A 57,671-nucleotide genomic window follows, 5' to 3' on the forward strand; every position below is an offset into this window, starting at 1 on the left:
CCGACCTCGGCAGCCGTCAAGGGCAGCGTGAAGAGCGCATCTATCTGGCCGCCGAGTTCGACCCGGCGCTGTTCGACGATGTCCTGGCCGAGCAGGTCGACAATCTCGACGTGCTCGACTGGGACGAGCGTGAGCAGGTGCTGCGCGCCGAACGTCAGCGCAAGGTCGGCGAACTGGTGCTCAGCCGTGAACCCCTGCCTGGGCTGGATGATGACGCACGGGCCAAGGCGCTGCTGGGGCTGGTGCGACGCAAAGGGCTGAACGTGCTGAGCTGGACGCCTGAACTGCGCCAGTGGCAGGCGCGGGTCGCGTTGCTGCGCCAGCTCGACCTGGAAAAGGATGGCCAGAGCGAATGGCCCAACCTGAGCGACGACGCCTTGCTCGCCAGCCTGGAAGACTGGCTGCAACCCTATCTGGGCAAGGTGTCGCGCCTGAGCCACTTCGCCGCCCTGGACCTGCCCTCGATCCTGCGCAACCTGCTGCCCTGGCCGCTGCCCCAGCGCCTGGACGAACTTGCCCCGGCGCACCTGGCCGTGCCTTCGGGCTCGAGCATCCGCCTGGACTACAGCGAGCATCCGCCGATCCTCGCCGTACGCCTGCAGGAGCTGTTCGGCCTGGCCGATACCCCGCGCATCGCCAATGGTCGCCAGCAGGTCAAGCTGCACCTGCTGTCGCCGGCGCGTCGCCCGGTGCAGGTGACCCAGGACCTGGCGAACTTCTGGCGCACTACCTATGCCGAGGTGAAGAAGGACCTCAAAGGGCGTTATCCCAAGCACTACTGGCCGGACGATCCACTGGTGGCCGAGGCCACGGCGCGGGCCAAGCCGCGCGGGACTTGATGCTCGGCGGCCGTGGTGGTGGCGCTCGCATAATCGCAGGTGACAGTCCGGAACGAGGACGGAACGCGCACGAACTTCAGCAGCCAGTGTTTCTCCGGCTCGATCAGTTCGCTGTCGGTGATCTTGGGCGCGATCAGCAGTCTGGCAGGGGCATGGTCGATGTACAGGGCGTCGAATTCATCGGGGTGGATGTTGCTGCAGGGCGTATAGCTGATGAAGTCAGCCATGTGCGCATAGCGGTAGAGAATCTGGTGGCGCCGCTCGCTGTCGACCAGCAAGGAGCTGATCGCCATGGCGATCAGCAGAAGGCCCAGGCTGTTGACGAAATGGCACAGGGGGTAGGAGAGCTTGGCCTTTTTCTTGAGCCGTGCCTCGTTGGAGAACACCAGCAACCACAGGGACAGGACGAAAGCGCCGTAGATCGGCCAATGGACCTTGATCAGCAGGTGAAAGAGGGTCGCGGCGCCCATCGTCATCGGCAGGCGCGAGGGGTCTACATGGAAGATCGCGTTGACGTCGGCCTGGGCGTCAATCTGCGAGAACTTCAGCAGCACGGCAAGGATCACCACACCGAGCGCAATGCTCGATTTGAGTTCCAGCAGGCCCTTCGTCAGGGTCATCTCCAGAAGGCTTGAAAAGACATACAGGTTCATCAGCAATGACAGGCACAGCAGGCTGATCAACAGCGTTGGGTTGGTACCGCCCAGGTAATGGCCAGCCGTCGATCCGACGGTCAGCATGAATGCCAGCAGGGAAACGACGCTCAGCACCGCCGCAGTACGGTGGCTTTCAGGTCGTTGTGCTCCTGCTGGGCAAGCGGTGGTGGACGGTTGCATCGGTCTTCGGGTCCTGTATCGGTGTGGTTCAGCGGCGCTCTGGCAGCAGCAGCCGCGCCGTCACCGGCAAGTGATCGGAGATCTGCAACGTGTCCTCTTGCAGCACCCGTGCCTCCACACGCAGCAGGCGCGGGCTGTGCAGCAGGTAATCGAGGGTGCGGTCCGCGCCGCCGGCTTCGGCATTGCTGGGGATCATCGGGTACTTGTCCCAGAGCAGGTGCAGGTCGCTGTCGGCGGGGTAGCTGCCGCGCTGCGCCGCAGGCAGGCGGCGGTACTGGCCCAGCGGCAGCAGGTTGAAGTCGCCGCCGATCAACCAGGGCGTGCCCTGGGTTTCCAGACGGTCGAGCACCTTGGCCACGTGCTTCACCTGGCGTTGCTGCAGGTCGCTGCCGAGGCGGTAGGGCGAGAGCCGAGTGTTGAGCACCGCCAGCCGGCTGCCGTCGCTCAACGGCAGGTAGCTGACCAGCAACGCCGGTTGTGTTTCACGCAGCCGCGCAAGGGCGCCGTCGGCCGCGTTGGGCAGTTGCAGGCGTTCGGCCTTGTCGATCGGGAAGCGGCTGAGAGTGGCCAGGGTGCGGCCGACACTGCCGAAGACATGCCGATCGGGGACGAAGCCGGCCTTCCAGTCGTAGGTCTGCACGCTGCAGGGATAGAGGTCGACCAGGCGCTCGCGCAGCAGGGCGAACTGGTCCTGGTAGTCGGTGGCCTTGGCCTCCTTGTCCAGCTCCTGGAGCAGGACGATGTCCGGCTGCTCGGCGCGGATCACCCGGGCCACTTCATCGAGGTTGAAGGCGAGGTCTTCGGCGCTGGGGCGGGTATCGTCGCCTCGGCCCTGGTCGTACCAGAACACATAGCGCTTGCCGGCCAGGTACTGCACGTTCCAGGTCATCACCTTGAGCGCCTGGCCTGGCGCCAGGGGCTGCGCGGGGCCGTTGCAGGCGACCGCCAGCGCTTCGCGGGGGGCAGGTTGCCAGGCCAGGTGACCGGCCAGGAGCCAGAGCGCGGCCAGTAGCAGCAGGGCGAACAGCAGGACGTTGCGCAGTGGACGGATCATCGGTTCGGCTTGTCGGTGCAGGTGGCGCCAGCATAACCGAGCCGTTCGTCGGCCGACCAGTCAGGCGCTGGCTTCGCTGTCCAGCAGCATGAAGAGGCGATACAGCACCACGGTGCTGAACAGCTGGAGGAAGCCGCTGAGGCTGTCCAGGGCCAGCTGCACGCCGGGCTGCGGCTCGGGGAACAGGGTCAGCAGCAGCCCGTCGATCAGCCACAGCGGCGCCAGCACCGAGAGCATGCAGACCATGATGCGCAGGAAGTGCCCGGTGGTCATGCGCGCGCTGGTGCGCATCGACTCGATCACCGGCAGGCCGCGCAGCACCAGCAGGTACTCGGCGAACACCAGGTTCACCATGATCCATACGCCGGGGAATATGAACAACGCCAGGCCGGCCATGATCAGCAGCGAGCTGATCACCACCAGCAGCGCCAGCATCGGCCACAGTTGCAGGGCGCGGGCGAACAGGTCGCGCTTGGCGATGTCCTGGCCGTTGCTGCGGGTATCGAGGTAGAGGATCAGCGCGGCGCTGTACAGCGGATAGAACAGCAGGCTGACGAGCATGCCGTAGACCGGCGAGGCCTGCTCGCCCAGCTGACTGTAGAGCAGTTGGGTGCCCAGGGCCTCGAGCACCACCAGTGGCAGGCACAGTTGGAGGATGCTCGTCAGGTGGCGGCGGAAGAAGTACAGGGAGTCGCGCAGAACGCTCAGCGGATTCATCGGTCAACATCGCATGGCAGAAAAAGCAGGGCGTAACTTTAGCCCAGTCGGCCCGCTTGCTGAAAAAAGTTTCATGGCCAGGACAATTGAATCAGCCATTGTGCCCCCCCATCTTTGACGCTGTCCGATGTCCTGTTCAGCGCACGAGGTTGCCCCGATGAACACTGAAGAACAAACCCTGATCGATGGCCTGTTCGGCCGCATCAAGCAAGCCGAGGATCCGGCCCAGCCGCGCGACGCCCAGGCCCAGGCGCGTATCGAAGAGCATCTGCGCCAGCAGCCGGCGGCGCCGTACTACATGGCCCAGGCGATCCTGGTCCAGGAAGCCGCGATCAAACGCATGGACGAGCAGAACAAGCAGCTCGAGGCCGAGCTGAAGCAGGCTCGCGCGCAGCTGGAGGCAAGCCGTTCCAGCGGCAACGGTGGCGGTGGTTTCCTCTCCAGCATCTTCGGCGCGGGCGCCCGCGGCCCGGCGCCGGCGCCACAGCCACAGCCACAGCGCTCCGTTGCCCCGCCGCCCTCGTCGGCTGGCGGCTGGCGCGAGCCTTCGCAGCAGGCTTATGCCCCACCGCCGACGCAGCAGGGCTTCGGCGCGGCGCCGGCGCGGGGCGGCGCCAGCAGTTTCCTCGGTGGCGCCATGCAGACCGCGGCCGGTGTCGCCGGCGGTGTGCTGCTGGCCCAGGGCATCAGCAGCCTGTTCAACCACAACTCGCAGCCCGAAGAGGTCGTCGAGGTGATCAAGGAGGAACCGGCGCCGGCCAGCGATCAAGGGGGCTGGCAGGACCAGGGTTCGCAACAGGTGGCGGACAACGGTGGCTGGAGCGATGACCAGGGTGGATTCGCCGATACCGATTACGGTGGCGACGATGGTGGCTTCTTCTCGGACGACGACACCTTCGTCTGAGGGCTCTGGCATACTGCGGCTTCTTATCGCGGGGCAAGCCCGCTCCTGGCGAAGCGTGGGAGCGGGCTTGCCCCGCGATCGTTCGCCACTGCCAGAGAGGGGTTTCAGGTGAAGAAAATCGCGCTATTCGCCGATGTGCAGAACCTCTACTACACGGTTCGCCAAGGCCATGGCTGCCATTTCAACTACGCCGCGCTGTGGGCTGAGGTCAGCCGCGAAGGCCAGATCGTCGAAGCGGTGGCCTACGCCATCGACCGTGGCGACAGCAAGCAGCAGCAGTTCCAGCAGATCCTGCGCAACCTCGGTTTCGAGGTGCGTCTCAAGCCCTATATCCAGCGTGCCGATGGCTCGGCCAAGGGTGACTGGGACGTGGGTATCACCCTCGATGTCATCGAAGCGGCGGCGCGGGTCGACCAGGTAGTGCTGGCTTCGGGGGACGGTGATTTCGATCTGTTGCTGGAGCGGGCCAGGCAACGCCACGGCGTCGAAACGGTGGTCTACGGCGTGCCCGGCCTGACGGCGCTGGCGCTGATCCGTGCGGCCAGCCGCTATGTGCCCATCGAAGGCAAGTTGCTGTTGCGCCACTGAGCGTTGCGAACCTGTCGGATGGGGGCGTGGGAGCGGGCGGCTTTCACTCATGTAGTTAGGGCTGCTTTGCCGCCCCAGTAAACATCACGCGCCCACGCGATCGCTTCAGCTTCTTTTGCCGTTGAGCTCCAGTTGCCCCAACGGCACCCGCCGCTCCACCGCGCTCGACAGGATGATCGAGGTCTTGGTGAAGCCCAGCTGCGACACGCGGTTGATCAGCGCCTCCAGCTCGCCCATCGAAGTGACGGCCGCTTGCATGATCACGCACGGGTCGCCGGTCACCCGATGGCATTCGGTGAGTTCGGGGATGTTCTCCAGGGCCTCGTAGGCCTGCTGGTTGCCATGGCTGGCCAGGCGCAGCTCGATCACGCACTGGATCGGCAGGCCGATCTTCTCCAGGTCCACCTTCGCCGTGTAGCCGCTGATCACGCCGCTGGCCTCCAGCTTGGCGACGCGTTCGGCCACCGCCGGCGCCGAGAGATTGACCTGGCGCGCCAGCTGCGCGTAGGTGGCCCGGCCGTTTTCCAGCAGGGCGGCGAGGAGCATGCGATCGTATTTGTCCATGGCGATTCCAGGTGGCCTTGCAATCGACGGCGAAGCGTTCGCATAACCGTGCATTGCAAAGTGTTTCGGTGTTTTAAACGTGTTTTGTAACTTAAGTTTGCGTGGCGGCCTTTCTAAACTAAGCCACCCGTAAACGGATTTCGAGCCCCCCACCATGTCTGCCTCCCGTCGCTTCCCGTTGTTGCTCATCGGCGCCTTCCTTGCCCTGTACCTGGTCTGGGGCTCGACCTATCTGTTCATTCGCATCGGCGTGGAGTCCTGGCCGCCGTTGCTGATGGCCGGCGTGCGCTTCGTGATTGCCGGCAGCCTGCTGTATGGCTTCCTGCGCTGGCGCGGGGTACCGGCGCCGACCTGGGCGCAATGGCGTGCGGCCGGGGCCATCGGGTTTCTCCTGCTCAGTTGCGGCAACGGTGGCGTGACCCTGGCCGAGCATGCCGGGGTCGCGTCGGGCGTGGCCGCCCTGGCCGTGGCGACGGTGCCGCTGTTCACCCTGGTGTTCGGCCTGCTGTTCGGCCATCGCAACTCGCGGTTGGAATGGGCGGGGATCGCCCTCGGACTGCTCGGCATCGGCATGCTCAACATGGGTTCTAACCTGCAGGCCAGCCCCATGGGCGCGGCGTTGATCCTGTTCGCCGCGGCGGCCTGGGCGTTCGGTTCGGTGTGGAGCAAGAGCCTGCCGTTGCCCCAGGGGGCGATGGCCAGTGCCGCGCAAATGCTGGTGGGCGGTGCCGCGCTGCTGATCGGCAGCGCCGTGAGCGGCGAGCGCCTGACCCAGATGCCCACCGCCGCGGGCTGGGGGGCGCTGGCCTACCTGGTGTTCTTCGGTTCGATCCTGGCGTTCAGCTCGTACATGTACCTGCTCAAGCATGTGCGTCCGGCGGCGGCCACCAGCTATGCCTACGTCAATCCGGCGGTGGCGGTACTGCTGGGGATCGTCTTTGCCGGCGAGCAGATCGGCGCCGAAGAATGCGTGGCCATGGCGGTGATCATCGGCGCGGTGGTGCTGATCGGCCTGCCGCAATGGCGCAAGGCGCCGGAGCGGCCGGTGGTGTTGAAAGAAGAGGTGTGCAAGTAAGGAGCGCTCCCACGATGAGTTCTTTGGGCCGCCGTGGCGCTGCGGTAGACTTGCCGCCTTCGCTGAACCCCTGACGGTATTGCCATGAACTTCGCCCAACTCGGCCTGATCGAACCGCTGCTGCGTACCCTGCAGACGCTGGACTACACCACCCCCACGCCGATCCAGGCCAAGGCCATCCCTGCCGTGCTCGCCGGCCGCGACCTGATGGCCGCGGCCCAGACCGGCACCGGCAAGACCGCCGGGTTCGCCCTGCCGGTGCTGCAGCGCCTGGCCCTGGAAGGCGAGAAGGTCGCCAGCAACTCGATACGCGCTCTGGTGCTGGTGCCGACCCGCGAGCTGGCCGAGCAGGTCCACGCCAACGTGCGCGAGTATGCCGAGAATCTGCCGCTGTCCACCTACGCGGTGTACGGTGGCGTCAGCATCAATCCGCAGATGATGCGCCTGCGTCGGGGGGTCGACCTGCTGGTGGCCACGCCAGGGCGACTGCTCGACCTGTTCCGCCAGAATGCCGTCAAGTTCGGCCAGGTGCAGACCCTGGTGCTCGACGAAGCCGACCGCATGCTCGACCTGGGCTTCGCCGAAGAGCTGCAGGCGGTGTATGCCGCGCTGCCACGCAAGCGCCAGACGCTGCTGTTCTCGGCCACCTTCTCCGAGCAGATCCGCATGCTCGCGGGCCTTGCCTTGAACGACCCACTGAGCATCGAGGTCAGCCCGCGCAACACCACCGCCAGCACCGTCAAGCAATGGCTGGTGCCGGTGGACAAGAAGCGCAAGGCCGACCTGTTCTGCCACCTGCTGCGCAAGCAGCGCTGGAAGCAGGTGCTGGTGTTCGCCAAGACCCGCAACGGTGTGGACCAGCTGGTCGAGCGCCTGCTGGCCGAAGGGGTGAACGCCGATGGCATCCATGGCGATCGCCCGCAGGCGACCCGCCAGCGCGCGCTGGACAGCTTCAAGGCCCGTGAAGTGCAGGTGCTGGTGGCCACCGATGTCGCCGCTCGTGGTCTGGACATCGACGACCTGCCGCTGGTGGTCAACCTCGATCTGCCGATCGTCGCCGAAGATTATGTGCACCGCATCGGCCGTACCGGTCGCGCGGGCAACAAGGGCGAGGCGATCTCACTGGTGTGCGCCGACGAGGTGCAACTGCTGGCCACGATCGAGACGCTGATCCGTCAGACCTTGCCGCGCCATGAAGAGCCGGACTTCATCCCCGATCATCGGGTGCCGGTGACCGATGCCAACGGTCAGGTGGTGAAGAAGCCGAAGAAGCCGAAAAAGCCGAAGGAGAACAGCGCCAAGCGTGGCCTGGGGCGGTGGATGGACAGCGAGGAGGCGGGGGCTTCGGCGCCGGCGGTCAAGGCGGTGCGCAAGGTGCCGAGCTTCGGCGGCAAGCCGGCCAAGCGCAAGCGTTGAGATCCGGGGCCGCTGTCGGCCGTTTCGCCGACAAGCCGACGCGATCATTGTGGGAGCCGGCTTGCCGGCGAAAGGGCTGCGCAGCAGCCCCGGCATTCCTCAGGCCAGGCGCGCCAGCCAATCCGCTGCCGCGCTCCCGGCCCGCAAGCCACTGGCAAAGCACGCCGTCAGCAGGTACCCGCCGGTCGGCGCTTCCCAATCCAGCATCTCCCCCGCGCAGAACACCCCGGGCAGGTTGCGGACCATCAGCCCCGCGTCCAACCCTTCGAAGCGCACGCCACCGGCACTGCTGATCGCCTCGTCCAGCGGCCGAGTGCGTACCAGGGTGATCGGCAACGCCTTGATCGCCGCCGCCAGGCGTGCGGGGTCGGCGAAGGTCGCCTGGTCGGTCAGCTCTCGCAACAACGCCGCCTTCACCCCGTCGATCCCGAGCTGGCCATGCAGGTGCTTGGCCATCGAGCGCGAGCCACGGGGCTTGGCCAGGGCCTGGGCGATCTTGTCCACAGGCCGGTCAGGCAGCAGGTCCAGCAACAGGGTGCCACGTCCGTCGCGGTTGATCGCTTCACGCACTGCCGCCGACCAGGCATACACCAGGCTGCCTTCCACGCCTTGGGCGGTAAGGATGAATTCGCCCTTGCGCGGCGCGGCGCCGGGCACGCTCAAGGCGATGTTCTTAAGCGGCGCGCCGGCGAACTTGTCCTTGAGCAACGCGCTCCAGCCTTCGACTTCGAAGCCGCAGTTGCTCGCCTGCAGCGCGGAGATATCCACACCCTGTTCGGCCAGCAGCGGCACCCAGGCGCCATCCGATCCCAGGCGTGCCCAGCTGCCGCCGCCCAAGGCCAGGACCACGGCATCGGCTCGCACCTCCAGCTCACCCTGTGGATAACTGATTCGCAAGGCGCCGTCGGCATGCCAGCCCAGCCAGCGGTGGCGGGTGTGGATAACCACACCCGCCTCGCGCAGGCGCTTGAGCCAGGCACGCAGCAGTGGCGCGGCCTTCATGTCGCGGGGAAACACCCGGCCCGAGGTGCCGACGAAGGTCTCGATGCCCAGGCCGTGAATCCACTGGCGCAGGGCGTCGGCATCGAACTCGCGCAACAGGGCGTCGATCTCGCCATGGCGTTGCAGGTAACGGCCGACGAAGGCAGGGTAGGGCTCGGAATGGGTGATGTTCATACCGCCGACGCCGGCCAGCAGGAACTTGCGACCCACCGAGGGCATGGCGTCGAACACCTCGACCGCCACGCCGCGTCGGGCCAGGGCCTCGGCGGCCATCAGGCCGGCAGGGCCGCCGCCGATCACGGCGACGAGGGGGCGGGAAGTGGGGCGAGGATCGTTCATGGTGGGCGACGGGCTGTGGAAAAGACCGCGCATTCTACCTTAGCGGGGCACCTGGAAACACTGCTCAATAAATGATCAGTTCCTTGCAGCTCAAGCATTTAAAGGGCTGGAGCCGTTTTCCCGCAGGTTATCCACAGGCGGTTCCACAGTCATTGTGAACAACCGATGACGCGCGCCGCACTGTGATGGAGGATGCCATGCCGTCGGGCCAGCGCTTCGCGGTCCTTGCTGTAACCGCCGCCGATCACCCCCATCACCGCAATGTCACGCCCCAGGCACTGGCGCAGTACGTGTTCGTCCCGGGCGGCCAGGCCGGCATCGGTCAGTTGCAGGTAGCCCAGGGCGTCGTCCTTGTGCACGTCGACCCCGGCGTCGTACAGCACCAGGTCGGGCTGGTACAGCGGCAGCAGGTAGTTCAGGGCATCCTCGACCACCTTGAGGTAGGCGCTGTCGTTCATCCCGCGGGGCAGGGGGATGTCCCAGTCGCTCCGGGCCTTGCGCGCCGGGAAGTTCTGCTCGCAGTGCAGCGACACGGTGATCGCCTCTGGCGTGTCGTGGAGGATGCGCGCGGTACCGTCGCCCTGGTGCACGTCGCAGTCGAAGATCAGCACCCGGTGCACGCGACCGGCCTCGAGCAGGTAGCGACTGATCACCGCCAGGTCGTTGAAGATGCAGAAGCCGGCGGGATGGTCGTAGTGGGCGTGATGGGTGCCACCGGCCAGGTGGCAGGCGATGCCATGCTGCAAGGCCTGTTCGGCGGTCAGCAGCGAGCCGCCCACGGCGCGCACCGTGCGTCGGGCCAGGGCTTCGCTCCAGGGCAGGCCGAGGCGGCGCTGGTCCTCGCGGGACAGTTCGCCATTCATGTAGCGCCTGATGTAGTCGCGGTCGTGGGCCAGGGCGAGGATCTCGTTGGGGCAGATTTCCGGCCGCAGCAGCGCGGCGTCGGTGGTCAGGCCGCTGTCGACCAGGTGATCGCGCAACAGGCGGAACTTGTCCATCGGGAAGCGATGGTCCGGCGGGAACTCGGGGCTGTAGTCGTCGTGGTAGATCAGCGGCAGGGGCATGGTATCGGCGCGGTGGGGGCGAAAGCCGATCTTGCCAGGATTGGTGGCTTGGGTGGAATGTTCAGACGCCTCAATCCGGTGCGCACCCACAGGGGCTGCGCAACGGCCGATAGCCGATCACTTGTTGGCCGAGGTGCGGCCTGTCGCAGGGCGGTGAAGGCGATGTGAAAAGAGCATCGGGCGGCGGATGCGCCGATGAAAGTTTCTACATCGTCCTACGCTGTAGACTGCCAGACCGTGATTTCGGAGCCGCGCCGATGACCCCCATTCTTGAACTGGAAAGCCCACGCCTGGTGCTGCGCCAATGGCAGGACGACGACCTGCGCGAGTTCGCCGCCCTGTGCGCCGACCCACAGGTGATGCGTTATTTCCCCGCGCCGATGACCCGCGTGGAAACGGCCGCGCTGATCGGCCGGATCCGGGGCCATTTCAACGAATACGGCTTCGGCCTGTGGGCCCTGGAGCGCAAGGACAGCGGCGCCTTCATTGGCATGACCGGGCTGCTCCACGTCAACTTCGACGCGCCCTTCGGCCCGGCGGTCGAGATCGGCTGGCGCCTGGCCCGGCGTCACTGGGGGTTGGGCTTCGCCAGCGAGGCGGCCTGGGCCTGCCTGCGCTGTGCGTTCGCCCAATTGCAGCTGGACGAGGTGGTGTCGTTCACGGCCCGGAGCAACCTGCCGTCGCAGAAGGTCATGCAGGCCATCGGCATGGCCCAGGACCTCGATGGCGACTTCGAGCACCCGCGCCTTGCCGTCGGCGATCCGCTGCGGCCCCATGTGCTGTACCGCATCGATCGCGCGCGCTGGCAGCAGAACCTGCGCGGCTGAATAGGTCGCCATTCGTACGACGAGGCGAATGACAAACCCTGTATCATTTGCCGACATAACAGCGCCGTAATGCCTTGCCAGGAGAACCTCATGAGCCATGTACTCGACGATCTGGTCGATCTGCTGAGCCTCGAATCCATCGAAGAGAACCTGTTCCGCGGACGCAGCCAGGACCTTGGCTTCCGCCAGCTGTACGGTGGCCAGGTGCTCGGCCAGTCGTTGTCGGCGGCCAGCCAGACGGTCGAGGACGCCCGCCATGTGCATTCGCTGCATGGCTACTTCCTGCGTCCGGGCGATGCGAGCATGCCGGTGGTCTATTCGGTGGACCGCGTGCGTGATGGCGGCAGCTTCAGTACTCGGCGGGTGACGGCGATCCAGAAGGGCCAGCCGATCTTCACCTGCAGCGCATCGTTCCAGTACGACGAGGAAGGCTTCGAGCACCAGGCGCCGATGCCCGACGTGGTCGGCCCGGAAAACCTGCCAAGCGAAGTCGAGCTGGCCAGCGCGATGGCTGACAAGCTGCCCGAGCGCATCCGCGACAAGGTGCTGTGCGCCAAGCCCATCGAGATCCGCCCGGTCACCGAGCGCGACCCGTTCGACCCCAGGCCCGGCGACCCGGTCAAGTACGCCTGGTTTCGCGCCGATGGCAGCCTCCCGGACATCCCGGCGCTGCACAAGTACCTGCTGGCCTACGCGTCGGACTTCGGCCTGCTGACCACCTCGCTGCTGCCCCATGGCAAGTCGGTGTGGCAGAAGGACATGCAGATCGCCAGCCTCGACCACGCCCTGTGGTTCCACCGCGACCTGCGCGCCGACGACTGGCTGCTGTATGCCACCGACAGCCCCTGGGCGGGCAATGCCCGTGGCTTCACCCGTGGCAGCATCTTCAACCGCGCCGGGCAGCTGGTGGCCTCGTCCACCCAGGAAGGCCTGATCCGCCACCGCAAGGACTGGACATGAAGCTGCGGGACATTCGCCACTGGGTGTTCGACATGGACGGCACGCTGACGGTCGCCGTGCATGATTTCGCGGCCATTCGCGAAGCGCTCGACATCCCGGCGACACATGACATCCTTACCCACCTGGCTGCGTTGCCGGCGCAGGAGGCCGCGGCCAAGCATGCCTGGCTGCTGGAGCACGAGCGCGACCTGGCGATCGCCTCGAAGGCCGCGGACGGCGCGGTGGCGCTGGTGCGGGAACTGGCCGCCCGGGATTGCCGGCTGGCCATCCTCACCCGCAATGCCCGTGAGCTGGCCCATGTCACCCTGGAGGCCATCGGCCTGGCCGACTGCTTCCCGGTCGAGCATATCCTCGGTCGCGATGAGGCGGCGCCCAAGCCCAGCCCCGACGGGCTGTTGCAGATTGCCCGGGCCTGGGGCGTGAGCCCCGGTGAAATGGTGATGGTCGGTGACTACCGCTTCGACCTCGACTGCGGCCGGGCGGCAGGCACCCGCACCGTGCTGGTCAATCTGCCGGACAACCCATGGCCGCAGCTGGTCGACTGGCATGCGACCGATTGCCGGGCGCTGAGGGCGCTGCTCGGCTGATGGCCTTGTCGCAGGGCCATCGTGGGAGCCGGCTTGCCCCGTGATCGTCCAGACCTGTCTAAGCTGCACTGCACCTTTTCCCACGATGGAGACACCATCCATGAGTACCAAGGCCATCTACGTGCTGCCCGGCGGCGGTTACGACAAGGTCCAGGTCGGCACCTGCGAGGCCGCCGCGCCCAGCGCCGGCGAGATCACCGTGCGCCTGCACGCCAGTTCCCTCAACTACCACGACTTCGCCGTGGTCAGCGGCATGTGGGGCCCGAGCGAGCGACGTATCCCGATGGCCGATGGCGCCGGCGAAGTGATCGCGGTGGGCGCCGGGGTCAGCGAGTTCAAGGTCGGCGATGCGGTGGTCAGCACCTTCTTCCCCGACTGGCTCGATGGCCAGGCCGAGGTCGAAGGTTTCGCCAGCGTGCCGGGCGATGGCATCGACGGCTACGCGCGTGAGCAGGTGACCGCGCGCGCCACTTCGTTCACCCACGCGCCCAAAGGCTACAGCCACGCCGAGGCGGCGACCCTGACCACGGCCGGCCTCACCGCCTGGCGCGCGCTGATGAGCGACGACCACCTCAAACCCGGCGACAGCGTGCTGGTGCAGGGTACCGGTGGCGTGTCGATCTTCGCCCTGCAGTTCGCCAAGCTGGCCGGCGCCACGGTGATCGCCACGTCTTCCAGCGACGCCAAGCTCGAACGGCTCAAGGCCCTTGGCGCCGATCACCTGATCAACTACAAGACCACCCCGGCCTGGGGCGAGCAAGTGCGCCGGCTGACCGACAACCGTGGCGTCGACCATGTGATCGAGGTCGGTGGCCCGGCGACGCTGGAGCAATCGATGATCGCCGCGCGCATTGGTGGGCAGGTGTCGCTGATCGGCATCCTCACCGGCGTGGCCGGGCAGTTGCCGCTGGTCCAGGCGCTGGTGCGGCAGATCCGCCTGCAGGGCGTGCTGGTGGGCAGTCGCGCGCAGCAGCAGGCGATGGTCCGCGCCATCGATGCGAATGGCCTGCGGCCGGTGGTGGACAAGCATTTCGAACTGGAGCAGATCGTCGAGGCGTTCAAGTACCAGGAGAGCAACCGGCATTTCGGCAAGATCTGCCTGACCTGGTGAGCTGAGCCTTGCTGGCTGACCCGTTGATTCAGCTTGACCCTGTGGGAGCGGCTTTAGCCGCGAAGCAAGCGACGCGGTGGCTGAAGCCGCTCCCACAGGTCCCTGCTAGATCGACAAGTGATGTGGGTCGGCTTGCTGGCCAAAGGCTCGGATCAGGTATGTGACAGTAACGGGAACATCAGCGGCTGAGCCTCGAGGCCGGTCGGCGTCGTACCCCAGACGAACAGCGCATCATCGTTATCCACAACCCGCGTAGCGAACCCTTCGCCGCACAGGGGTGCGAATCCCAACACCACCTCCCGCGTCCGATCCGTGACCAGCTCGGCCAGCACGTTGTGCAGCACCAGTGCGCGTGGGCAGAACACCTCGACCAGCACCATCCGTTCACCGTCATGTTCCACGACCACATAGGCTTCGTGCCGCGCCGAGTGGAACAAGGCCTCCCGGTAAGGTCCGTCACAATAGAACATGGTCAGCGGCACATTCGGTGTCAGGCTCAATCGCGCCTGTGGACAACTCTTCTCCACCGCGTCGATGAAGCGTTGACGTTGTTCGCTGTCGTCCATGTTCACCGGGTGGAAGGTGTTGGCCTTTGGCTGTGTCGACCAGGGTTGGTAGTACTCGTGCTCGATCACTCGACGCAAGCCGAACCTGGGATAGAGATCCAGCACGCTGCTGTTGGCGAACAGGTACAGCAGATCGCAGTTGCCTGCCCAGCGCTGCACCAGCACTTCCATCAGGTAGCGGCTGTATCCGCGGCCGCGTGCCTCGGGCGCGGTCATCACCGTGCCGACCTGAACGCAGCGCAGGCGCCTGTCATCAAGGGTGAAGTCCAGCAGGTTGGCCGAGGCGTTGGCCAGCATCTGCCCTTCGCGTACCAGCGAGCAAGGCTGGTTGTCGTCCTGCCAGAACCCCGCCTGATACCAGGCTTCGAAATCGAAACCGTACGTCTGGCGGGTAAGGGCGTTGAGCTCGCCGCGCAGGTGTGGATCGTCGCGGTAGCGCTCGACCTGCGCGAGCGTGGGATCGTCGAGGATGATGGCCATGGCGCCCCTGTCTTTCGATGAGGTGAGGGCGAAGATTAGTCGCTGCGTCGCTGAAGAGTTGTAAGGGTTTGTGCCGTTTCGCAGACGTCCGCCTTCAGTCCGGCACCAGCCGATCCCGGCTGTTGGACAGATGCAGGCACATGGCCGCCCGCGCCGCATCCGGATCCTGGCGGCGAATGGCGTTGAGGATCGCTTCATGCTCCAGGTTCGCCAGGTACGCGTGTCGGGCCAGGTTGGCGCCGGCACGCTCGGCCTGGGCGATGCGGCTGCGTGGGATCAGCGCCGTTCCCAGGTGCGCCATCATCTCGCCGAAGTACAGGTTGCCGGTGGCCTCGGCGATCAGCAGGTGGAAGCGCCGGTCGGGCTCGATGCAACTGTCACCGGCCGCCGCCAGGTCCTGATAGTCGTCCAGCGCCTGGCGCATCCGCGCCAGGTGCTGTTCGCCACGGCGCAAGGCGGCGAGGGCGGCGGCCTGGCCTTCGAGGCCGATGCGCAACTCCAGCAGGTCACGCACACTCGCCGCGCTTTCGGCCCCCACCCGCAGCCCGGATTGAGGCTGACGTTCGATGACGAACGTGCCGATGCCATGACGCGTCTCCACCAGGCCCGAGGCCTGCAGTTTCGACAGGGCTTCGCGAACCACCGTGCGGCTGATGCCGTGCTCGCGCACCAGGGTGTTTTCCGATGGCAGCCGGTCTCCCGGCTTGAAGGCCCCCAACAGGATCTGCTGGCTCAGGCTGGAGACCAGGTCGTGGGCGCGGCTGTGGCCGCGCTTGCGTGGGGTGTCGTGGGTATCCATGCAGGGCTCGCCGCGAAAGGTGGACAAGTGGGTGACGCGATTCGCGAGGCTAGCAGGAATACTTGTATGACAAGTTGAAATATTCAGGTTTTTTTCGCGGTTGACTTCCTGTTCGTTGCCTGCTTTTAGTTTTCTATTAATTGGATTTTCGCGACACATGCCCGTTTTTTATACTTGTATTCGCTGATTTTTCCGGATTTTTTATGCTTGTCGTACAACCTTGCGAGGAATATGCTCTTTTCCACCTGGATGTCAGACAACATTGCGAGTCGTTTTTGCCGAGCCTCCAGTGACCCGCACAAAAACAATTAGTGGGAGAAGCATTCGTGAACCACACCCTCGATCCGTGCGCGCCGCGCGACGACGTGCTCGCCAGCGCCGTGGCCAAGGTCAAGCGCCATGTCCTGCCGCTGTTCGTCATCATGTTCATCGTCAACTACCTGGACCGCGTCAACATCGGTTTCGTCCGCCCGCACCTGGAGAGCGACCTGGGCATCGGCGCGGCGGCCTACGGCTTCGGCGCCGGGCTGTTCTTCATCGGCTATGCCTTGTTCGAAGTGCCGTCGAACATGCTCTTGCAGCGGGTCGGCGCGCGCCTGTGGCTGACCCGCATCATGTTCACCTGGGGGCTGGTGGCCACGGCCATGGCCTTCGTGCAGACCGAAACCCAGTTCTACGTGCTGCGCTTTCTGCTCGGGGTGGCCGAGGCCGGGTTCTTCCCCGGCGTGATCTACTACTTCACCCGCTGGCTGCCGGCCGCCGAGCGCGGCAAGGCCATCGCCATCTTCCTCAGTGGCTCGGCTGTGGCCTCGCTGATCTCCGGCCCCCTGGCCGGCGCACTGATGCAGATTCAGGGCATGGGCCTGCACGGTTGGCAGTGGATGCTGTTCATCGAAGGCATGGCCTCGGTGGTGCTGTGTTTCTTCGTGTACTTCTGGCTCGATTCCAAGCCCCATGACGCCAAGTGGTTGAGCCGCGCCGAACAGGACGCGCTGGTGGCCGCCATCGACCAGGAGCAACGCGAGCGCGAGGTCGGCGGGCTGGCCAAGGTGTCGGCCTGGCGCCTGCTCAAGGACCGCCAGATCGTGCTGTTTTGCCTGATCTATTTCTGCATCCAGCTGACCATCTACGCCGCCACCTTCTGGCTGCCGAGCATCATCAAGCGCATGGGCGAGCTGAGCGACCTGCAGGTCGGCTTCTTCAACTCGATCCCGTGGCTGATCTCGATCATCGCCATGTACGCCTTCGCCGCCGGCGCCAGGCGCTGGAAATTCCAGCAGGCCTGGGTCGCCGCGGCGCTGTTGGTGGCCGCGTGCGGCATGTTCATGTCCACCACCGGCGGGCCGGTGTTCGCCTTCGTCGCGGTGTGCTTCGCCGCCATCGGTTTCAAGGCTGCTTCGTCGTTGTTCTGGCCGATTCCCCAGGGCTACCTGGATGCGCGCATCGCGGCGGCGGTGATCGCCCTGATCAATTCGGTGGGCAACCTCGGCGGCTTCGTCGCGCCCACCACCTTCGGCCTGCTGGAGCAGCAGACCGGCTCGATCCAGGGCGGCCTGTACGGCCTGGCGGTGACCTCGGTGCTGGCCGCCATCGCCGTGTTCTTCGTGCGCCTGCGCCCCAAGGGCGTCGCTTCCACTGACCTCAAGGCCGCCTCGGCCAACTGACCCCGAGAGATACCCATGAACATGCAGACAACCCCACAGGTTCACCTCGGCACGCCGGTGGTCACCGAGCTGCGCGTGATCCCGGTGGCCGGGCACGACAGCATGCTGCTCAACCTCAGCGGTGCCCATGGCCCGTTCTTCACCCGCAATGTCGTGGTGCTGCGCGACAGCGCCGGCAACACGGGCCTGGGCGAGGTACCGGGAGGCGAGACGATCCGCCAGACCCTGGAGGATGCCCGCGCGCTGGTGGTCGGTCAGCCGATCGGCCACTACCAGCGCGTGCTCAACGCCATGCGCCAGGCCTTCGCCAATCGCGACGCGGGCGGTCGTGGCCTGCAGACTTTCGACCTGCGCATCAGCGTGCATGCGGTGACGGCGATGGAGTCGGCGCTGCTCGACCTGCTCGGCCAGCACCTGGGCGTGCCCATGGCCGCGCTGCTCGGTGAAGGGCAGCAGCGCGAGGCGGTGAAGATGCTTGGCTATCTGTTCTATATCGGCGACCGCACCCGCACCGACCTGGCCTACCGCAACGAGGCGGATGCCGACGACGCCTGGTTGCGCCTGCGCCATGAGCAGGCCATGACCCCGCAAGCGGTGGTGCGCCTGGCCGAAGCCGCCCAGGCACGCTATGGCTTCAACGACTTCAAGCTCAAGGGCGGGGTGCTGCGGGGCGAGGAGGAGATGGAAGCGGTCACGGCCCTGGCCGAGCGTTTCCCCGCTGCCCGTATCACCCTGGACCCCAATGGGGCCTGGTCGCTCGCGCAGGCCATCGCCCTGTGCCGCGACAAGCATGCCGTGCTGGCCTACGCCGAAGATCCGTGTGGCGCCGAGAACGGCTATTCCGGGCGCGAGGTGATGGCCGAGTTCCGCCGCGCCACCGGCCTGTCCACCGCCACCAACATGATCGCCACCGACTGGCGGCAGATGGGCCACGCGATCCAGTCCCAGGCCGTGGACATCCCGCTGGCCGACCCGCATTTCTGGACCCTGCAGGGCTCGGTGCGGGTGGCGCAGATGTGCCATGACTGGGGCCTGACCTGGGGCTCGCACTCGAACAATCACTTCGACATCTCGCTGGCGATGTTCACCCAGGTGGCCGCTGCCGCGCCGGGCGAGATCACCGCCATCGACACCCACTGGATCTGGCAGGATGGCCAGCGCCTGACCCGCGAGCCGCCGCGCATCGTCGATGGCCATGTGCGCGTGCCCGAAAGACCGGGGCTCGGGGTTGAACTGGATGAAGAGCAGTTGGCCAAGGCCCATGAGTGCTATCGCAACATGGGGCTTGGGGCGCGCGATGACAGCGTGGCCATGCAGTACCTGATGCCGGGATGGACCTTCGACAACAAGCGGCCTTGCCTGGTGCGCTGAGGCAGACCTGCGCCGGCCTCTTCGCGGGTAAACCCGCTCCCACAGAGAACAGGGGCCCTGTAGGAACGGGCTTGCCCGCGAAAGGGCCGGTACAGCCAGCGCATTTTTCCCCGCTGCCACTGGCCTGTGGCCTGGCGTAGGCAGACGCCCGTGCAGCACCGCCCCGGCCCGCCGGGGCTTTTTCGTTTACGCCGCCGTTGCGTCCCCCACGTACACCACCACCGCCGCCCGCAGCTTGCGTCCACCGAACAGGCTCATGCGTTGGAACTCCTCGTGGCTGACCGGCAAATGCTGGCAGTCCAGGGCCTGCCGATGGCGGCCATGGTCGATGTCGGGGTCGTGCAGGTAGACGAAATCGTCATCGCAGGCGGTGACCAGTACCCAGTGCGGCGCCTTGCTGCCGGTCAACCGGTAGTTGCTGATCAGCACCAACGCCATACCGCCTTCGGCCAGCACCCGGGGCAGGTCGGGCGCCGACCGGGCGATGCTCACGTCGCTGTCCTGCAGTTCGGCGCAGAAGTCTTCATGAACCAGGCGCATGACTTCCTTTTTCGCCGGCTGGCGCACGCCATCGAGAAACAGAGGCCCTTCGGTGTTGACCAGCAGGCGTACGCGAAAACCCCGGCGCCAGGCGGCCAGTGCCAGCCCGTGCGGGCTGCAGCCGCCATGACCCGAGGTCATGAACACGGTGGTCGCCTCACGCCACAGACGCAGTTCTTCGCGGCGCGTGGGCTGGCGTTGCGGCTGCAGCGCGGCCATGGCCATCAGCAGGCAGGCCGGGCCGCAGGTGAAGTCGGTGGTCTGGGCGTAATAGGGGACCGGGTGCGATTCGACGGCCGGATGCTGGAGGATGCGCTTCTCGTAGCGCAGCGCGCTGGCATGGTCTTCGTAGTAGTCGTCCACCAGCGCGAAGCGCCGATAGCCGTGGCGCTCGTACAGGGCGATGGCTGAGGGGTTGTCGATGCGCACTTCAAGCCGCAGGTAGGCGCGCTCGTGTTCCAGCGCGCAGCGCTCGGCCTGCTCGAGCAGGCGGGCGCCAAGCCCCTGGCCGCGCGCCGCTGCGGCAATGGCGATGGAGTACAGCCGTGCCAGCGAGGTGCCGCGATGGAACAGCAACAGTGCGTAGCCCATCAACTGGCCGTCGCGCTGGGCCACCAGCAGGCTGGCATTGGCATGGGAGAGCATCCAGCGGAAGCTGCGTGGGGTGAGCCGGTCCAGGGCGAAGCACTGGTTCTCCAGTGCCAGCAGGGCCGGCAGGTCGTCAACGGTTGCCAGGCGAAATTCAATGTGCATAGAGCCGCCGTAAAAGTTGCGTAATGAAACGGGACATTCGAAAAACTTCGTGCTTAATAGAAGCGGTGTGACCCAACACAGGGCTTCAAAAAATGTCTTCGTTTCAGGAACCGTTGCCTGGATGGCCCAGGGAAAGTTCAAACTCACCTGCACCTGGCGTTATTTATCCACTGCCACTGGATAACAAGTCAAGTCAGCTTGTAATTATTGTGGAGCGCCGTGATGACTGGGCTTCGTATCTTCCTAGCGAAGATATCGTGACGGCTCAGGAATATCTGGAGCAGCCCCGAGAAGCGGAAAGTGGCAAGCGTGTGCAAGTCATAAACTTATGCCGTAACTATAAGTATCTAGGCCACGGTTATTATTGTTCGCTGTTGGCCGAGGCGCGTGGGCATAAAGTAATTCCCTCGGTCAGAAGTATCAGTGAGCTGACCCGAAAGTCTCTGTATGGCCTGGCCCTCGATGACATGGCGCGCAGCCTGGAAAGTGCCTTGGCCAATCACCCTTACGGCGAGACCGAAGGGTTCACCCTGACCCTGTATTTCGGCCGCACCGACCTGGAGCCTTTGCAGGACATCGCCCGCCAGTTGTTCGAAAGTTTTCCGTGTCCGATCCTGCTGGTGGAGTTCCGCAAGTCCAGTACCTGGCACATCGCCGGGGTCAAGGCCGGTGCATTGCACAAGCTGCGTGAAGACCAGCAGGACCAGTTCGCCAACGCCCTCGATGGCTTCAGTCGCAGGATCTGGCGTCAGCCCCGCTCACGTCGCGTGGCGCGTTATGACCTGGCGATCCTTCATGACCCGGACGAGGCGCTGCCGCCGTCCAACCCCGAGGCCCTGGAGCACTTCGTGCGTGCCGGGCACCAACTGGGCATCGACGTCGAGCTGATCGGCAAGAAGGACTACGCGCGCCTGGCCGAGTACGACGCGCTGCTGATCCGCGAGACCACCAGCGTCGACAATCACACCTACCGCTTCGCCAAGAAGGCCGAGAGCGAAGGCCTGGTGGTGATGGACGACCCGGCGTCGATCCTGCGCTGCACCAACAAGGTCTACCTGACCGACCTGCTGCGCAGCCACTGCCTGGCCATGCCGGCCAGCGAGATCCTCTATCGCGACAACCCGCAGGCGCTGGAAGGGATCGGCGAGCGACTGGGCTTTCCGCTGGTGCTGAAGATTCCCGATGGCTGCTTCTCTCGCGGCGTGATCAAGGTCAAGGACCACGCCGAACTGCAGGCCGCCACCGCCGAGCTGTTCGAGCACTCGGTGCTGCTGCTGGCCCAGGAATACCTCTACACCGAATACGACTGGCGCATCGGCGTGCTCAATCGCAAGCCGATCTTCGCCTGCCAGTACTTCATGTCCAAGGGCCACTGGCAGATCTTCAACCACCAGGCCCAGCGTGACGAGGTCAACGGCGAGTGCCGCACCCTGGCCGTGCACGAAGCACCGCGCGCGGTGGTGGAACTGGCGGTGAAGGCCGCCAACCTGATCGGCGATGGCCTGTACGGCGTGGACCTCAAGCAGGTGGGCGACCGGGTGGTGGTGATCGAGGTCAACGACAATCCGAACCTCGACGCCGGCATCGAGGATGCCTATCTGCACGACGACCTCTACACCCTGGTGCTGGAGGAATTCATCCGCCGCCTGGAGCAAAAGCGCCGGGGGCAAGCCTGGTAACGAGGTGCTGGCATGATCGAAAGCTACAGCCTGGCGCATGGCCAGTTGCGCAAGCACGAAGGGCTCGATGGCGAAGTGCTGCTGTTCGTCGAACCGGACAGCGCCGAGCGCGAATTGCTGCAGGCCTGGTTCCATCTGGATGCCCACGCCCTGGCGTCGGCACTGGATCCGGACGAAGTGTCGCGCATCGAGTTGCACCGCGACGGCCTGTTCCTGATCTGGAAGCGCCCGGAGAGCTACAGCGGCGGTGACAGTTTCGCCTTCCAGGTCTCCTCGTTCGGCATGCTGCTGGTCGAGGGGCGCCTGGTGCTGATCGCTCCGGATGCCTCCGTACTCGACGGCCTGGGGCAGCGTCACGCCCTGCACGCGCCGCTGGATGTGCTGCTGGCCATCCTGCTCGACAACCTGCACCACTACCTGGGGCACCTCAAGGTGATCAAGCTGGTGGCGCGCGAGCTGCAGCAACGCTTCGAGCAGTCGCTGGAAAACCGTCACCTGATGCAGATGTTCAATCTCAGCGAGAGCCTGATCCATTACATCAACGCCATCCACAGCAATGGCGCGGTGCTCTCGCGGCTGCGTGTCCACGGCGAGAAGCGCCACTTCAGCGCCGAAGTGCTGGCGCTGATCGACGACCTGATCATCGAGAACACCCAGTGCCACAAGCAGGCGGAGATCTACTCGACGGTGTTCGCCGGCCTCATGGATGCCCGGGGCAACCTGGCCAACAATGCGATGAACGAGACGCTGCGCAAGCTCACCCTGATCAATGTGGTGTTTCTGCCGCTGAACCTGATCGCCAGCATCGGCGGCATGTCGGAGTTCAGCATGATGACCGCCGGGGTGCCCTGGTGGCTGGCCTATGCGCTGCTGGTGCTGGCGATGATGCTGCTGGGCGTGTTCATGGTGTTGCTGCTCAAGCGTCTGGCGCGAGGGCGTGCCGCGCTCAGCTCTGCGACCGAACCGGCGCGCCCGGTCGCCCGGCCCACCCCTTCCTACCCGGGCATCGCCAGTTGGAGAACCCCATGAGCAACCTGCAGATCGGCCTGATGATCGTCACCGTGATCGTGGTTTTCGCCGTGGTGAACTTCTATTGGGACTACCTGCGTGACCGCGACTGACGCGATCAGGCATGTTCGCAGGCTTGCCTGGCGTGGATAGGCAAGCGGTGTCGCGATCGAACACTTACCTGGCGTTCCCGAGCATTTTGCTGACGCCGCGCCCGGCTTAAAGTGAAGCCCGCATCCCCATGGTGCGTTGCCCAAGGCGCGTGAGAAGGCCGATAACAGAGCGTGCGCAACGTACTCCGCCCTTTTGCCGAGGAGACCGTTTTCGCCTACGCCTGCCCGTCCCTTCCTTGTGTCAGCAAAAAGAGAACAAGATCAATGAACACCGTGGGAACTGATGGCAACCTTGCTCAAGGTTTCAAGCCTCGTCACGTGACGATGCTGTCCATCGCCGGCATCATCGGCGCGGGACTTTTCGTCGGCTCCGGGCACGCCATCGCGGCGGCCGGGCCGGCCACCATCCTCTCCTATTTCGTGGCCGGTACCCTGGTGGTGCTGGTCATGCGCATGCTCGGTGAAATGGCCGTGGCCCACCCCGACACCGGTTCGTTCTCCACCTACGCCGACCAGGCCATCGGCCGCTGGGCCGGCTACACCATCGGCTGGCTGTACTGGTGGTTCTGGGTGCTGGTGATTCCCATCGAGGCGCTGGCCGCGGGACATGTGCTCAACGCCTGGTTCCCGCAGGTGGACAGCTGGATCTTCGCCCTGGCGTCGGTGCTGTTGCTGGCCTGCACCAACCTGTTCAGCGTGGCCAAGTATGGCGAGTTCGAGTTCTGGTTCGCGATCCTCAAGGTCACCGCCATCCTCGGCTTCATCGGCCTGGGCTTCGCCGCCCTGATGGGCTGGTTGCCCGAGCGCGAGGTCAGCGGGCTGAGCACCTTGATGGACGAGCACGGCGGTTTCGCGCCCAAGGGCTGGTCGGCGGTGGTCGGCGCTTTCATCACCGTGATGTTCAGCTTCATCGGCACCGAGGCGGTGACCATCGCCGCCTCCGAATCCAGCGACCCGGCGCGCAACATCGCCAAGGCCACTCGCTCGGTGATCTGGCGCATCAGCACGTTCTACATCCTGTCGATCTTCGTGATCATCTCGGTGGTGCCCTGGAACGACCCGCAACTGGCGGTGGTGGGTTCCTACCAGCGTGCCCTGGAGATCATGAACATTCCCAACGCCGCGCTGATGGTCGACTTCGTGGTGCTGATCGCCGTGACCAGTTGCATGAACTCGTCGATCTACATCGCCTCGCGAATGATGTATTCGCTGGCCAAGCGCGGCGACGCGCCGGCCATGCTGAAGCACACGTCCAAGGTCGGCGTGCCGCGCGCGGCGGTGTTCGGCAGCACCCTGATCGGCGCGGCCATCGCCATCCTCAACTACTTCGCGCCCAAGGGCGTGTTCGAGTTCCTGCTGGCCAGCTCCGGCGCCATCGCGCTGCTGGTGTACCTGGTGATCGCCATTTCGCAGCTGCGCATGCGCGCCCGCCTGGAGCGCGAGAACGCCAACCTGAAGTTCCGCATGTGGCTGTTCCCGTGGCTGACCTGGGCGGTGATCCTGTTCATCGGCAGCGCCCTGACCGTGATGATGTTCACCGAGGAGCACCGCGCCGAAGTGACGGCGACGCTGAGCCTGGCGATCGTGATCTCGTTCCTGGGCATCGTCACCACGCGCGGGCACGGGCGGACGGTGGGCGCGCGGTCGATGGGGTGATTGCCGCTGTCTCGCTACCAGGGGCGCCAGGCGGCGCCCCTTTGCGTTTTGCAACAGTTGCATGCGCCGGGTCGGCAGGGATGACAGATAGACTTTTTGGCCTTTCATCAGCGCCAAGGAGTCGATGCATGATCACCCCGCCTCAGGATGCGACTGCGCCGGCAGCCAGCGATACACGTTTCGTCGAAGTACTCGCGCTCATCCAAGCGTCCCGCCGGCGTGCGGTCCAGGCCGTGAATACCCAGTTGATCGAGTTGTACTGGCAGGTCGGGGCTTATATCAGCCGCAAGCTGGAGCGGGCCGAATGGGGGGATGGCGTGGTCAGCCAGTTGGCGGATCACCTAGCGCTGACCCAGCCAGGGCTGCGAGGTTTCACGCGAACCAACTTGTTCCGTATGCGCCAGTTCCATGAGCTTTACCGGGACAACGAAATTGTCGCGCCACTGGTGCGACAATTGCCATGGAGCCACAACATGATCGTCCTGGGTCAGTGCAAGAGCCCTGAGGAACGGGTCTTTTACCTACGCATGGCCACGCAGGAAAAATGGTCGAAACGTGAACTGGAGCGTCAGCTCAAGGCCGCTCTGTTCGAACGCAGCGTGACGCAACCCGCCAAGGCATCGGCAGCCCTCACGCAGGCCCATCCAGGTGCTCTGGATGTGTTTCGCGATGCCTACATGATCGAGTTTCTCGGCCTGCCGGGTGAGCATGCCGAAATCGATTTGCACCAGGGGCTGCTCGGCCGACTCAGGGATTTCTCGGTCGAACTGGGCCGTGACTTCTGCTTCGTCGGCTCTCACTATCCGTTGCAGGTGGGCAGGCGCGACTTCGCCCTCGATGCGCAGCGCTAGGGCCTGGTCGGGAACAGCGCCTTGGCCACCGTCGGGCTGGCGAACAGGTCGCCGGCATCGTGACCCGCTCCAGGCACGACGAACTGGCGATGCGCAATGGCGACACCCCAGGCGCGGGACAGGAAGCCTTCGTAGCGCAGGTAGCCGAGCTGGCGCTCCAGCCGATTTCGCCCCTGGGCCTCGGCGCCGCAACTGTGGTCCATGATCTTGCTGTCGGCGTGAGTGTCGTGCTCGCCGACCAGGTAGGTCACCTCGCGGGACGCATAGCGGCGAAACACCTCCTGTGCATCCAGGCCCTGGCGGGTGAGGTAGAGGGGCGCCTGTTCAAGGCCGTAGCGATAGCGGTTGTAGTCCGGGCATTGTGCGAGAGGCAGTGGCGCGAAACCCTCCTGGCGCGGCCGGTTATGGTCCAGATACAGGTACGAGGACGGGCTGGAGACCACGTAGCGGACATCGATGCCCACCGCCTGCCGGGGACTGTCGGTCAGCAGCGCAAAGCGCTGCATGAGTTGCGCCCCGGCGGAATGGCCGATCAGCACGATCTCGCGCAGATCGGGGTAGCGCTGCCGATCCGCCAGGTAGACCAGCAGGTCGTCGAGCACGCTGAAGGCCGCGATGCCACGCTGGCCGTCCGTCGAGGAGCTGCCATGCATCCAGCGATCCTTGGGCCACAGGGGCATGCCGCTGGCGGCATGCTTGTCGCGCGCGGTGAGGAAGTTCGGTGCCACCAGCAAGGTGTCCGATGCACCGAGACCGGCGTTGGCCAGCAATTGCAGGCCGTTGCGGTAATAGTCCTCGGCGTTGCGACGCACGCCATGCAGGATGACCACGGCACGCGTCACGGCTTGGCGCTGCCGCAGGTCGGCATTGGCGTAGGCGAGGAAGTCGTAAGGGTCTGCCTGGCCCAGGTGCAGCACCTGGGGCGCGGCGCTTGCGCCAGCGCTGAACGGGGCGATGCAGGCGACGAGCCAGAGCACCCGTGCGCGATCAGCGGGCATCCTGGCGAACGCCTTCGATGTAGCGGGCTACCGCCGGGGCTTTCTCGAAGCGGCGGTGCAGCAGGCTGAGCCAGGAGCGGGCCTGGCAATCGTCGATGGCGCGGTAGTTGACCTGTGGCAGGTTGATCCGGCGCAGCACCGACTCGGGCACCACCGCCACCCCCTGGCCCAGCGATACCAAGGTGATCACCGCCACCAGGCTGCCGGGCTGCGGACCCAGGTGCGCCGCGAAGCCACCTTGCGCGGCGACTTCCAGGGTGCCGGAAATCTGTTCGGGGAGGATGAAGGTTTCGTCGGCCAGGCGGCTGGCCGGAAGGTGCTTGAGCTCGTTCAGCCGTGAGCGGGCCGGCAGCGCCAGGATGAAGCCTTCCTCGTGCAGGGTGATGGCTTCCAGGCCGTCCGGCAGCTCCATGGGTGAGCGCACGTAGGCGAGATCCAGCTGGCCATCGCGCACTTGGTCCGGCAGCTCGCTCATCGGTGCCTCGCGAATGTTCAGGCAGACGCCGGGATGGGCTTCGCCGAAACGGCTCACCTGCTGCTGCAGGATGCCCGAGTACGCGGCCGACGCCACATAGCCCAGCTCCACGTGCCCGCTTTCGCCCCGGCCGGCGCGTCGGGCTCCGCGTTGCGCGGCGTCGAACTGCCGCACGGCCTGTTCCGCCTCGACCAGCAGCGCATGCCCTGCCGCGGTGAGGCTGACCTCGCGCTGGCTGCGTTCGAACAGCCGCACCCCCAGCTCGCGCTCCATGTCCTGGATCTGCCGGGTCAGGGTCGGTGGGGCGATGCCCAACTGCTCGGCGGCGCGGGTGAAGTGACCGAGCCGGGCGACGGCGAGGAAGTAGCGGAAGTGGCGGATCTCCATGGGACCTCGTTAGCCAGGGGCTAATGACGCGGGACGCGGCGGCTAACGAGCCTGGCGCCCGGCGGCGTTATCGTCAGGGCAACACTACAAGGCCGGCGTCGTGGCGCAAAGCCTGGGATCACTGCGCGGTCCCTGTGGGAGCCGGCTTGCCGGCGATGGACCGCGTAGCGGCCCGGCATTCGCGACTACCCGATGACCTGCCATTGCCCGGAGCCTTGCCATGTCCACTGCCGCATCACCTCGTCTCACTCTGTTCACCACCTCGGCCGTGTGCGCCCTGATCATCCTCGACACCAACATCGTCGCGGTCAGCCTGCCCAGCATCGCCCGCGACCTGTCCGGCTCGTTCGCCGATATCGAATGGGTGGTCAGTGCCTACCTGCTGGCCTTCGCCGCGTGCCTGTTGCCGGCCGGCAGCCTGGCCGACCGCTTCGGCCGTCGGCGCATGCTGCTGCTTGGCCTGGTGCTGTTCGGTGCCGCCTCGCTGGCGTGCGGCGCCGCGCCCAGCCTGGTGTTCCTCGACCTGGCCCGGGCGGCCAAGGGCATGGGCGCGGCCTTGCTGCTCACCGCGGCGCTGGCGGCCATCGGCCATCGCTTCCATGCACCGCAGGAGCGCCTGCGCGCCTGGGCGTTCTGGGGCGCGTGCATGGGCGCGACCATCACCTTCGCGCCGCTGCTCGGCGGCCTGATCGCCAGTACCCTGGGTTGGCGCTGGATCTTCTACATCAACCTGCCGCTGGTGGCCGTGCTGGGGTTGATGGTGATGCGCCATGTGGAGGAGTCCCGCGACAGCGCCGCCGCCCGTCTCGATCCATGGGGCAGCCTGACCTTCGCGGGTAGCCTGGGCTATCTGATCTGGGCGCTGATCGATGCCAACCGGGTGGGTTGGGACAGCGCGCCCACGCTTGGCCGGCTGGTGATCGCGGTGTTCCTGTTCGGGGTGTTCGTGATGGTCGAACGCAGCCAGGCGCGGCCGATGATCGATCTGCGACTGATGCGCAGCGGGCGTTTTGTCGGGGCCTTGCTTGGCATGTTCGCCTACGCGGCCTGTGCCCAGGTGATGATGACCCTGCTGCCGCTGTACCTGCAGAACGGTTTGCAGATGCCGGCGCTGGCGGCGGGTGCGGGTATGCTGCCGTTCGCGCTGGCGATGCTGCTGACGCCACGGCTGGGGATGCGCCTGGCGGTACGCCTGAGTGCGGCCCAGGTGTTCGCGGTGGGGCTTTTGCTCGTTGGCGTGGGCAACCTGGCCTGCGCGTGGGCGGCAGGGCAGGGTGGTTACGCCGCGTTCGCCGTGGCCAGCCTGGTGCTGGGGGCGGGCGCCGGGCTGCTCAATGGCGACACGCAGAAGAACATCATGGCCTGCGTGCCCCGTGAACGCACCGGCATGGCGTCGGGGTTGAGCACGACCACGCGTTTCGGTGGCATTGTCCTGGCATTCGGCATACTGGGCGGCGTGCTTGCGGCGCGCAATGGGCAATTGTTGCGCGATGCCCTGGCCGGTCTGGCGCCGCAATCATCGGACAGGATAGGGGAGATGGCCGCTCGCGTGGCGGCAGGGGACTTGCCGGCGGCCCTGGCGCTGCTCGACCCTGGCCTGCGCGAAGCGGCGGCACCGCTTGCGCGCCAGGCATTCATCGGTGGTTTCGAAGCGCTGCTGCACACGGCAGGAATAGCGGCCCTGCTGTTCGCGCTGGTGGTCGGAGTATTGCTGGGGCGACCGCTGCCCGAGTCGGGTGAGCTGGTCGCCAGGGGATGAGGGTCAGGCGCGTGGCTTGAGCAACAGCCCGGCGAGCAGCAGGTCCAGCGCGGCCACGCTTTCCGTGAGCCGCGCCTTGGCGTCGTCGGTCTCGGCGATCCAGAAGGCCGCCTCGGCCAGGCTGCCGTAGATCAGCGAGGCCAGTGCCTGTGGATTGACGGGGGCAACGATCCCCAGACGAATCAAGTTGGCGACCAGCAGCTGCATCGAGTCCACGCAATAGCGCTGCGCATCCGGCGATGCACCGCCCAGGACTGCGCGGGCGTCGCGCAGGACGATTCGCTGGATGGGCGGTTCCGTAGCCATCTCGAGGTAGGCGCGGCAGCGCTTGCAGAAGCCCTCCCAGGCATCGTCCGCGGTGTCGGTGATCGCCCGCAGGCGCGCGTCCATTTCCGCATCCAGCTGCTCGACCACCGCCGCCAACAGCCCCTGCTTGTCGCCGAAGTGGTGGTACAGCGCCCCCCGGGTGAGTTGCACCTGGGCTGTCAGGTCGTCCATCGATGTCTGCGCGTACCCGCGCTCACTGAACATCTTGCGCGCAATCGCCAGGAGCGTGGCGCGGGTTTCTTCCATTTCGGCACGGGTACGGCGGGCCATCAGGCATTTCCTTTTTCAGAAGGGACATGACGGTGAACAACTGCCGCCACTGACGCGATCCGCGCATTTTCCGGCGCCGGGCTTGCAGAGACAAGCCCGGCGCCGTGGAGGGTCGCATCAGCGCGCGAGCAGCTCGCCGATGGCCCTCTCGATGGCCTGGGTATCCCTGTCGTTCAAGCCTTCACCGGCCACGTGTCCCCAGTCGGACTCGAGCACGCGCAATTCGGCCCGGGCGATGCCCCTGGCTTCCAGCTCGGCGTCCTGCACCGGGAAATACAGATCGCTGGACGAGGGCATGATGAGGGTCTGGGCCTTGATCGACGCCAGCGCTTTGTCTATGTCGCCCTGGTAACGGGCATTGGCGCTGATGTCGGCGTGCTGGCCGGTCCATAGCTGGGCCAGCAGGTTGTTGGCGTCGCGCTTGAGGAACCAGCCTTCCCAGAAGTCGATCAGGAAGTCTTCGATCGACGCATAACCCAGCACCCGCTGATCCAGGCGTTCGCGATAGAACGCCTGGGAGAAGCCCCAGCCTGCGTAGATCCGTGCCGCCACGCGCAGGCCGCGGTGCGGGGGCTGTGCGTAGAACCCTTCCTTGAAGTCAGGGTCGAGCTCGATCGCCGCGCGCACGCTGTCGAAGAACACATGGAAGTGGCGCGAGGTCCGCGCCGCGCTTTGGAAGGTGAACAACCGTTCGACCTGCTCAGGGTAGGCCGCCGCCCATTCGAACGCCTGGGAGCCGCCCAGCGACCAGCCGATTGCCAGGCGGACCCGGCTGATGCCGAACTTTTCGGTCAGCAGGCGGTGTTGCTGGATCACGTTGTCGTGCACCGTGATGCGCGGGAAGCGATTGCCGTTCTGTGGTGCCGGGGTGTTGCTGGGCGAGCTCGACAGGCCATTGCCGAAGGCGTCGGGCACGATGATGAAGTACTTGCTCGGGTCCAGCGCCCGACCTTCGCCAATCAGCCAGGCGGTATCGTCGTGGGTGGCGGCGAACGAGGTCGGGTAGACGATGACGTTGTCCTTCGCGGCGTTGAGCTTGCCGTAGGTCTGGTAGGCGAGCCTGGCCTGGCGCAGGCAGCGGCCGGACTGCAACTGGATGTCACCAAGTTCGAAGATTTCGTGGGGCATGGAATGTTCTCTCGGTCGGAGCGAATGACGGTGGGTGAACAGGGGCCGGATGGCCGGCCCCCGCGGTCGATCAAGGCAGTCGGTAGGCGATCACGTAGTCGCCACGCGTTTTGCCGGGGCCTTGCGCGCCACCTGCGGTGACGACAATGTACTGGCGTCCGGTCCTGCTTCCCTGGTAGCTGATGGGGGTCGCCTGGCTGCCCACCGGCAAGCGGCTTTTCCACAGCACCTGGCCGGTGCGGCTGTCCATCGCCCGCAGGTAGTAGTCCATGGAGCCCGAAAAGAACACCAGGCCACCTTGGGTCACCAGCGGCCCGCCCATCGTCGGCATGCCAATCGGCATCGGCAGGCCGGGAACGCCGCCGGGCAGCGGGGTGTCTTCGGTGCTGCCCATGGGGACTTGCCAGGCGATCTGTCCCGACTTGAGATCGATGGCGGTCAGGGTGCCGTAGGGAGGGGCGATGCACGGCACGCCGAGCGGCGAGGTGAACATGCCGTGGATGACGCCGAACGGCGCGCCGCGTTGCTCGGCATAGTTGCCCGAAGCCCCGGTTGGGTTGTAGCCGGCAGCCAAGGCTTGCTCGTGCTCGATGAACTGCGCCCAGTGGGCGATGCGGATGTCATTGACCACCAGCAGGCCAGAAGCCTCGTCGATCGCGCCACCGCCCCAGTTGATGCCCCCGTAGTAGCCGGGGTACATGAGTGTCCGGCGGGTGCTGAGCGGCGTGAAGTCGCCGACGTAGTGCATGCGCTTGAACTGGATGCGGCAATACAGCTGGTCGAGGGCCGTCATGCCCCACATGCTCTGCTCGGTCAGTGGCGTATACCCGAGCGATACGCTGGAGTACGGCTGCGCCGGCGCCGGGTGCTGGCCAGGGGGAGCGCCTTCGGCGCTGACACTGCGCGTCTCGATCGGGAAGACGGGGCGGCCGTCACGCCGGTCGAGGACGAACACCTGGCCGGTCTTGGTCAGCACGATCACGACGGGGGTCGTGTCGCCATTGCCCGTGGGGAGATCGTGAAGGATGGGCTGCGCGGCCACGTCGTAGTCGTGCAGGTCATGATTGACGGTCCTGAAGTGCCAGCGGTCGATACCGGTCTTCACGTCGATGGCGACCACCGAGGCGTTGTACGTTTCGGACGCCGGCAAGCGATTGGCCCCCCAGAAGTCCGGTGTCTGGTTGCCGGTGGGGACGTAGACCAGCCCGAGTTCGGGATCGTATGAGGCCGTTCCCCAGAAGTTCGGGGTCTGGTCCGGATAGGTCTCGCCTGGCGGCAGTGGCTGGCCGCGTTTCGGCGCGGCGGGGTCCCAGGCCCAGACCAGCTTGCCGCTGCGGACGTCCCAGCCGCGCACCACCCCCGAGGGCTCGCCACTCGCGGCCCAGTCCTGCATGCGTGCGCCGGTGACGATCACGTCGGCGGCCACCAGCGGTGCCGAGGTCGGGTAGTAGGAGTCCTTGGCCCGTTCGCTCAAGCCATCGAGCAGGTTCACCTCGCCCTTCTCGCCGAAGCTGGGGCAGACGGCGCCGCTGTGCGCGTCCAGGGTGATCAGCCGGGCATCGAGGGTCGTGAGCACGATACGCGTGTGGCAAAGCGTGTTGGCTTGCACCGCGGAGCCGGCAGGTTCGCTCCAGGATGCAAGGCCGCGGCAGCGTTGCCACTCCTTCGACTTCACCTTCGGGTCGAAGGCCCATTTCTGCTCGCCGGTTTCGGCATCGACCGCCACCACTTTGCTGTAGGGGGTGCAGACATACAGCATGTCGCCCAGCTTGATTGGCGTTCCCTGGAACGCAGCCTCGCCGCTGGGGACATCGCCAGTGCGGTACTGCCAGGCCACTTCCAGGTCGGCGACATTCGACGTATCGATCTCGCTCAAGGCGGAATAGCGGCTGCCACGTACATTCTGGCCATACTGTGGCCAGTCGGGGTTGCCGCTTTCCGCGGTGTCGCTGCTCGACGCCGCGAGCGCGTCCTGGAAACCGGGAAGCGGCGCGCCGCCAGGGTGAGGATAAAAACCGGCGATCGTGCCGACCACGATCATCGCCAGCAGGGCCGGCAGTGCCAGCCTGCGCACACCGCGCGAGCCGGAGATGCCCTTGCTGTCCTTGAGCCTCGGGTAGAGTATGGCGACGATGCATGCCACGACCAGGAACATCGAGACGCGCGGTACCCACTGCCAGTAGTCCAGCCCGACTTCCCGCCAGGCCCACGCCACACTCAGGACCAGCAGCGCCATGGCAGCGCCGAACGCGTAGCTGCGTTGCCGCCACAGGCCAGTGGCGACTGCCACAAGCAGCAGCCCCGCCACCAGGTAGAAACCACTGCCACCGAGCAGCACCAGCCAGGTGCCGCCAGCCAGCATCGCCAGGCCGATCAGCGCCAGGCAGGCCCCGGCCACGCGCATCAACATCCGTGTACCACTCATTGCGGCCATCTCCCTAGCCATTCAGAAACCGACACGGGTACATACCGGCCGCCCGTACGGCCCGCCATGACAGCGCAGTCAGGTGAAGCACAACCCATTCTTCCCAAGCGGGTGCGACCAAGCCTGCGCCTTGCGCGCGGGAGCGTGATCGTTCAGGGGAGCGAGCGCCCGGGCGTGGAACCGCCCGGGCCTGTCTTTCATTTTGCGGCGTTGGCCTGCGCGGACAGGCCTTGCTGCTTCTGCCCGGACATGCCCATGCCCAAGGCCAGCAGCAGCCCGAGCGCGGCAAGGCCGGCGGCCAGCCACAGCGTGGTGGGCAGGCCGAGGATATCCACGGTCTGCCCACCGGCCCACGAGCCCAGCGAGATACCGACGTTGAATACACCGACATAAAGTGCGGTGGCGACCTCCACGGCCTTCGGCGCGGCTTTCATCATCCAGGTCATCAGACCCACCGACACACCGCCGTAGGCCAGACCCCAGGCAATCAGCACCACGGCGCCGCCAACTGGCGTGTCGCCGACGGTCAGGAACAGCACAGGCGTCAGCAACAGGCCCAGGGCGATGGCGGTCAAGGTCAGCGTGGTGCGCAGCGCCGCACTGATGCCGGCCAGGAAATTACCAATGATGCCGGCGATACCGTAGGCGAACAGCAAGGCGCCGATCCACTGCGGATCGAAACCTGACACAGACAGCAACAGCGGGCGAACGAAGGTGAATGCCATGAAGTGCCCGGCCACCAGCAACAGGGTCAACAGCAACCCGGCCTGTACGCCGCGGTTGGCGAACTGCGCGACGAACTGGCGAGCGCTAACCGAACTGTGCACCGGCAGGGACGGAATCACAGCCAGGTGAATCAGCAGAACCACGCCACTGAGTATGGCCATGCTGCCAAACGCCCAGCGCCAGCCGGCAAACTCCCCGATCAGTGCTCCCAGCGGCACCCCGAGCACGGAGGCTGCCGCCACGCCGCCGAAGATGATCGAGGTGGCCAGGCCGATCGAGTGCCCTGGGACGAGCCGTGCGGCCAGGCCGCCCGCGATGGCCCAGATGCCACCCATGCAGAAACCGACCAGCACCCGTGCGGCCAGCATCCAGGCCATGCTCGTGGCCATCGCCGAGGCAACGTTGGCAATCACCAGAAGGCCCAGCAAGCCACACAGAATCCAGCGCCGGTCGAGGTTGCCGGCGGCAATCACGACCAGCGGCGCGAAGAATGCCGCCAGCAGTGCCGGCAAGGTGATCATCAGGCCTGCGCTACCGGTAGAGGTGCCCAGTGCCTCGGCGATGGTCGTGAGCAGGCCGACCGGCAGCATTTCAGTCGTTACCACGGAGAACGTGGCAAGCCCTGCGGCTATTACCGCCAGCCAGGGGTGGCGGGCGGTCGTTGCATTGGCAGCGTTTGCAGATGAGCTCATGGTTGCAAATCCCTTGAATGAAAATCGGACGTCGCCGGTACCACGAGGTCCCCGTGGCGCCACGGATCATTGAAACTTCCCTGCGGCCGTACATGGCCGGCCATGCTTATCATACATTCAGAATGTATGAATAAAGAACACTATCATGTGCCGTTTGCACCGACAATCGGTGCGTGCCGTCAACCGCAGGCGTACAGCCGGTTCGAGGCGGTCGACGTGGTCTGTTCGAGCGGGATCATGGTAAACAAGGTGCCTTCCTGCGTTGCCCAGAAGCCGTGGAAGTCATGGCCATCGGCAAAGCGTTCGCCCAGCCGCTCGGAACGCAGGGCCAAGACGAAGCGGCCCTGGGCATCCCAACTCACCAGTTCGGCCTCGCTCATCTCCAGATCGACATGGCACAGCGGAAACAACGCCTTGTACAAGGACTCCTTGGCACTGAAACACAGGTAGAAGAACTGCAGCGCCTGCAAGCCTTCCATGCGCTCGAAGCGTTGGTGCTCGTCCGGGTGCATCACGTGCGCGGCCATCTCGACCAGCTCGGGGTGCCAGACGACCTCCTCGATGTCGATCCCCACGCCGATGAAACAGTCGGCATCGGCCGCGCACGCCAGCGCCAGGCTCCGGTTGTGCGCGATGGATCCGACGGCCCCCGGTGGAAACAGGGCGTAACGGTACGGCCGCGCGATCGGCAGCCAGTCGTCGAGGAGGCCAAGCGCTGTGAGTGCGGCCGCGGCGCACACCCGGCCACCGGCGAACTCGCGGCGCCGCAGCGGCAGTGCCTGGCCCAGCCAGCGACTGTCCATGAGCACCGCGTCACACGGCGGCTCGTAGCCGTCGAGGGGCAGGGCGAACATCGCCAGACCAGGCAGCGCCTCCTGCCGGAACGGCCACATGGGCGTCGGTTGGGTCACGGGCCGGCAGTTCACAACAGCTTCCTCTGCTCGGTCACACGCAGGCGGGCATGGTAGAACGCAGGCGCGCCATAGGTGACGTTCGCCGCCGCTCCTGTGCTGCCGCCGTGGATGTCGGTGAACACCGCGCATTGGCTGATGTAGAAGTTCTTGCTGAAGTTGATCGACAACAGCACGCCCATCTCCTGGGAGACCTGGCGCAGGGCATGCTCCACCCCGGAATCGAGGGTATAGAGGCCCAGGCCGAGCGCGCCGTGGTGCTGGCCAACCTCGCGCAGCTCGGCGAGCAGGGCGCGCAGGTCGGGCTTCTGAATGATGAACGAAACCGGCCCGCGTATTTCCCGGGCGTAGTGATCGACGCTGCTGGCAAACCCCTGGCGGACGGCGATCACCGAAGGTGTGACGATGCAGGCCTGTGGATAGTCGGGGTCGCGCACCTCCTCGGCATGACGCAGCACCCGGGCGAAGCGCGCTGTTTCACAGGCTCGGATTTCGCTCAGGCTCGTCGCTGCCACCAGGGCCCCCAGCAGTTCGCGTGGGCTGGAGAAGCGCCCGAGCACCTGGTCGATCCGTGCGACCAGGTCGCGTTCGAACTGCTCAACCGGTACCACGCCGTCGACCAGGCCGATGCCCTCGGGCAGCACATACAAGGTCTGCGGTGACGTGCACAGCTGCGCGGAATAGGAGCACAGGCCAAAGGCCAGGTTGTCGAGCATGCCGTCGTAGTCTGCCGTCGAATGCAGGACCACCGCCGTCTGCGCGCTCTGTTGGGTCATGACCTGCGCCTGCCACGCATGCTGACGCAGCCAGCCGCCGAATTCAGCGCCGCCCATGTAGTCGATCAGGCGCACGTCGGGGTGCAGCGCGGCTTGTCGATAGGCGCCCAGCTCATCGCTGTAGAACAGGTTGACGATATCGTGCGGTACGCCCACCTGCGCGCATGCGGCCTTGATCGTCTTGATGGTCAGGGCCATCGGCAGCACGGCATTGCCATGGGGGACGACAATTGCCGCGCAGCCCGCCGCGAGGGACGCGAACAACCCGGGGTAGGCGCCCCAGGTCGGTACCACTTGGCCCGCGAAGACCAGCGATAGCCCCGTGGGCATGGCCGCGAAGTCCCGTGACAGTGCTTGTCGCTCTCCTTGCCCCACCACCAGTGGCGCCTCGAACTGGCAGGTCAGCTCGCGAGACACTGCCAGCACACCGGCAACCGACTCCAGCGCGCGAGCCTGGGCATGCACGGCATTGGCGTGGAAGCCCATGAACAGGCCATGTCCACTGGTATGCATGCCGACATGGGCGAACAGGAAGGTGTCGGCATGCAACCTTGCGATCACCTCGCAGAGCAAGGCGCTGCGCAGTTCGACGTCGAGCTGGCGCCACTTGCGCATGGCCTTGTCCGCCTTGCGCGCCAGCACCTCGAAGTCTTCGACCCGGTAGCTGATGCCCAGGTCGAAGCCGTATGGCGAGCGCTCGGCGCCAGCCCAGCGCGCCTGGCCCCCGGACTGTGGCTCGGGTTCGATGTGCAATGGCGCGCCCAGCAGACGCTTGAAGCGATAGGCGCCTTGTTCGACCTGTGCGTTGTCGTAGTCGACCATCTCATCGGAATAGGGTTGGTAAGGCTGGCGTGTGCGCGTCGCTTCGACCGCCTGGCGCAGCATGGCGGCATGCTGCGCCTGCCATGCCTTGAGCTTGCGCGCATTCATGGCGCGTCGCTCGTTTGCGCGACCTCGGCAAAGGCTTGCGCTGTCGGCATCTGAGCGGTGAACAGCGCGTCCAGATCGCCAGTGCTCAGGGTTCGCGCCATCTGGACGAATTCGGCGGCATCGGCGCCGACGCAGTAGTGGGTGTCCGGGCTGGCGCTGCTGAGCACGGCGAGAAGGGTGCGGGCGAAATCCGTTTCGCTGGTGCTGGCCTGGCTCGCCAGCGCCTCGCTCTGCTCGAGGAAGGTGCTGAACGACGGTCCGTAGATCTTCCGGGTCTCGCCGTCGGCCTGGGCCAGCACCTGCTGCCCGGTGCTGCTGAACTTGCCCCAGATCGGCGTATTGATCGCACCGGGCTGGACCACGCTGACGCTGACCCCGGAGTGTGCCAGCTCACGGCGCAGGGCATCGCTGAAGGCCATCTTGGCGAACTGGGCGATGGAATAGGCGCCCAGGTAGGGCACCGCGATACTGCCCAGGCCCGACGTGACGTTGACGATCCGGCCACCGCTGCGGCGCAGATGCGGCAAGGCCGCCTGGGTGACCAGCAGTTGGCCGATCACGTTGGTGTCCAGCTGGCGCCGCAGTTCATCGGCGCTCAGCAGTTCCAGGGGGCTGGGCACGCAGATCCCGGCGTTGTTCACCAAGCCCCACAACGGCTGTTCGGCGCAGGCCTGGTCGATACGTTCGAACGCGGCAGCGACCGAAGCACTGCAGCTGACATCCAGGCTGATCGGCTCGATACCTTCGACATTGGCGAATACGCCCTCGATGTGGCGTGCCGCGGCGAAGACGCGAAAGCCGTTGTCCGCCAGCATCAGGGCGGCGGCATGACCCAGGCCGCTGGAGGCGCCGGTAACGAGTACGGTTTTCTTGCTCATGACAGTTCCTTGTCTGGTGATGGCTGGATTACTGGCTCAGCACGGCGCGGTCGTCGAACAGCAGCGAGGCCTGCAAGCGCTCGCGCATGCTGTTGGCCGGCGCCAGCAGCATGCCGATGTCGCGTTTCAGGCGTGGAACGAAGCGGTCGTATTGCTCCACTTCGCTCAGCGCCCGCGAGGCATCGACGATGGTCCGGGCCCGGGGCTGACGGAGGGTCTGGTAACGCGCCAGGGCGGCTACGGGATCGGCCCCGTCCGCGAGCACATGCCCCAGCACCGCGGCATCCTCGATCGACAGCCCGGCGCCCTGACCGAGGCTGGTCAGCATCGGGTGGGCGGCATCGCCAAGCAGTGTCACGCGCCCTTGCGACCAGGTGTCCGGGAACGAGCGGTCCTTGGCATCGACGGTGATGATCGACTCGCTCGGTGTGCTGTGGATGATGTCTGCGACGATCGGCGGCCAGCCGCTGTAGACCTTGGCGACATCCGCGCTCGATCCTTGCCAGCACTGGGCCTGATGGTTGGGCATGTTGGCCGTGCCCCACCAGTAGACCCAGCCACCACCGATGTCGATGATGCCGACCCGCTTGCCCTTGCCCCAGTAGTGCACGACATAGCCTGGGGTGATCTGTGGATGGCTGTACTTCACCAGCGCCAGCCAGCAGATGTATCCCGCCTCCTGGACCACGCTGTGCACCCCCATGGCCTGGCGTACGGGGGAGTGGTAGCCATCGGCGCCCACCAGGATGTCGCCGCGCTCGATGCTGCCGTCCTCGAAGCGCACCTGCACCTCGTCCTCCTGCTGGGTGAAGTCCATGAAGCGCTTGCCCAGGTGGATCGGCGTTTCGCCCAGCTTGTCCAGCAATGCCTGCTGCAGCTGCTGGCGCGAGATGCATACGCTCGGCGCACCCTGCGCCTCGGCGATCTCCTGGAACGGCAGGCGCTTGAGCAGCAACCCGGAACTGTGGCGAATCTCGAAGTCCAGGATCGGTGCGCCGTAGCGCTCCAGACCCAGGTCGATATCCAGCAGCTTCTTCATGGCCGCGCTCGCGTTCGACATCACCGACAGGCCCGACCCGGATGCACGCAGCGTCTGCGACTTCTCGAACAGCCTGACCGCCCAGCCCGCCTTCTTCAAGGCGATGCCGGCGGACAGCCCGCCGATGCCGGTGCCGATGATCAGTGCGACAGGTTTACCGCTCATTGCTCGTTCCCTCGTTGAATTTCATCCATGATTGCCTTGACCAGAGGCCCGACATAGGGCTCCTCCATGATGGTCAGATGGTCACCGTCGACCTCGACCAGGCGTACCTTGCCAGAGGTCTTGCCGGTCCAGCCATTGAGCGGGTCGTTGTACTCGCTGCGAATGGTGTCGTGCATCTCCCGCAGAATCCTTGGCAGTGGCTCGCGGGCACGCACCAGGGTGATGTCCAGGGCCGGGCGCTTGGACTGGTAGTTGTACTCCGTGGCCGCATCCCAGTTGTTGCGATACACCTCGAACAACCGCTGCATCACGGCCTTGGTGCTGCCCTCGGGGATCGCGCCGATGGAGATCGCGTGGTCGGTGATGAAGTCGAAGCGCTCCTGCAGGCTTTCGATATGAGCCGGTACCAGTTGCACGGGGAGCTCCGAACCACGCGACGTCCACAGCAGTTCCCAGAAGAACCAGCTGAGCAGGCCGTCGTCACTGGCCTTGCCCTTGGCCTGGTCGCTCAGCGCCATGGTGTCGAGCACCAGCACGTTGTCCACCTGCTCGCCGGCAGCGATCAGCTGGTTGGCGATCTCGAACGCGACGAAGCCGCCATACGACCAGCCACCGATCAGGTACGGCCCCTGCGGCTGGACGGCGCGCATCGAGGCGATGTAGAAGGCCGCCTGCGCCTCGACGCTGGGGATCGGCTGCGAGCCCAGGTCCACCCCGGACGCCTGCAGGGCATACAACGGTTGGTTCTCTGGCAAGTGCGGCAGCATCCGCAGATAGGACAGGATGTTGCCGCCCATGGGGTGGACCAGGAACAGTGGCTTGCGAAGGCCCGTGCGACGCAGCGGCACCAGAGGGTCGAACTTGAATTCGCCGCCGTGGCGTTCGATCAGCAGCGCCAGTTTCTCCATGGTCGGGGCGCTGACGAACGCTGACAGTGGCACGTTGATCCCGTACAGCTTCTCCACCAGCACCACCAGGCGCATGGCCGTCAGCGAGGTGGCTCCACAGTCGAAGATGCTCTGCTCGGGAGCGATGCGCGGGATCTTCAGCAGCTCGGCCGCCAGCTGGCACAGCCGCGCTTCGTACTCGCCCTGCGCCTCGCGGTAGTCCTGGCCGCCGTCCACCTGCAACGGCAGCGCGCGCAAGGCGGCGTCGTCGCGTTTGCCACTGGGGGTGGTGGGCATGCGTTCGATGGCCACGATATGGGTCGGCACCATGTAGGCGGGCAACTGTTCGGCGAGTTCGCCGCGCAATGCGTCCAGGTGCTCGGGCCGCTGCGCCGCCTGGCCCACCAGATAGGCGACCAGGTAGGCATCGAGCTGGTCGCGCGGGCGAGCGATCACCGCCACTTCGACCGGCTCGCCAAGGGCCTGGAAGAAACCGAGGATCTTCAGTTCGATCTCCGAAGGTTCCACCCGATAGCCGCGCACTTTCACCTGGCTGTCGTTGCGGCCCAGGCTGATGACGTCACCCCCCAGCGAGCGGATGCCGATGTCGCCGGTACGGTAATAGACACGGCCGGGCACATGGGGCTGCGCGACAAACTTCTCGGCGCTCATTTCCGGCGCGCGATGGTAGCCGGCGGCCAATGCCTGGCCGTACACGCAGATCTCCCCTGGCACGCCATCCGGCAGGACCTCGCCCGCGGCGTCGAGGATGAGCAGGCCGACGCCATCGATCGGCCGTCCGATCGGTGGCAGCGCCGGGAAATGCTGCGGGTCGCCGCTCATGGTGTAGCGGGTGACCACGTGGGTCTCGGTCGGGCCGTACTGATTCTCCAGCAGGCTGGCCGGCAGTCGTTTCATCAGCGCGCGAATCTCCGGCGTGACGCGCAACTGCTCACCGGATGAACCGACCACCCGCAGGCGGCTCGGGTACAGGTCGAGGGTGGCGGCGGTCTCGGCCAGTTGCTGCAGCGCCACGTAAGGCAGGAAGACCCGCTCCACGGCATGTTCGTCAAGGTAGCGCAGCAGGGCCGCCGGATCGCGGCGCTCGGCCTCGCCGATCACGTGCAGGGTGGCGCCGGCGCTGAGCGTCGCGAAGATCTCCTGGAACGACACGTCGAAGCTCAGCGGCGCATACTGCAGGGTCGATGCCACGGCGCCGCTGCCCGTCCGGTTCTGCCAGTCCACCAGGTTGCCCAGCCCGCGGTGGGGCATGGTCACGCCCTTGGGGGTGCCGGTGGAGCCGGAGGTGAACAGGATGTAGGCCGGATCCTGGGCTTCGATCGATGCGACCTGGGTCCAGGGCGTGAGCCCGGCGGGGACGGCTGCGTCGAGCGCCAGGCGGGGCACCAGGTCGGGCAGCCCGTCGACATCGGCCATGGTGACCAGCAGCTTCGGCGTGGCCATGCGCAGGATCAGCTCGATGCGGTGAGCGGGGTAAGCCAGGTCGATCGGCAGGCACACCGCGCCCACGGCGCTGATCGCAACGACCGTGGCGATCTGCTCGAACGATCGGGGCAGGGCCACACCGATCACATCCCCCTGGGCCACACCTTGCTCGACCAGGCGCGCGGCCAGTGTCTCCACCGAGCGCCACAGCTTGGCGTAGTCCCACTGTTCGCCGGCGCTCGCCAGCGCAATGGCCTGCGGCGCGCGACGTGCCGTCGCGGCGATGCGTTGCGGCACCGCCACGAACGTCTCCTCGCGGCTTGCGGCGAGCCACTGGCCAGCCTGGGAAATCGCGCGTCCCACGCCCACGGCTGCCTGCGGGGTATGGGCCATGCCCGCCAGTGCCTGGTTGAACAACCCGGCATACACCTGCGCCTGTTCGCGGGCATAGCGGGAGGCGTCCATGTCGACGCGGACGCTGACCCCCTCGCCGGAGAAATCACGCATCACGTTGGCCAGGATGGCAAAGCTGGTTTCTTCCAGCGGGTCGAACTCGCTGATGTGGATACCGGCCTTGTCCAGCACGTCGTGCAGGACGTGGAAGTGGATGTAGTTGAAGGCGGTGCCCAGAGTCACCGACGGGCTGTCTTCCTGGATGACGCTCAGCGGCAGGCGACGGTGCTTGTGGCTGCGCTTTTCGAGCAGGTGCAGACGCTCCACGAACGCCTGCCAGCTGCCCTCCAGTTCGGCACGCAGCGGCAGGGTGTTGAGGAACAGGCCCAGGATATGTTCCGAATGCTCGATTTCCGGCCGCGCGTGGGTTACCACGCCGGTGGTCACCTCGCGCAGGCCGCTCATGGCGCCGATCGTCAGGCAGTGGGCAGCCAGGTAGTACAGCTTGATCGGCAGGTGCGCAGCGCGGGCCGCCCGAGCCAGGGCGGCGTCCAGCTGCCTGTCGATCTCGAAGCGGTAGGAGAACACACCGGATGCCGGCGCATCGAGGTGACCGGCGAGGCCGACCGGCAAGGTATTGCCCGCGCCTTCGAGGTAACCGCGCCAGTACTGACGGTGCTCTTCGTCGCTCATGGCGGTGCGTTCGTCCTCGACGAACAGCGACGGGTTGGGCAGCGCTTGCGGCGGGTATTGCAAGTCAGGGCGGCCACCGTTGGCATAGGCCAGCAGTAGCTCGCGCATCAGGTTGGCCACGCTGCCGCCATCGAGGATCGCGTGGTGGAAGCTCAGGATCAGGTCGATGCCGCCTGCCGGTGCGTCCGGGAACACCGTGATGTTGAACAGCGGCCCCTCGGCGAATCGATAGTCGTGGCAGGCCCATGCCTGCAGGTGCCGGGCTATCTCGAGTTCATGCCGCCCTGGCGCGCAGGTGGCCACCGCCATCACGTCATCCACGGGCAACGCCTTGCCGATCAGCTGCAACGGGCGACCAAGATCGTTGAGGTTGAAGCGTGTGCGCAGTGCCGGGTGACGCTCGATCACACCGGCCAAAGCCAGGCGCATGGCGGCTTCATCCCAGGCACAGTCGAGGCTGTAGCGGAACACGTCCTTGTAGGTCCTGGCCCGTTGGGTCTCGCGGCTGTGGAACAGCAGGCCCAGCTGCAACTGCGAAATCGGGTAGGCGTCGATGCACGTCTCGCCCAGCCGCTTGCGCTCCACCTCGCTCACCAGGGCGAATGGCGCCAGCGCCTGGCGCGCATGGACGGCGCCATGGGCATGCTGCTCGAGCAACTGCGCAAGGGTCTCGAGCATGGTGTGCTCAGCCAGCGTGGACAGGTCGATCTCGTAGCCATGGCGCTCCAGTTCGGAGCGCACCTTGAGCATCAGGATGGAGTCGCCGCCGAGTGAGTAGAAGTCGTCATCGCAGGCGATGTCCTGCTGGCCGAGAATCCTGCGCCAGATATCGGCAACCAGTGCCTGGTGCTCGCCGTGCAATTGCGTCGGTGCGGTGACCGTCTCGCCGACGGCTACCTGCAAGGCCCGGGCACGGTCGAACTTGCCGTTGGGGGTGAGCGGCATATGTTCCAGGGCAACGAAACGCGCCGGGACCATGAAGGCGGGGAGGGTGGCGGCCAGTTGTCGGCGCAGGGCGCGTTCGTCCAGGGGCTGGCGGCTCACGTAGACGGCGACCAGGTGCTTGCCACGCACTTCATCGTCTTCCACCAGCACTTCGGCATTGAGCATCTGCGCCTGGGCCAGCATGGCGCTCTTGATTTCGCCCAGCTCGATTCGGTTGCCACGAATCTTCACCTGCCCGTCCATGCGTCCCAGGTACAGGATCGAGCCGTCCTCTGCCCAGCAGGCCAGGTCGCCGGAGCGGTACCAGCGACGGTTGTCATGGGTGTCGGTGATGAAGCGCTCGGCAGTCAGCTCGGCGCGGTTGAGATAGCCGCGGGCCAGCTGCACGCCGCCGATCTGCAACTCGCCTGGAATACCGATCGGCTGGCGCACGCCGTGCTGCGAGACGATACGGATCGAGGTGTTGTTGATGGGGTAACCGATGGGCACCGCGTCGATATCGTTCGGGGCGCCCAGGTCGAGCTCGTAGTAGGTCACATCGACCGTCGCCTCTGTCGGCCCGTACAGGTTGATCAGCCGCGGCGCAGGGGCGCCCTTGCGGAACAGCGCGCGGAAGCGATTGACCACCGCCGGGCTGAGCGCCTCGCCGCTGGTGAACAGGCAACGCAGGCTGCGAACCGAATCCGCCAGCCGGCGATCGTCGAGCAAGGCCTGGACATAGGGTTCGAGCATCGATGGCACGAAGTGGGCGATCGTCACGTCCTGCTTGCGAATGGCCTCGATCAAGGCCCTGGGGTCCCGTTGCGCGCCGGGCGCCAGCAGCGCCACGCTGGCGCCGGTCATGCTCCACCAGAACAGTTCCCAGACCGAAACGTCGAACGAGACCGGCGTCTTCTGCAGGATGACGTCGCTGCTGTCCAAGGGGTGGGCCTGCTGCATCCACTCCAGCCGGTTGACCACGCTGTGATGCTCGATCACCACGCCTTTCGGGCGGCCCGTGGAGCCGGAGGTATAGATGACGTAAGCCGGATCGCGAGGCCGTGCCTTGCTGGTGCCGGCGCCGGAGGACGGGCGCTCGGTGGACACCGCATCGATGTCGAACCAGCGGGGATCGTCATGGGCGATGACTTGCGGCAGATCGGAAATGACCCGCTTCGCCTGGCTGTCTTCAAGCATGTACTGAATGCGGTCCTGCGGGTACTCGCTGTCGATCGGCAGGTACGCCGCGCCGGTCTTCAGCACGCCGAAGATCGCGGCGAGCATGCGCGGCGAGCGCGCCAGCGACACCGCGACGATGTCGCCACGGCCAACGCCGCTGTCTTCCAGCGCCACGGCCACGGCCGAGGCCCAGGCATCGAGCTGGGCATAGCTGAGCACCTCGCCATCATGCGAAACCACGGCCTTTTGCCCGGGATGACGGGCTGCGGTGGCCTCGAACAGCGCCATCAAGGTCTCGTGCTCCTGGTACGGCACGCACGGGCCATCCTCGAAGCGCGCCAGGGTTTCGGCCTGGTCGTGAGTCAGCAGGTTCATGGCCGACACAGGCTGGTCAAGATGGTCCTGGAAGCATTCGACCAGTTGCATGAACGTATCGAGGAACTCGGTGGCGCAACGCTCATTGGCGAACGCGCTGCTGTTCAGGCACACCTCGCCACGCACTTCGGCGCAATCGCCGTAGGTGTGGAGGTGGATCGCCACGGCATCCTGTTCGTGCACGTGGGCGATGCCGCGCAGGTCATCCGCCCCCAGGCCGTCGATGTGGTGCGCCGGGTAGCGCAGGTAGGAAATAGTGGCGTCGAACAGTTGCCGTGGCTGACCCGAGCGAGCCAGTGCCGACACCAGCCGACCATACGGCAGCGACTGGTGTTTCTGAAGGCACGCCGCCTCGTGCTTGATCGCGTTGGCGATCTCGCGGAAGGTCTGCTGCTCGGTGACTTCGACCGCGAGCGCCAGGGTGTTGGCGCGCTGTTCGATGTCGGTGATGCTATCGCTGTCGCGGTTGAGGAACGGCACACCGATGAAAAACCGCTCGCTGCCGTACTGGCAGGATAGCAGCACGGCCAGCGCCGCCGAGACGCTCATGAACGGCGTGATGCCGCCTTCCAGCGCATGTTGCACATCGGCCGCGGCCAGTCGGAACGCGCGGCGATAGGTCGGTGCAGTGGAGCAGCTGGCACCGGTCTTGGCGAACAGCATCGGCACCGTCTCACCCTGACGGCCAGCCAGATGCTCGATGGCCTGGTCGTACTCGGCGGGCGCGAGCGATGCGGTGCTGCTGGCATGCTGCGCAGCCTGACGCAGCCGATGGCTGCCGCCATCGCGCGCATCGAGAATCTTGCGAGCCAGTACGTCCAGCGCCCAGCTGTCAGCCACCATGTGATGGGCACGCAGCATCAGCCAGGTGTGATCCGGCGACTGACCCAGGGTGACGTTGACCAGCGGTTCGCCGGACAGGTCCCAGACCTTGCGCGCCCACTCGTCGAAGAAGGCTTGCGCGCCGGCCTGATCGACGAATTCGAACTGCTCCACGACGCACGGCCCGGCCTGCAGCAGCGCCTCGGCGAGCCCTTCGCGCTGGATGTGCAGGCGGGTGCACACAGGGTTGTCCTGCATCACCTGGTAGGCAGACTGGCGCAGCGTTTCCAGGCCCACCGCCCGCGGCAGACGCAGGCTCAGTGCCACTGTGAATTGATGGTTCGGCAGCCCACGTTGCGCTTCCACCCAGACATCAAGGGCGAAGGGGCTCAATGACACCGATTCGTGGAGGGCCGGATTGCTGGCATTGATCGCGACGTTCATGAATAACCCTAACTCCCTTTAGATGGTTGATTCCTACGGAGGACTGCACCGTGTAGCTCCCTTGCCCAGGAAATCCGCCGGGTTGATCCGGCTCGCTTCCTGAGATCGCGCGAATAATGTCGCTCGCTGACAGTTTGTGTCAAGAGACACATTTTCGTGAGTGAAATTTAATAAAATTGCGCAAATGTCATAAAGAGGAAATAATGTTCAATTGTCCAAAGGTCTTAGACCGAATGCGGGGGAGCGGGTGTGCCGGAAAAAGAGGAAGTGGGTCGTCGCGAACGGAAGAAGCTGCAACTGCGTGAAGCGCTCATAACCGCGGCTTATGAGCTCTTTGCCGTGAAAGGTTTCGATGAGACCCGCGTCGAAGACATCACGGAGAAGGTCGACGTGTCCACGCGCACCTTCTTTCGCTATTTCGCTTCCAAGGAGGATGTGGTGCTCGACTACCAAGAGGCCGAGCATCAGGACTTCATGGCCGCCTTGTCGAAAAGGCCCCCTCACGAGCCCGCGCTGACTGCCCTGCACCATGCGGCGGTCGAGGTGGTCCGCGGGTGTGAGAACGGATCGTACGGTTTCAACGCGGATCGCTTCATGACGCTGCAGGAGTTGCTGCGCAGCCACCCGTTGGTCAGGGCCAAGAACCTTCAGAATTGCGTCGGCAGGCGCGACTCGGTCGTCGCGCTGATCGCCCGGCGAATGGGCACGGATCCGGCGCAGGACATTCGCCCGAATGTGCTTGTCTGGGCCTTGGACTATGCACACATCGCCGCTCACGACCTGTGGAAGAGGAATGCTTCGGCGGCTTACTCAGATCTGCTTGATGAGATTTTCCGAATTATTGAACAAGGGTTGAATTTTCCGGTTTGTGATGGTGGGCGGGGGGGGGAGGTGCAGGGGTAGTCGTTGCTTGTCGGTTGGTAGAGGGGGGGTTGTTTGGGGGGGGCAGGTGGGGCGGCTTGGTGTTGGCGTGTTTTTTGTTAATACACAAGGCACTTGTGGGGCGCAAAGTTCCTGATTTGCCGGGGCAATCTGAAACGAGTCGATATCTAACTGTTTTGTCTGATTAATAATTGATTGGTCAACTTGTTTGGAATACCAGTTGGAACGCTGCGTGATCTGGATTCCGATGGACGGTGCGTTTTGAGAACCGCCCCCAAAAACGAATCGGGGCCGAATCTATCAAGCAAATGGACGCGCTGCTGATTGTTGCTCCTGGGCTCGCAGGTCTGGGGCTCCTCGTGTGGTGTATTCAGAAATGCCCCTGGAAATCAGGCCACCGCTTTACCCGTGCTCTGCCAGCCGATAAGGTGGCGCGCATTGCAAAGTGATGGCAGCTTGCGTGGTCCAGGGATGGCTCTCTGAATGAAGCGGTGCATTAAAGCGCTGTTTTGAGGCTTTCTCAGGTTCCCTCTCGTTTGTTCATTGCCCGTTTGAGTATTGGCCGGCCCATCTGATTGTGGACGGTATGGGAGTGTTATACATGAGTGAATTGGCCCAGGCGTTGCTGGCAGCAGTACCGGAAGATGGCGGCAGCATCGGCAATCAGGCCCTTTATGAGCGACTCAAGAGCCAGTTCACCGGCTTGAGTGAAGAGCAATTCTGGGAATCGCGCGACGCGCTGATCGGTGAGGGTGTGCTGGTCAAAGGCCGCGGGCGTGGCGGCTCCGTGCTGCGCGCCCAGGCCGCAGGTGCCAGCCTGGCGGCGCAGGCGCTGAGCAAGGCGCGTGAGCGTTTCGAGCCGGCAGTGGCCGAAGCATCCACCAGCTATGTCGTCGAAGCGGCAACCAGTAAGGCCAAGGCGGTCAAAGTACAGGCTGCCACCAGTATCGAGGCCATGGAGAAAACCCTCTGGGCCACCGCCGACAAGCTGCGCGCCAATATGGATGCTGCCGAGTACAAGCACATCGTGCTCGGACTGATCTTCCTCAAGTACATCTCCGACAGCTTCGCCGGCCGCCGTGCCGAGCTGGAACGCAAGCTGACCGACGAGAATGACGATTACTACTTGGGCGAAGACGACTCAGAGGCGCTCAACGCCGAGCTGGAAGACCGCGACTACTACCGCGAGGTCAACGTGTTCTGGGTGCCGGAAGTGGCTCGCTGGGAGGCGATCCGTGCCGCCGCCAAACAGGTGGATATCGGCAAGCGCATCGACGAGGCCCTGGCCGCCATCGAGGCGGAAAACCCCAAGCTGAAGAACATTCTCGACAAGCGCTACGCCCGTGCCCAGTTGCCGGACGGCAAGCTCGGCGAGCTGGTGGACCTGATTTCCACTATCGGTTTCGGTGACGATGTCGGCAAGGCGCGTGACCTGCTCGGTCAAGTCTATGAATACTTCCTCGGCCAGTTCGCCAGCGCCGAAGGCAAAAAGGGCGGGCAGTTTTACACCCCGGCCAGCATCGTGAAAACGCTAGTGGCGGTGCTCAACCCGCATCATGGCAAGGTCTACGACCCCTGCTGCGGCTCGGGCGGCATGTTCGTGCAGTCGGAGAAGTTCATCGAAGCCCACGGCGGTAAGCTGGGCGACGTATCCATCTACGGCCAGGAGTCTAACCCCACCACTTGGCGCCTGGCGGCGATGAACCTGGCGATTCGCGGTATCGACTTTAACCTGGGCAAGGAGCCGGCGGATACCTTCGTCCGCAACCAGCACTCGGATCTGCGTGCCGACTTCGTGCTGGCCAATCCGCCGTTCAACGTCAGTGATTGGTGGCACGGCAGTCTGGAGGGCGACCCGCGCTGGGTCTATGGCACTCCGCCGCAAGGCAACGCCAACTATGCCTGGCTGCAACATATGCTTTACCACCTCAAACCCAACGGTCGCGCCGGCATCGTGCTGGCAAACGGCTCGATGGGTTCCAGCCAGAACAGCGAAGGCGACATTCGCCGCGCGATGGTCGAGGCCGACGTGGTGGAAGTAATGGTCGCGCTGCCGGGCCAGCTGTTCTTCAATACCCCGATTCCTGCGTGTCTATGGTTCCTGGCCAAGCAGAAAACCGCTCGCCCCGGCGAAGTGTTGTTTATCGACGCGCGCAAGCTCGGTACCAGCGTCAGCCGCGTGCAGATCGAACTGACCAATGCGGATATCGAGCGCATTGCGCAGACCGTGGCTAATTGGCGCGGCGAGCCGCTGGACGAAGACGGAGAAGTATGCGAATACGCGGATATCCTAGGTTTCTGCCGCAGCGCGAAGCTGGCGGAAATTGCCGAGCACGGCCATGTGCTCACCCCCGGTCGCTATGTCGGTGCAGAAGAGGTGGAAGACGATGACGAAGCCTTTGCCGAGAAGATGCAGAAGCTCACGGAAAGGCTCGGTGAGCAGATGGCCAGGGGCGCAGAGCTCGATCAGTTGATCCGGCAGAAGCTGGGAGGGCTGGGGTATGAGTTCTGACTTTGGTGCCCGTGATTCTTGTGAGCGCCTCACAGTGACGAGATCTTTCTCAAAACTGATTGAGCAGGGAGTGTTGGAGATCGGTGATGGCTATCGTGCGAAGAATGATGAGTTGGGCGGAGATGGCTTGATTTTTTTACGCGCTGGGCATGTTCGAGATACCCATATTGACTTCGATGGCGTGGATCATTTTAAAGCAATTGATAATTCGAAACTCAGAGGCAAGCTATCTGTTTTGGGCGATGTTGTGGTCACAACAAAAGGTAATAGCACCGGGCGCATTGCGTTTGTGACCAAGGGTATGCCTGAGTTTGTATATTCCCCGCATCTTAGCTTCTGGCGCTCTAAAGATGAGTCTGTGTTATGTCAGGGGTTCTTGCGGGCATGGTCTCGGGGAGGAGAGTTCGAATCTCAACTTCAGGCAATGTGCCGGTCGACTGATATGGCCCCATACCTGAGTCTTACTGATCAGAAACGTCTTCATATTACTCTTCCTTCGATAGAGCATCAGCGAGAAGCTGCCGAGATACTTGATGGCATAGAAGCCCGCATCACCCTGCAACGCGAAACCAACGCCACCTTGGACGCCATCGCCCAGGCGTTGTTCAAATCCTGGTTCGTCGATTTCGACCCCGTGCGCGCTAAGGTCGAAGGCCTACAGCCGGAAAGCATGGACGCCGCCACCGCAGCTCTGTTCCCCGACAGCTTCGAAGAGTCCGAACTGGGCTCGGTACCGAAGGGGTGGGAAGTTCTTCCGTTGAGGCAGTTGTGTGCATTCCAGAAGGGGTGCTCATACAAGGGAGATGGTCTGGCGGATGGAGAGGGGGCTTATATGTTCAATCTCGGCTGCTTCAATAAGCCGAGGGTTTATGCGTTTCAGAAGGTCAAGAGGTATGTCGGTGACTACAAGCCTAAGCATCAGGTTTATCCAGGTGACTTAATTATTGCCAACACTGATATGACGCAGCAGCGAGATATTCTTGGTCGGCCACTATTGGTTCCAAGTGGCATGGAGCCAGGGTTCATTTCTCACCATGTGTTCAAGGTTGAAGTGGGAGAGAGGTTCGGTAACCAGATAAGAGACTTCCTCTTCTTCTCTTTCCAGCAGGCCGTATTTAGGAAACGTGCAGTAGGGTATGCAACTGGTACCACCGTCTTGGCGTTGCCGAGGGATGCGCTGGAGGAGCACTGCGTTGTGCTTCCATCTCAGTCGCTATTGATGGCGTTTTCAGATGTTGTTTCTCCTTTGCTATCAACCATCCATGAGAATGAAGAGCGTGCAACATTGCTTACCCAACTCCGCGACACCCTCTTACCCCGCCTGATCTCCGGACAACTGCGTTTGCCTCAGGCCGCAGCGCTGATCGAGGCGGCGGTATAAGCATGAGTGTTAATGCCGATTTCTCCCGGCTGCTGGGCGCAGGGGCCAGAGGTGCTGGAGACACCCACGCGGGAGACTTGGAAGAACGCGTTCGATCAGTTGGTGCTGGACGGTCGAGTGCGTTTCGTCACGTTTCACCAAAGCTTCAGCTACGAAGATTTCGTTGAAGGTTTGCGAGCCGTATCAGAGGGCGGGCAGCTGCATTACAAGGTTGAGCCGGGTGTAGATAGCCCGTTATCGCAACTGTAATCGACTAAGTGGATCGCATTGAGCTTGCAGAGATGCCAGGTAAGGCTCGTTAAGGACGGATATGACCGAAGACCAACTGGAACAGGAAACCCTCGGCTGGCTCACTGAGCTGGGTTACGCGCACCTCTATGGGCCGGACATCGCCCACGACGGCGATAACCCCGAGCGCGGGAGCTATCGCGACGTGCTGTTGACCATGCGCCTGCGCACGGCCATTTCCCGGCTCAACCCGCAGATCCCACTGTCGGCGCGTGAGGACGCCTTACGCCAGGTGCTGGAGCTGGGCGTGCCGGTGCAGCTGTCGGCCAATCGCCTGCTTCATCGTCTGCTGGTCGGCGGTGTGCCGGTGCAGTACCAGAAGGACGGAGAGACCCGCGGCGATTTCGTGCGCCTGATCGACTGGGTGGATGTGCAGGCCAACGAGTGGCTGGCGGTCAATCAGTTCAGCATTCAGGGGCCGAAGCACACACGTCGGCCGGACATCATCCTATTCGTCAACGGCCTGCCGTTGGTGCTTCTGGAGCTAAAGAACCCGGCGGGTGTGAATGCCGACCTGGTCAAGGCCTTCGACCAGCTCCAGACCTACAAGGAGCAGATCCCGGACGTCTTTCATTACAACGAGATTCTGGTGATCAGCGATGGAAGCGAGGCGCGCCTGGGCTCGCTGTCTGCGGATATCGAGCGCTTCGCCCGCTGGCGCACCATCGATGGGACTACGATCGATCCGCTGGGTGAGTTCAACGAGCTTGAGACGCTGGTTCGTGGGGTGCTGCAGCCGGTGCTTTTGCTGGATTATCTGCGTTACTTTGTGCTGTTCGAGGATGATGGGCGGCTGGTGAAGAAGATTGCCGGCTATCACCAGTTCCATGCCGTGCGTGCGGCGATCCAGCAAGCGGTGATCGCCTCGCGCCCCGGCGGCACGCACAAGGGCGGGGTGGTCTGGCATACCCAGGGCTCGGGCAAGAGCATCACCATGACCTGCTTCGCCGCCCGAGTGATGCAGGAAGCGGCGATGGAGAACCCGACCATCGTAGTCATCACCGACCGCAACGACCTGGATGGCCAACTGTTTGGCGTGTTCTCGCTGTCGCAGGATCTGCTGCGTGAACAGCCAGTACAGGCGCTTACCCGCGGCGATCTGCGCGAGAAACTGGCCAACCGCCCCAGTGGCGGCATTGTCTTCGCCACCATCCAGAAGTTCATGCCGGGCGAGGATGAAGACAGTTTCCCGGTGTTGTCCATGCGCTCGAATATCGTGGTGGTGGCCGACGAGGCGCACCGCACCCAATACGGCTTCAGTGCTTCGCTGAAGGTGCCGGACTTGAAGGTGGCCGATGCCAGTGCTCGCTATCAGGTGGGTTATGCCCAGCACCTGCGCGACGCTCTGCCTAACGCTACCTTCGTGGCCTTTACCGGTACGCCGGTGTCCAGCGAAGATCGTGATACCCGTGCGGTGTTCGGCGACTACATCCACGTCTACGACATGCAGCAGGCCAAGGAAGATGGCGCCACCGTGGCCATCTACTACGAGTCGCGGCTGGCCAAGCTGTCGCTCAAAGACTCGGAGCTGGCGCATATCGACGACGAGGTCGACGAGCTGGCCGAGGATGAGGAGGAGGATCAGCAGTCACGCTTGAAGTCGCGCTGGGCCGCGTTGGAAAAAATCGTGGGGGCCGAGCCGCGTATCAAGAGCGTGGCGGCCGATTTGGTGGCGCACTTCGAGGAACGCGACCAGGCGCAAAACGGCAAGGCCATGGTGGTGGCCATGAGTCGTGAGATCTGCGTGCACCTGTACAACGAGATCATCGCCCTGCGCCCCGAATGGCACGATGAGAATCCGGAGAAGGGCGCGGTGAAGATCGTCATGACCGGTAGCGCATCGGACAAGGCACTGCTGCGCCCGCATATTTACCCGGGGCAGGTGAAGAAGCGCTTGGAGAAGCGTTTCAAGGACCCTGCCGATCCGCTGCAATTGGTGATCGTCCGCGACATGTGGCTGACCGGTTTCGATGCGCCCTGCGTGCATACCCTGTACGTCGACAAGCCGATGAAGGGCCACAACCTGATGCAGGCCATCGCCCGGGTGAACCGGGTGTTCAAGGACAAGCAGGGCGGTCTGGTAGTGGATTACATCGGCATTGCCAACGAGCTGAAGGCGGCGCTCAAGGAATACACCGCCAGCAATGGCAGGGGGCGGCCCACCGTCGATGCCCATGAAGCCTATGCGGTGCTGGAGGAAAAGCTCGATGTGCTACGTAGCCTGCTGTATGGCTTCGATTACGGCGACTTCCTGACTGGCGGGCACAAGCTACTGGCTGGTGCCGCCAACCATGTGCTGGGGCTGGAGGATGGCAAGAAGCGATTTGCCGACAATGCCCTGGCCATGAGCAAGGCCTTTACCCTGTGCTGCACCCTGGACGAGGCCAAAGTCGTTCGGGAGGAAGTCGCTTTCCTACAGGCCATCAAGGTGCTGCTGACCAAGCGTGACATTAGCGCCCAAAAGAAAACCGACGAAGAACGTGAGCTGGCGATCCGCCAGATCATCGGCAATGCCGTAGTCTCCGGCGAGGTGGTGGATGTGTTCGAGGCGGTCGGTCTGGACAAGCCCAACATCGGCCTGCTCGATGACGAGTTTCTTGCCGAGGTGCGCAACCTACCGGAGAAAAACCTGGCGGTTGAGCTACTGGAGCGCCTGCTGGAGGGTGAGATCAAGAGCAAGTTCGCCAGCAACCTGGCCCAGGTGAAGAAGTTCTCCGAGCTGCTCGATAGCGTGATCAAGCGCTACCAGAACCGCTCCATCGAGACCGCCCAGGTCATCGAAGAGCTGATCGAGATGGCCAAGAAATTTGCTGCAGCGAGCAAGCGTGGAGATGCGCTGGGCCTGAATGATGACGAGTTGGCTTTCTACGATGCGCTGGCCAACAACGAGGCCTCGGTGCGAGAGCTGGGCGATGAGATCCTAGCCAAGATCGCCCATGAGCTGACCGATAGCCTGCGCCAGAACGTAACCGTAGACTGGAGTAATCGTGACAGTGTGCGGGCCAAGCTGCGGCTTCTGGTCAAGCGCATCCTGCGTAAATATAAGTATCCGCCGGATCAGCAGGAGGAGGCGGCACAACTAGTGCTGGCGCAGGCTGAGACGCTCTGTGAGGCATGGATGTAGGGCTGGCTGCCGGTATGAACCCACAAATGCCATGACGGTCACCTCATCTCTCGCTCTCCGATCCTCGCCCCACGTCATCCCGCCAAGAATGCTGAGTGTTATCAGGGACTAAGGCCCCTGCGACCTATGGGGATGTCCTCTAACGCGGGACTGGCGACTCCTTGCGACCGGGAGTAAGGGCATCTCATGATCTGGCACCAGACGAACGGTTGTTGGCTGTAAGGCCCCGATTTTCGCGGGTCTGGAATTTGGTGGATTTTTGACGTACCTCAAAGGGTATCTATAAAAAAATCAGCTAGTTATGGCTTTTTGTGGAATCAAATCGGGAATTTTTGGGCCCTTTTGATTGTTGCTATGCGAGAGGATATCTGCTGCTGAAGAGTCTCAATGGTAAGGTGACTTGATGCACCGCTTGACACGATCCGGAGATTAAGACTCCGACTGAAACGATATGACCCAGTCACCAGTCACCAGTCAATGCTGACATTACGTGCGGCAAGCAAGGAGGCGTCCTCGAAATGCCAGCCATAAGCTATTTCTCGCGATTTCTTCGTAAACCCGACGAGCAAGGGCAGATGCAAATAGTCGGTGACACTGAAATTTTGACAATAGCTGGGCCGAAGGTCGTACTAGGTGAACCCGGCATGGGCAAAAGCGAGCTAATCCGGGAGCTTGGACGCAGACTCGATGTTCAACCGGTTGACGCAACCCGCTTCATGCATAGTAAAGACCCATCGCGGTTTGTGGTTGCCGGCAAACCGCTGCTAATCGACGCCCTGGATGAAGCCGTAGCGCGCCATGAGGGCGATGCTGTTGTTTTGATACTTGAGCAACTGGAGGATGCTGGTTCACCTGAGTTCATTCTGTCGTGCCGTGCCCGCGAATGGCAGTCACGCAGCGCGACTCGTCTACGCCAAATCTATGGGGTCGAGCCCATCATCTTCTCGCTCGAGGCCCTGAGCCGAGCCGAGGCAAGTTCGTTCTTGCAGCAGCGTTATCCGACGGTGGATGTGGCACACGTAATTTCTCATCTCGAAGCGCATGGTATCGCCGACCTGTATGGCAACCCGCTTACCCTCGGATTGATGGGGCAAGTGGCTGAGCACGACGCCCAGTTACCGGCGACGCGCGCCGCTCTATTTGAGCGCGTCTGCACCTTGATATGGCCGGAACATGATAGTAATCGCAACGATCTTGGCTTAGGCAGAATTACTGCTAATCAGGCACTGTCAGCAGCAGGAGCAATCATGGCCGGATTGCTACTTGCCGGCGCAGAGGCCGTTAACCTTTTTGGCCCTGCGCAGTCCCAGGATAACGATGCTCGCCTTGTTGACCTCGAACAGCTCCCCGAAGCAGGTGCTGCGCGAGCAATAATCGCGTCGAAGCTGTTCCAGAGCGTCGGCGTTGGACGGGCAAAACCGATTCACCGGGTTATTGCAGAGTTCCTCGGCGCTCGCTGGCTAGCACAGCAGGCGGAAACAAAGCGTGCACAGCGCCGCTTGCTGGCCCAATTTCATGGCGCCGGTGCGGTTCCAGTCAGTTTGCGCGGCCTGCATGCCTGGCTTGCATTTCACAGCACTGCGATGGCTCCTGCGGTCATCGCAGTTGATCCGTTCGGCGTACTGCGCTATGGCGAGACGGTCAATCTGACCTCTGAGCACGCTGATTGCTTGCTTGGAGCACTCAAATCTCTCGCTGAAATTGATCCTTATTTTGGAGCGCAAGACTGGGATAGCCATTCGGCCAAGGGCCTGATGAATCCCAGTCTCCGCACCAAGATCGAAGCAATAATCAGCTCGACCGAAAGCAATGGCCACTTGCGCGCCGTGCTGATTGCGGGCCTCAAAGACGTGCAGCTCGCGCGTGACCTCGCAGACACTCTGGAGGCCGTGACACTTTCTACAGAGCGTTTCTATCGTGAACGTCAAGACGCGGCCACAGCACTCATGCCCTACCGCGACCGAGCTTGGTGGCAGCAGACGATTGCCAATCTGCGCCTCCAGGGTACTGCAGACTCCACTCGGCTCGCCCGCAACCTGATCCAAGAGTTCGATTGCGATGTCCCAGATGAGCTCCTGGTAGAAACGCTTTTGGCCGAGATGGGGCTCACAATCTGTCCTCTGCCGTCAGCCGGAGTTGAACGGGTCCACACTTACCGTCATTACGGACGTATCGTCGATATGATCTCCGCGACCCGACTGACCAACATAATCAGCCTTCTCGCAGACCATGTTTCGCTGGTGGACGATTCCGACTGGCAGGGTCGGAACGATCTGGCCGAGATTGTAGCGTTGCTTATGGTACGCGCGATCGACGAGAAGAAGGTGTCACCTTGTGACGCTGCGGCGCTTTGGGGCTGGCTCGGGACGTTTAAGCGCACCAACACCTCCAGCCGTACGGCGACGGAGTCGCTTAAATTGCGGCTCGAAGAACATGACGCCTTGCGCCGTTCGGTTCAGCTGTATGCTCTTTACGAGGCCCGACCTCGACCCACTATCTGGATGTCGCAAATAGATCTCAACGAGCGTTTTGTTGGGCTAGCTGGGCGCCCAAAGGATGTCACTTGGTTTCTGGAGAGGCTTTCTGGGGCTGACAACAAGGACCAGGGGCTGCGTGAAGACTGGCAAGATCTCATGTGCTTCGGTATCGGTCGCGATGGATTCGATCCCGCTCTGCGCGAAGCTAGCCGCCAGTTTCAAGCTGGCGATGGGCAACTTGAGGCTTTTGTGCACAAGCTTCAAAACCCCAAGAAGCCAGGGTGGCAGCTCAAGCAAGAGCGCAATGCGGCAAAGCAAGAAAGGAAGAAACGTATCGACTTCGAGACGCGTCGCCGCCTGTACGCAGCGAAAAGGGCCGAGCTTCGTGCTGGTGAGCTGGGGGTGACTCTTGCTCCAGCAAAAGTTTATCTCGGAGTATTTCATGACCTAGACCGCGAACAACCACCAATCGACCGGTTGATTGAGTGGTTTGGTTCAGAGCTCGGGAACGACGCGATGGCCGGCTTCGAAGCCGTCCTTCATCGCAGCGATATCCCCACTTCAGCGGAAGTTGCCCAAAGTTTCGCCGACAGCA

Annotated in this window: 40 protein-coding genes and 2 pseudogenes (2 of these 42 cut by a window edge); 22 read left to right on the forward strand and 20 right to left on the reverse strand. The window is 64.3% G+C overall.

What is annotated here, in order from left to right; genetic code table 11:
* Positions 1-839, forward strand: the 3' end of a protein-coding gene (hrpB, locus tag N7422_RS11480; RefSeq protein WP_279806643.1) for an ATP-dependent helicase HrpB. Its footprint begins 1,690 nt before the window's first position; the window shows 839 of its 2,529 coding nt (coding positions 1,691-2,529); its start codon lies beyond the left edge, outside the window; it ends in the stop codon at positions 837-839.
* On the opposite strand, the gene N7422_RS11485 is transcribed toward hrpB, so the two are convergent.
* From N7422_RS11485 to N7422_RS11495, 3 genes are read right to left on the reverse strand one after another with little or no spacing between them, the layout of a single operon-like run.
* Positions 776-1,675, reverse strand: coding sequence for a hypothetical protein (locus N7422_RS11485; protein ID WP_279806644.1), 900 nt, complete (start codon positions 1,673-1,675; stop codon positions 776-778). The two genes, hrpB and N7422_RS11485, sit on opposite strands and share 64 nt — an antisense overlap.
* 28 nt (positions 1,676-1,703) lie before the next feature.
* Entirely contained in the window at positions 1,704-2,729 is a 1,026-nt protein-coding gene (locus N7422_RS11490; protein ID WP_279806645.1) for an endonuclease/exonuclease/phosphatase family protein, read from the reverse strand.
* A 60-nt stretch (positions 2,730-2,789) separates the two neighbouring features.
* A complete protein-coding gene (locus N7422_RS11495) occupies positions 2,790-3,446 on the reverse strand; it encodes a YciC family protein (protein ID WP_279806646.1) in 657 nt (218 codons plus the stop codon).
* A 157-nt stretch (positions 3,447-3,603) separates the two neighbouring features.
* Between N7422_RS11495 and N7422_RS11500 the strand changes: the two genes are divergently transcribed.
* Positions 3,604-4,350 (forward strand): DUF2076 domain-containing protein, encoded by a 747-nt coding sequence (locus N7422_RS11500; RefSeq protein WP_279806647.1) that lies wholly within the window; start codon positions 3,604-3,606, stop codon positions 4,348-4,350.
* Between the two features lie 108 nt (positions 4,351-4,458).
* Positions 4,459-4,938: an NYN domain-containing protein gene (locus tag N7422_RS11505; protein ID WP_279806648.1), complete on the forward strand. Its 480-nt coding sequence runs from the start codon at positions 4,459-4,461 to the stop codon at positions 4,936-4,938.
* A gap of 105 nt (positions 4,939-5,043) precedes the next feature.
* On the opposite strand, the gene N7422_RS11510 is transcribed toward N7422_RS11505, so the two are convergent.
* Positions 5,044-5,502 carry an Lrp/AsnC family transcriptional regulator gene (locus N7422_RS11510; RefSeq protein WP_279806649.1) on the reverse strand — a complete coding sequence of 153 codons (459 nt, stop codon included), beginning with the start codon at positions 5,500-5,502 and terminating at the stop codon, positions 5,044-5,046.
* Between the two features lie 154 nt (positions 5,503-5,656).
* Between N7422_RS11510 and yedA the strand changes: the two genes are divergently transcribed.
* A complete protein-coding gene (yedA, locus tag N7422_RS11515; protein WP_279806650.1) occupies positions 5,657-6,577 on the forward strand; it encodes a drug/metabolite exporter YedA in 921 nt (306 codons plus the stop codon).
* 84 nt (positions 6,578-6,661) lie between these two features.
* Positions 6,662-7,993, forward strand: a complete 1,332-nt coding sequence (locus tag N7422_RS11520; RefSeq protein WP_279806651.1) for a DEAD/DEAH box helicase — start codon at positions 6,662-6,664, stop codon at positions 7,991-7,993.
* A gap of 99 nt (positions 7,994-8,092) precedes the next feature.
* On the opposite strand, the gene N7422_RS11525 is transcribed toward N7422_RS11520, so the two are convergent.
* Together N7422_RS11525 and N7422_RS11530 are read right to left on the reverse strand one after the other, a co-directional pair.
* Positions 8,093-9,334, reverse strand: a complete 1,242-nt coding sequence (locus N7422_RS11525) for a TIGR03862 family flavoprotein (RefSeq protein WP_279806652.1) — start codon at positions 9,332-9,334, stop codon at positions 8,093-8,095.
* A gap of 149 nt (positions 9,335-9,483) precedes the next feature.
* Positions 9,484-10,398: a histone deacetylase gene (locus N7422_RS11530; RefSeq protein ID WP_279806653.1), complete on the reverse strand. Its 915-nt coding sequence runs from the start codon at positions 10,396-10,398 to the stop codon at positions 9,484-9,486.
* Positions 10,399-10,655: 257 nt separating this feature from the next.
* On the opposite strand from N7422_RS11530, the gene N7422_RS11535 reads away from it, so the two are divergent.
* The 4 genes from N7422_RS11535 (at position 10,656) to N7422_RS11550 (ending at position 13,883) form a co-directional block, all read left to right on the forward strand.
* A complete protein-coding gene (locus N7422_RS11535) occupies positions 10,656-11,225 on the forward strand; it encodes a GNAT family N-acetyltransferase (RefSeq protein WP_279806654.1) in 570 nt (189 codons plus the stop codon).
* Positions 11,226-11,315: 90 nt separating this feature from the next.
* Entirely contained in the window at positions 11,316-12,185 is an 870-nt protein-coding gene (gene tesB, locus N7422_RS11540) for an acyl-CoA thioesterase II (protein ID WP_279806655.1), read from the forward strand.
* On the forward strand, positions 12,182-12,772 hold the full coding sequence (locus N7422_RS11545) for an HAD family hydrolase (RefSeq protein ID WP_279806656.1): 591 nt from the start codon (positions 12,182-12,184) through the stop codon (positions 12,770-12,772). The genes tesB and N7422_RS11545 overlap by 4 nt, the downstream gene beginning before the upstream one ends.
* Positions 12,773-12,872: 100 nt before the next feature.
* Complete coding sequence (locus N7422_RS11550; RefSeq protein WP_279806657.1) at positions 12,873-13,883, forward strand: NAD(P)-dependent alcohol dehydrogenase; 1,011 nt, start codon at positions 12,873-12,875, stop codon at positions 13,881-13,883.
* Between the two features lie 152 nt (positions 13,884-14,035).
* Here N7422_RS11550 and N7422_RS11555 read toward each other — a convergent pair whose 3' ends face one another.
* Positions 14,036-14,929 carry a GNAT family N-acetyltransferase gene (locus N7422_RS11555; RefSeq protein WP_279806658.1) on the reverse strand — a complete coding sequence of 298 codons (894 nt, stop codon included), beginning with the start codon at positions 14,927-14,929 and terminating at the stop codon, positions 14,036-14,038.
* Positions 14,930-15,023: 94 nt separating this feature from the next.
* Entirely contained in the window at positions 15,024-15,728 is a 705-nt protein-coding gene (locus N7422_RS11560) for a FadR/GntR family transcriptional regulator (protein WP_279806659.1), read from the reverse strand.
* Between the two features lie 422 nt (positions 15,729-16,150).
* On the opposite strand from N7422_RS11560, the gene N7422_RS11565 reads away from it, so the two are divergent.
* Both N7422_RS11565 and gudD read left to right on the forward strand, forming a co-directional pair.
* On the forward strand, positions 16,151-17,392 hold the full coding sequence (locus N7422_RS11565) for an MFS transporter (protein ID WP_279806750.1): 1,242 nt from the start codon (positions 16,151-16,153) through the stop codon (positions 17,390-17,392).
* A 15-nt stretch (positions 17,393-17,407) separates the two neighbouring features.
* On the forward strand, positions 17,408-18,763 hold the full coding sequence (gene gudD / locus N7422_RS11570; protein WP_279806660.1) for a glucarate dehydratase: 1,356 nt from the start codon (positions 17,408-17,410) through the stop codon (positions 18,761-18,763).
* A gap of 186 nt (positions 18,764-18,949) precedes the next feature.
* On the opposite strand, the gene N7422_RS11575 is transcribed toward gudD, so the two are convergent.
* Positions 18,950-20,056 carry a peptidase C39 family protein gene (locus N7422_RS11575; protein WP_279806661.1) on the reverse strand — a complete coding sequence of 369 codons (1,107 nt, stop codon included), beginning with the start codon at positions 20,054-20,056 and terminating at the stop codon, positions 18,950-18,952.
* A gap of 92 nt (positions 20,057-20,148) precedes the next feature.
* Here N7422_RS11575 and N7422_RS11580 point away from each other — a divergent pair, with 92 nt between their 5' ends.
* From N7422_RS11580 to N7422_RS11595, 4 genes and pseudogenes are all read left to right on the forward strand, one after another.
* Entirely contained in the window at positions 20,149-21,735 is a 1,587-nt protein-coding gene (locus tag N7422_RS11580; RefSeq protein WP_279806662.1) for a RimK family protein, read from the forward strand.
* 12 nt (positions 21,736-21,747) lie between these two features.
* Entirely contained in the window at positions 21,748-22,764 is a 1,017-nt protein-coding gene (locus tag N7422_RS11585) for a CorA family divalent cation transporter (RefSeq protein ID WP_279806663.1), read from the forward strand.
* Between the two features lie 356 nt (positions 22,765-23,120).
* Positions 23,121-24,512 carry a GABA permease gene (gene gabP / locus N7422_RS11590; protein WP_279806664.1) on the forward strand — a complete coding sequence of 464 codons (1,392 nt, stop codon included), beginning with the start codon at positions 23,121-23,123 and terminating at the stop codon, positions 24,510-24,512.
* A 128-nt stretch (positions 24,513-24,640) separates the two neighbouring features.
* A pseudogene (locus N7422_RS11595) lies at positions 24,641-25,351 on the forward strand (PDDEXK nuclease domain-containing protein); the annotation flags it as partial.
* An 8-nt stretch (positions 25,352-25,359) separates the two neighbouring features.
* Here the strand turns inward: N7422_RS11595 and N7422_RS11600 are convergent.
* The gene (locus N7422_RS11600) at positions 25,360-26,361 is read right to left on the reverse strand and encodes a hypothetical protein (protein ID WP_279806665.1); all 1,002 of its coding nucleotides are present in this window, start codon (positions 26,359-26,361) and stop codon (positions 25,360-25,362) included.
* The gene (locus tag N7422_RS11605) at positions 26,351-27,223 is read right to left on the reverse strand and encodes a LysR family transcriptional regulator (protein ID WP_279806666.1); all 873 of its coding nucleotides are present in this window, start codon (positions 27,221-27,223) and stop codon (positions 26,351-26,353) included. Before N7422_RS11605 ends, N7422_RS11600 begins: the two co-directional genes overlap by 11 nt.
* A gap of 220 nt (positions 27,224-27,443) precedes the next feature.
* On the opposite strand from N7422_RS11605, the gene N7422_RS11610 reads away from it, so the two are divergent.
* Positions 27,444-28,982, forward strand: a complete 1,539-nt coding sequence (locus N7422_RS11610) for an MFS transporter (RefSeq protein ID WP_279806667.1) — start codon at positions 27,444-27,446, stop codon at positions 28,980-28,982.
* 3 nt (positions 28,983-28,985) lie between these two features.
* Here the strand turns inward: N7422_RS11610 and N7422_RS11615 are convergent, their stop codons facing one another.
* The 9 genes from N7422_RS11615 to N7422_RS11655 form a co-directional block, all read right to left on the reverse strand.
* A complete protein-coding gene (locus tag N7422_RS11615; RefSeq protein ID WP_279806668.1) occupies positions 28,986-29,579 on the reverse strand; it encodes a TetR family transcriptional regulator in 594 nt (197 codons plus the stop codon).
* A gap of 117 nt (positions 29,580-29,696) precedes the next feature.
* Positions 29,697-30,707: an alpha/beta fold hydrolase gene (locus N7422_RS11620; protein WP_279806669.1), complete on the reverse strand. Its 1,011-nt coding sequence runs from the start codon at positions 30,705-30,707 to the stop codon at positions 29,697-29,699.
* A gap of 70 nt (positions 30,708-30,777) precedes the next feature.
* The gene (locus N7422_RS11625; RefSeq protein WP_279806670.1) at positions 30,778-33,132 is read right to left on the reverse strand and encodes a membrane-bound PQQ-dependent dehydrogenase, glucose/quinate/shikimate family; all 2,355 of its coding nucleotides are present in this window, start codon (positions 33,130-33,132) and stop codon (positions 30,778-30,780) included.
* 197 nt (positions 33,133-33,329) lie between these two features.
* Positions 33,330-34,550, reverse strand: a complete 1,221-nt coding sequence (locus N7422_RS11630; RefSeq protein WP_279806671.1) for an MFS transporter — start codon at positions 34,548-34,550, stop codon at positions 33,330-33,332.
* A 179-nt stretch (positions 34,551-34,729) separates the two neighbouring features.
* Positions 34,730-35,461 (reverse strand): 4'-phosphopantetheinyl transferase superfamily protein, encoded by a 732-nt coding sequence (locus tag N7422_RS11635; RefSeq protein WP_279806672.1) that lies wholly within the window; start codon positions 35,459-35,461, stop codon positions 34,730-34,732.
* A gap of 11 nt (positions 35,462-35,472) precedes the next feature.
* Positions 35,473-37,167: an aldehyde dehydrogenase family protein gene (locus N7422_RS11640; protein WP_279806673.1), complete on the reverse strand. Its 1,695-nt coding sequence runs from the start codon at positions 37,165-37,167 to the stop codon at positions 35,473-35,475.
* The gene (locus tag N7422_RS11645; RefSeq protein ID WP_279806674.1) at positions 37,164-38,045 is read right to left on the reverse strand and encodes an SDR family oxidoreductase; all 882 of its coding nucleotides are present in this window, start codon (positions 38,043-38,045) and stop codon (positions 37,164-37,166) included. Before N7422_RS11645 ends, N7422_RS11640 begins: the two co-directional genes overlap by 4 nt.
* Before the next feature lie 28 nt (positions 38,046-38,073).
* Positions 38,074-39,249, reverse strand: a complete 1,176-nt coding sequence (locus N7422_RS11650) for an FAD-dependent monooxygenase (RefSeq protein WP_279806675.1) — start codon at positions 39,247-39,249, stop codon at positions 38,074-38,076.
* On the reverse strand, positions 39,246-46,412 hold the full coding sequence (locus N7422_RS11655) for a non-ribosomal peptide synthetase (RefSeq protein WP_279806676.1): 7,167 nt from the start codon (positions 46,410-46,412) through the stop codon (positions 39,246-39,248). Before N7422_RS11655 ends, N7422_RS11650 begins: the two co-directional genes overlap by 4 nt.
* Positions 46,413-46,661: 249 nt before the next feature.
* Here N7422_RS11655 and N7422_RS11660 point away from each other — a divergent pair, with 249 nt between their 5' ends.
* From N7422_RS11660 to N7422_RS11685, 6 genes and pseudogenes are all read left to right on the forward strand, one after another.
* Positions 46,662-47,315: a TetR family transcriptional regulator gene (locus N7422_RS11660; protein WP_279806677.1), complete on the forward strand. Its 654-nt coding sequence runs from the start codon at positions 46,662-46,664 to the stop codon at positions 47,313-47,315.
* A gap of 580 nt (positions 47,316-47,895) precedes the next feature.
* Positions 47,896-49,806, forward strand: coding sequence for a class I SAM-dependent DNA methyltransferase (locus N7422_RS11665; protein ID WP_023107197.1), 1,911 nt, complete (start codon positions 47,896-47,898; stop codon positions 49,804-49,806).
* Positions 49,796-51,187: a hypothetical protein gene (locus N7422_RS11670; RefSeq protein WP_279806678.1), complete on the forward strand. Its 1,392-nt coding sequence runs from the start codon at positions 49,796-49,798 to the stop codon at positions 51,185-51,187. Before N7422_RS11665 ends, N7422_RS11670 begins: the two co-directional genes overlap by 11 nt.
* A 90-nt stretch (positions 51,188-51,277) precedes the next feature.
* A pseudogene (locus N7422_RS11675) lies at positions 51,278-51,412 on the forward strand (ATPase); the annotation flags it as partial.
* Positions 51,413-51,497: 85 nt separating this feature from the next.
* Complete coding sequence (locus N7422_RS11680) at positions 51,498-54,599, forward strand: type I restriction endonuclease subunit R (protein WP_279806679.1); 3,102 nt, start codon at positions 51,498-51,500, stop codon at positions 54,597-54,599.
* Between the two features lie 518 nt (positions 54,600-55,117).
* On the forward strand, positions 55,118-57,671 hold the 5' portion of the coding sequence (locus N7422_RS11685) for a hypothetical protein (protein WP_279806680.1). Its footprint extends 1,490 nt past the window's final position; only the first 2,554 of its 4,044 coding nucleotides appear in the window; the start codon lies at positions 55,118-55,120; the stop codon falls past the right edge of the window.

This window comes from Pseudomonas sp. GD04091, from assembly GCF_029836165.1.
GTDB lineage: Bacteria > Pseudomonadota > Gammaproteobacteria > Pseudomonadales > Pseudomonadaceae > Aquipseudomonas.

Bases quoted from the DNA above. Each gene is read 5' to 3' on its own strand.
- N7422_RS11485 (WP_279806644.1), bottom strand. From the start codon at position 1,675: ATGCAACCGTCCACCACCGCTTGCCCAGCAGGAGCACAACGACCTGAA.
- N7422_RS11490 (WP_279806645.1), bottom strand. From the start codon at position 2,729: ATGATCCGTCCACTGCGCAACGTCCTGCTGTTCGCCCTGCTGCTACTG.
- N7422_RS11495 (WP_279806646.1), bottom strand. From the start codon at position 3,446: ATGAATCCGCTGAGCGTTCTGCGCGACTCCCTGTACTTCTTCCGCCGC.
- N7422_RS11500 (WP_279806647.1), top strand. From the start codon at position 3,604: ATGAACACTGAAGAACAAACCCTGATCGATGGCCTGTTCGGCCGCATC.
- N7422_RS11510 (WP_279806649.1), bottom strand. From the start codon at position 5,502: ATGGACAAATACGATCGCATGCTCCTCGCCGCCCTGCTGGAAAACGGC.
- yedA (WP_279806650.1), top strand. From the start codon at position 5,657: ATGTCTGCCTCCCGTCGCTTCCCGTTGTTGCTCATCGGCGCCTTCCTT.
- N7422_RS11520 (WP_279806651.1), top strand. From the start codon at position 6,662: ATGAACTTCGCCCAACTCGGCCTGATCGAACCGCTGCTGCGTACCCTG.
- N7422_RS11525 (WP_279806652.1), bottom strand. From the start codon at position 9,334: ATGAACGATCCTCGCCCCACTTCCCGCCCCCTCGTCGCCGTGATCGGC.
- N7422_RS11530 (WP_279806653.1), bottom strand. From the start codon at position 10,398: ATGCCCCTGCCGCTGATCTACCACGACGACTACAGCCCCGAGTTCCCG.
- N7422_RS11535 (WP_279806654.1), top strand. From the start codon at position 10,656: ATGACCCCCATTCTTGAACTGGAAAGCCCACGCCTGGTGCTGCGCCAA.
- tesB (WP_279806655.1), top strand. From the start codon at position 11,316: ATGAGCCATGTACTCGACGATCTGGTCGATCTGCTGAGCCTCGAATCC.
- N7422_RS11545 (WP_279806656.1), top strand. From the start codon at position 12,182: ATGAAGCTGCGGGACATTCGCCACTGGGTGTTCGACATGGACGGCACG.
- N7422_RS11550 (WP_279806657.1), top strand. From the start codon at position 12,873: ATGAGTACCAAGGCCATCTACGTGCTGCCCGGCGGCGGTTACGACAAG.
- N7422_RS11555 (WP_279806658.1), bottom strand. From the start codon at position 14,929: ATGGCCATCATCCTCGACGATCCCACGCTCGCGCAGGTCGAGCGCTAC.
- N7422_RS11560 (WP_279806659.1), bottom strand. From the start codon at position 15,728: ATGGATACCCACGACACCCCACGCAAGCGCGGCCACAGCCGCGCCCAC.
- N7422_RS11565 (WP_279806750.1), top strand. From the start codon at position 16,151: ATGTTCATCGTCAACTACCTGGACCGCGTCAACATCGGTTTCGTCCGC.
- gudD (WP_279806660.1), top strand. From the start codon at position 17,408: ATGAACATGCAGACAACCCCACAGGTTCACCTCGGCACGCCGGTGGTC.
- N7422_RS11575 (WP_279806661.1), bottom strand. From the start codon at position 20,056: ATGCACATTGAATTTCGCCTGGCAACCGTTGACGACCTGCCGGCCCTG.
- N7422_RS11580 (WP_279806662.1), top strand. From the start codon at position 20,149: ATGTCTTCGTTTCAGGAACCGTTGCCTGGATGGCCCAGGGAAAGTTCA.
- N7422_RS11585 (WP_279806663.1), top strand. From the start codon at position 21,748: ATGATCGAAAGCTACAGCCTGGCGCATGGCCAGTTGCGCAAGCACGAA.
- gabP (WP_279806664.1), top strand. From the start codon at position 23,121: ATGAACACCGTGGGAACTGATGGCAACCTTGCTCAAGGTTTCAAGCCT.
- N7422_RS11600 (WP_279806665.1), bottom strand. From the start codon at position 26,361: ATGCCCGCTGATCGCGCACGGGTGCTCTGGCTCGTCGCCTGCATCGCC.
- N7422_RS11605 (WP_279806666.1), bottom strand. From the start codon at position 27,223: ATGGAGATCCGCCACTTCCGCTACTTCCTCGCCGTCGCCCGGCTCGGT.
- N7422_RS11610 (WP_279806667.1), top strand. From the start codon at position 27,444: ATGTCCACTGCCGCATCACCTCGTCTCACTCTGTTCACCACCTCGGCC.
- N7422_RS11615 (WP_279806668.1), bottom strand. From the start codon at position 29,579: ATGGCCCGCCGTACCCGTGCCGAAATGGAAGAAACCCGCGCCACGCTC.
- N7422_RS11620 (WP_279806669.1), bottom strand. From the start codon at position 30,707: ATGCCCCACGAAATCTTCGAACTTGGTGACATCCAGTTGCAGTCCGGC.
- N7422_RS11625 (WP_279806670.1), bottom strand. From the start codon at position 33,132: ATGAGTGGTACACGGATGTTGATGCGCGTGGCCGGGGCCTGCCTGGCG.
- N7422_RS11630 (WP_279806671.1), bottom strand. From the start codon at position 34,550: ATGAGCTCATCTGCAAACGCTGCCAATGCAACGACCGCCCGCCACCCC.
- N7422_RS11640 (WP_279806673.1), bottom strand. From the start codon at position 37,167: ATGAATGCGCGCAAGCTCAAGGCATGGCAGGCGCAGCATGCCGCCATG.
- N7422_RS11645 (WP_279806674.1), bottom strand. From the start codon at position 38,045: ATGAGCAAGAAAACCGTACTCGTTACCGGCGCCTCCAGCGGCCTGGGT.
- N7422_RS11650 (WP_279806675.1), bottom strand. From the start codon at position 39,249: ATGAGCGGTAAACCTGTCGCACTGATCATCGGCACCGGCATCGGCGGG.
- N7422_RS11655 (WP_279806676.1), bottom strand. From the start codon at position 46,412: ATGAACGTCGCGATCAATGCCAGCAATCCGGCCCTCCACGAATCGGTG.
- N7422_RS11665 (WP_023107197.1), top strand. From the start codon at position 47,896: ATGAGTGAATTGGCCCAGGCGTTGCTGGCAGCAGTACCGGAAGATGGC.
- N7422_RS11670 (WP_279806678.1), top strand. From the start codon at position 49,796: ATGAGTTCTGACTTTGGTGCCCGTGATTCTTGTGAGCGCCTCACAGTG.
- N7422_RS11680 (WP_279806679.1), top strand. From the start codon at position 51,498: ATGACCGAAGACCAACTGGAACAGGAAACCCTCGGCTGGCTCACTGAG.